General features: G+C 55.9%; 52 protein-coding genes and 2 pseudogenes. 11 read left to right on the forward strand and 43 right to left on the reverse strand.

The window, feature by feature from the left end; translation table 11 throughout:
- Positions 1-131: 131 nt before the first annotated feature.
- Genes fahA through ACR0IP_RS14975 form a run of 4 tightly spaced genes read left to right on the forward strand, consistent with a single transcriptional unit; the run spans position 132 to position 4,227 of the window.
- A complete protein-coding gene (gene fahA, locus ACR0IP_RS14960; protein ID WP_170693289.1) occupies positions 132-1,391 on the forward strand; it encodes a fumarylacetoacetase in 1,260 nt (419 codons plus the stop codon).
- Positions 1,392-1,428: 37 nt separating this feature from the next.
- Complete coding sequence (locus ACR0IP_RS14965) at positions 1,429-2,379, forward strand: MBL fold metallo-hydrolase (RefSeq protein WP_480526447.1); 951 nt, start codon at positions 1,429-1,431, stop codon at positions 2,377-2,379.
- A gap of 41 nt (positions 2,380-2,420) precedes the next feature.
- Positions 2,421-4,034, forward strand: a complete 1,614-nt coding sequence (locus ACR0IP_RS14970; protein WP_480526449.1) for an FAD-dependent oxidoreductase — start codon at positions 2,421-2,423, stop codon at positions 4,032-4,034.
- A gap of 4 nt (positions 4,035-4,038) precedes the next feature.
- Entirely contained in the window at positions 4,039-4,227 is a 189-nt protein-coding gene (locus ACR0IP_RS14975; protein WP_170549697.1) for a DUF2783 domain-containing protein, read from the forward strand.
- A gap of 302 nt (positions 4,228-4,529) precedes the next feature.
- Here the strand turns inward: ACR0IP_RS14975 and ACR0IP_RS14980 are convergent, their stop codons facing one another.
- The 18 genes from ACR0IP_RS14980 to ACR0IP_RS15065 all read right to left on the reverse strand — a co-directional run bounded on the left by ACR0IP_RS14980 (position 4,530) and on the right by ACR0IP_RS15065 (position 25,108).
- The gene (locus ACR0IP_RS14980) at positions 4,530-6,506 is read right to left on the reverse strand and encodes a copper amine oxidase (RefSeq protein ID WP_480526451.1); all 1,977 of its coding nucleotides are present in this window, start codon (positions 6,504-6,506) and stop codon (positions 4,530-4,532) included.
- A 22-nt stretch (positions 6,507-6,528) separates the two neighbouring features.
- Positions 6,529-7,935 carry an aldehyde dehydrogenase family protein gene (locus ACR0IP_RS14985; RefSeq protein WP_480526453.1) on the reverse strand — a complete coding sequence of 469 codons (1,407 nt, stop codon included), beginning with the start codon at positions 7,933-7,935 and terminating at the stop codon, positions 6,529-6,531.
- A 110-nt stretch (positions 7,936-8,045) separates the two neighbouring features.
- The gene (locus ACR0IP_RS14990; protein WP_480526455.1) at positions 8,046-9,017 is read right to left on the reverse strand and encodes a helix-turn-helix domain-containing protein; all 972 of its coding nucleotides are present in this window, start codon (positions 9,015-9,017) and stop codon (positions 8,046-8,048) included.
- Between the two features lie 474 nt (positions 9,018-9,491).
- On the reverse strand, positions 9,492-10,253 hold the full coding sequence (locus tag ACR0IP_RS14995; protein ID WP_170549689.1) for a Phenylacetic acid catabolic protein: 762 nt from the start codon (positions 10,251-10,253) through the stop codon (positions 9,492-9,494).
- A 13-nt stretch (positions 10,254-10,266) separates the two neighbouring features.
- Positions 10,267-11,340, reverse strand: coding sequence for a 2Fe-2S iron-sulfur cluster-binding protein (locus ACR0IP_RS15000; protein ID WP_480526457.1), 1,074 nt, complete (start codon positions 11,338-11,340; stop codon positions 10,267-10,269).
- Between the two features lie 13 nt (positions 11,341-11,353).
- On the reverse strand, positions 11,354-11,815 hold the full coding sequence (gene paaD / locus ACR0IP_RS15005; RefSeq protein ID WP_170718352.1) for a 1,2-phenylacetyl-CoA epoxidase subunit PaaD: 462 nt from the start codon (positions 11,813-11,815) through the stop codon (positions 11,354-11,356).
- Between the two features lie 6 nt (positions 11,816-11,821).
- Positions 11,822-12,580 carry a 1,2-phenylacetyl-CoA epoxidase subunit PaaC gene (gene paaC, locus ACR0IP_RS15010; RefSeq protein WP_480526459.1) on the reverse strand — a complete coding sequence of 253 codons (759 nt, stop codon included), beginning with the start codon at positions 12,578-12,580 and terminating at the stop codon, positions 11,822-11,824.
- On the reverse strand, positions 12,580-12,864 hold the full coding sequence (gene paaB / locus ACR0IP_RS15015; RefSeq protein WP_170747324.1) for a 1,2-phenylacetyl-CoA epoxidase subunit PaaB: 285 nt from the start codon (positions 12,862-12,864) through the stop codon (positions 12,580-12,582). The genes paaC and paaB overlap by 1 nt, the downstream gene beginning before the upstream one ends.
- Positions 12,865-12,887: 23 nt before the next feature.
- The gene (gene paaA, locus ACR0IP_RS15020; protein ID WP_170473519.1) at positions 12,888-13,865 is read right to left on the reverse strand and encodes a 1,2-phenylacetyl-CoA epoxidase subunit PaaA; all 978 of its coding nucleotides are present in this window, start codon (positions 13,863-13,865) and stop codon (positions 12,888-12,890) included.
- 24 nt (positions 13,866-13,889) lie between these two features.
- A complete protein-coding gene (locus tag ACR0IP_RS15025) occupies positions 13,890-14,453 on the reverse strand; it encodes a hypothetical protein (RefSeq protein WP_480526461.1) in 564 nt (187 codons plus the stop codon).
- A 16-nt stretch (positions 14,454-14,469) separates the two neighbouring features.
- A complete protein-coding gene (gene pcaF, locus ACR0IP_RS15030) occupies positions 14,470-15,672 on the reverse strand; it encodes a 3-oxoadipyl-CoA thiolase (RefSeq protein ID WP_480526463.1) in 1,203 nt (400 codons plus the stop codon).
- Positions 15,673-15,869: 197 nt separating this feature from the next.
- Positions 15,870-16,685, reverse strand: coding sequence for a PaaX family transcriptional regulator C-terminal domain-containing protein (locus ACR0IP_RS15035; protein WP_475220739.1), 816 nt, complete (start codon positions 16,683-16,685; stop codon positions 15,870-15,872).
- Positions 16,686-16,734: 49 nt separating this feature from the next.
- Positions 16,735-18,765 carry a phenylacetic acid degradation bifunctional protein PaaZ gene (paaZ, locus tag ACR0IP_RS15040; RefSeq protein ID WP_480526465.1) on the reverse strand — a complete coding sequence of 677 codons (2,031 nt, stop codon included), beginning with the start codon at positions 18,763-18,765 and terminating at the stop codon, positions 16,735-16,737.
- A 119-nt stretch (positions 18,766-18,884) separates the two neighbouring features.
- A complete protein-coding gene (locus ACR0IP_RS15045) occupies positions 18,885-20,072 on the reverse strand; it encodes a cytochrome P450 (protein WP_480526467.1) in 1,188 nt (395 codons plus the stop codon).
- Positions 20,072-21,424 carry a TRAP transporter large permease gene (locus tag ACR0IP_RS15050; RefSeq protein ID WP_475220736.1) on the reverse strand — a complete coding sequence of 451 codons (1,353 nt, stop codon included), beginning with the start codon at positions 21,422-21,424 and terminating at the stop codon, positions 20,072-20,074. Before ACR0IP_RS15050 ends, ACR0IP_RS15045 begins: the two co-directional genes overlap by 1 nt.
- On the reverse strand, positions 21,421-21,927 hold the full coding sequence (locus ACR0IP_RS15055; protein WP_480526469.1) for a TRAP transporter small permease: 507 nt from the start codon (positions 21,925-21,927) through the stop codon (positions 21,421-21,423). The genes ACR0IP_RS15050 and ACR0IP_RS15055 overlap by 4 nt, the downstream gene beginning before the upstream one ends.
- A gap of 57 nt (positions 21,928-21,984) precedes the next feature.
- Complete coding sequence (locus ACR0IP_RS15060; RefSeq protein ID WP_480526471.1) at positions 21,985-23,004, reverse strand: TRAP transporter substrate-binding protein; 1,020 nt, start codon at positions 23,002-23,004, stop codon at positions 21,985-21,987.
- A gap of 70 nt (positions 23,005-23,074) precedes the next feature.
- On the reverse strand, positions 23,075-25,108 hold the full coding sequence (locus ACR0IP_RS15065; protein WP_480526473.1) for an FAD-dependent oxidoreductase: 2,034 nt from the start codon (positions 25,106-25,108) through the stop codon (positions 23,075-23,077).
- Between the two features lie 103 nt (positions 25,109-25,211).
- Here ACR0IP_RS15065 and paaG point away from each other — a divergent pair, with 103 nt between their 5' ends.
- The 5 genes from paaG to ACR0IP_RS15090 all read left to right on the forward strand — a co-directional run bounded on the left by paaG (position 25,212) and on the right by ACR0IP_RS15090 (position 33,029).
- The gene (gene paaG / locus ACR0IP_RS15070; RefSeq protein WP_480526474.1) at positions 25,212-25,997 is read left to right on the forward strand and encodes a 2-(1,2-epoxy-1,2-dihydrophenyl)acetyl-CoA isomerase PaaG; all 786 of its coding nucleotides are present in this window, start codon (positions 25,212-25,214) and stop codon (positions 25,995-25,997) included.
- A gap of 2 nt (positions 25,998-25,999) precedes the next feature.
- The gene (gene paaI / locus ACR0IP_RS15075) at positions 26,000-26,425 is read left to right on the forward strand and encodes a hydroxyphenylacetyl-CoA thioesterase PaaI (protein WP_170668388.1); all 426 of its coding nucleotides are present in this window, start codon (positions 26,000-26,002) and stop codon (positions 26,423-26,425) included.
- A 23-nt stretch (positions 26,426-26,448) separates the two neighbouring features.
- Entirely contained in the window at positions 26,449-27,759 is a 1,311-nt protein-coding gene (gene paaK, locus ACR0IP_RS15080) for a phenylacetate--CoA ligase PaaK (protein ID WP_170375277.1), read from the forward strand.
- Positions 27,760-27,762: 3 nt separating this feature from the next.
- Positions 27,763-28,359, forward strand: coding sequence for a TetR/AcrR family transcriptional regulator (locus tag ACR0IP_RS15085; protein ID WP_170375276.1), 597 nt, complete (start codon positions 27,763-27,765; stop codon positions 28,357-28,359).
- Positions 28,360-29,648: 1,289 nt separating this feature from the next.
- Entirely contained in the window at positions 29,649-33,029 is a 3,381-nt protein-coding gene (locus ACR0IP_RS15090) for a S8 family serine peptidase (protein ID WP_480526476.1), read from the forward strand.
- 20 nt (positions 33,030-33,049) lie between these two features.
- On the opposite strand, the gene ACR0IP_RS15095 is transcribed toward ACR0IP_RS15090, so the two are convergent.
- The 5 genes and pseudogenes from ACR0IP_RS15095 to ACR0IP_RS15115 all read right to left on the reverse strand — a co-directional run bounded on the left by ACR0IP_RS15095 (position 33,050) and on the right by ACR0IP_RS15115 (position 37,026).
- Positions 33,050-33,412 (reverse strand): hypothetical protein, encoded by a 363-nt coding sequence (locus ACR0IP_RS15095; protein ID WP_480526477.1) that lies wholly within the window; start codon positions 33,410-33,412, stop codon positions 33,050-33,052.
- A complete protein-coding gene (locus ACR0IP_RS15100) occupies positions 33,409-33,843 on the reverse strand; it encodes a hypothetical protein (RefSeq protein WP_480526478.1) in 435 nt (144 codons plus the stop codon). The genes ACR0IP_RS15095 and ACR0IP_RS15100 overlap by 4 nt, the downstream gene beginning before the upstream one ends.
- A gap of 21 nt (positions 33,844-33,864) precedes the next feature.
- Positions 33,865-34,593: an IS6 family transposase gene (locus ACR0IP_RS15105; protein WP_480526479.1), complete on the reverse strand. Its 729-nt coding sequence runs from the start codon at positions 34,591-34,593 to the stop codon at positions 33,865-33,867.
- Between the two features lie 99 nt (positions 34,594-34,692).
- The gene (locus ACR0IP_RS15110; protein ID WP_480526481.1) at positions 34,693-36,063 is read right to left on the reverse strand and encodes an FAD-binding oxidoreductase; all 1,371 of its coding nucleotides are present in this window, start codon (positions 36,061-36,063) and stop codon (positions 34,693-34,695) included.
- 303 nt (positions 36,064-36,366) lie between these two features.
- Positions 36,367-37,026, reverse strand: a pseudogene (locus ACR0IP_RS15115) (IS6 family transposase).
- Between ACR0IP_RS15115 and ACR0IP_RS15120 the strand changes: the two are divergent.
- On the forward strand, positions 36,934-37,167 hold the full coding sequence (locus tag ACR0IP_RS15120) for a hypothetical protein (protein WP_480526683.1): 234 nt from the start codon (positions 36,934-36,936) through the stop codon (positions 37,165-37,167). The pseudogene ACR0IP_RS15115 and the gene ACR0IP_RS15120 sit on opposite strands and share 93 nt — an antisense overlap.
- Before the next feature lie 387 nt (positions 37,168-37,554).
- Here the strand turns inward: ACR0IP_RS15120 and ACR0IP_RS15125 are convergent, their stop codons facing one another.
- From ACR0IP_RS15125 to ACR0IP_RS15190, 14 genes are all read right to left on the reverse strand, one after another.
- On the reverse strand, positions 37,555-40,551 hold the full coding sequence (locus tag ACR0IP_RS15125; protein ID WP_480526482.1) for a fasciclin domain-containing protein: 2,997 nt from the start codon (positions 40,549-40,551) through the stop codon (positions 37,555-37,557).
- A 195-nt stretch (positions 40,552-40,746) separates the two neighbouring features.
- Positions 40,747-41,454 (reverse strand): IS6 family transposase, encoded by a 708-nt coding sequence (locus ACR0IP_RS15130; RefSeq protein WP_480526674.1) that lies wholly within the window; start codon positions 41,452-41,454, stop codon positions 40,747-40,749.
- Between the two features lie 31 nt (positions 41,455-41,485).
- Positions 41,486-42,034: a hypothetical protein gene (locus tag ACR0IP_RS15135; protein ID WP_480526484.1), complete on the reverse strand. Its 549-nt coding sequence runs from the start codon at positions 42,032-42,034 to the stop codon at positions 41,486-41,488.
- Between the two features lie 20 nt (positions 42,035-42,054).
- Entirely contained in the window at positions 42,055-42,996 is a 942-nt protein-coding gene (locus ACR0IP_RS15140; RefSeq protein ID WP_480526485.1) for a YHYH protein, read from the reverse strand.
- A gap of 73 nt (positions 42,997-43,069) precedes the next feature.
- Complete coding sequence (gene kce / locus ACR0IP_RS15145; protein WP_480526486.1) at positions 43,070-44,008, reverse strand: 3,5-dioxohexanoate:acetyl-CoA acetone transferase; 939 nt, start codon at positions 44,006-44,008, stop codon at positions 43,070-43,072.
- A gap of 4 nt (positions 44,009-44,012) precedes the next feature.
- A complete protein-coding gene (locus ACR0IP_RS15150) occupies positions 44,013-45,041 on the reverse strand; it encodes a branched-chain amino acid ABC transporter permease (protein ID WP_480526488.1) in 1,029 nt (342 codons plus the stop codon).
- The gene (locus ACR0IP_RS15155; protein ID WP_170768545.1) at positions 45,038-45,901 is read right to left on the reverse strand and encodes a branched-chain amino acid ABC transporter permease; all 864 of its coding nucleotides are present in this window, start codon (positions 45,899-45,901) and stop codon (positions 45,038-45,040) included. The genes ACR0IP_RS15150 and ACR0IP_RS15155 overlap by 4 nt, the downstream gene beginning before the upstream one ends.
- 1 nt (position 45,902) lies before the next feature.
- Positions 45,903-46,610, reverse strand: coding sequence for a branched-chain amino acid ABC transporter ATP-binding protein (locus ACR0IP_RS15160; protein WP_170768546.1), 708 nt, complete (start codon positions 46,608-46,610; stop codon positions 45,903-45,905).
- Positions 46,603-47,331: an ABC transporter ATP-binding protein gene (locus ACR0IP_RS15165; RefSeq protein ID WP_480526489.1), complete on the reverse strand. Its 729-nt coding sequence runs from the start codon at positions 47,329-47,331 to the stop codon at positions 46,603-46,605. Before ACR0IP_RS15165 ends, ACR0IP_RS15160 begins: the two co-directional genes overlap by 8 nt.
- A gap of 50 nt (positions 47,332-47,381) precedes the next feature.
- Positions 47,382-48,662: an ABC transporter substrate-binding protein gene (locus ACR0IP_RS15170; protein WP_480526491.1), complete on the reverse strand. Its 1,281-nt coding sequence runs from the start codon at positions 48,660-48,662 to the stop codon at positions 47,382-47,384.
- A 43-nt stretch (positions 48,663-48,705) separates the two neighbouring features.
- Positions 48,706-49,629 carry a 3-hydroxyacyl-CoA dehydrogenase family protein gene (locus ACR0IP_RS15175; protein ID WP_480526492.1) on the reverse strand — a complete coding sequence of 308 codons (924 nt, stop codon included), beginning with the start codon at positions 49,627-49,629 and terminating at the stop codon, positions 48,706-48,708.
- A 3-nt stretch (positions 49,630-49,632) separates the two neighbouring features.
- Positions 49,633-50,418: an SDR family NAD(P)-dependent oxidoreductase gene (locus ACR0IP_RS15180; RefSeq protein WP_480526493.1), complete on the reverse strand. Its 786-nt coding sequence runs from the start codon at positions 50,416-50,418 to the stop codon at positions 49,633-49,635.
- Between the two features lie 11 nt (positions 50,419-50,429).
- Entirely contained in the window at positions 50,430-50,774 is a 345-nt protein-coding gene (locus ACR0IP_RS15185; RefSeq protein ID WP_155150269.1) for a cupin domain-containing protein, read from the reverse strand.
- A 61-nt stretch (positions 50,775-50,835) separates the two neighbouring features.
- Positions 50,836-51,672, reverse strand: coding sequence for a cyclase family protein (locus tag ACR0IP_RS15190; protein WP_480526495.1), 837 nt, complete (start codon positions 51,670-51,672; stop codon positions 50,836-50,838).
- 215 nt (positions 51,673-51,887) lie between these two features.
- On the opposite strand from ACR0IP_RS15190, the gene ACR0IP_RS15195 reads away from it, so the two are divergent.
- On the forward strand, positions 51,888-52,634 hold the full coding sequence (locus tag ACR0IP_RS15195) for an IclR family transcriptional regulator (RefSeq protein ID WP_480526497.1): 747 nt from the start codon (positions 51,888-51,890) through the stop codon (positions 52,632-52,634).
- Positions 52,635-52,742: 108 nt separating this feature from the next.
- Here the strand turns inward: ACR0IP_RS15195 and ACR0IP_RS15200 are convergent, their stop codons facing one another.
- From ACR0IP_RS15200 to ACR0IP_RS15225, 6 genes and pseudogenes are all read right to left on the reverse strand, one after another.
- Positions 52,743-53,450, reverse strand: coding sequence for an IS6 family transposase (locus tag ACR0IP_RS15200; protein ID WP_171236826.1), 708 nt, complete (start codon positions 53,448-53,450; stop codon positions 52,743-52,745).
- A 61-nt stretch (positions 53,451-53,511) separates the two neighbouring features.
- Positions 53,512-53,625, reverse strand: a pseudogene (locus ACR0IP_RS15205) (IS6 family transposase); the annotation flags it as partial.
- A gap of 57 nt (positions 53,626-53,682) precedes the next feature.
- On the reverse strand, positions 53,683-53,961 hold the full coding sequence (locus ACR0IP_RS15210; protein ID WP_170642941.1) for a hypothetical protein: 279 nt from the start codon (positions 53,959-53,961) through the stop codon (positions 53,683-53,685).
- A 496-nt stretch (positions 53,962-54,457) separates the two neighbouring features.
- On the reverse strand, positions 54,458-55,570 hold the full coding sequence (locus ACR0IP_RS15215; protein WP_170642942.1) for a cytochrome c peroxidase: 1,113 nt from the start codon (positions 55,568-55,570) through the stop codon (positions 54,458-54,460).
- A gap of 8 nt (positions 55,571-55,578) precedes the next feature.
- A complete protein-coding gene (locus tag ACR0IP_RS15220; RefSeq protein WP_170642943.1) occupies positions 55,579-55,956 on the reverse strand; it encodes a hypothetical protein in 378 nt (125 codons plus the stop codon).
- Positions 55,953-56,603 carry an amidohydrolase family protein gene (locus ACR0IP_RS15225; RefSeq protein ID WP_480526500.1) on the reverse strand — a complete coding sequence of 217 codons (651 nt, stop codon included), beginning with the start codon at positions 56,601-56,603 and terminating at the stop codon, positions 55,953-55,955. Before ACR0IP_RS15225 ends, ACR0IP_RS15220 begins: the two co-directional genes overlap by 4 nt.
- Between the last annotated feature and the right edge of the window lie 576 nt (positions 56,604-57,179).

The following is a 57,179-nucleotide window of genomic DNA, read 5'->3' on the forward strand; positions in this document are numbered from 1 at the left end:
TTCGCCGCAACCGAGGCCCCCTTGCAGGACGACTATATTGACTGCTGGTCCTCGCTTGAGAAAAAGTTCGATGGGACACCGGGAAGGAAATGAAACAACAAATCCGCTCGTGACAAAAGTCTGGATATGAAATGCCTTTGATGAACTCCTGGGTGACATCGGCCAATGATGAAGCCCATCCCTTTCCCTTGAACAACCTGCCCTATGGAGTTTTTTCGACCGAAGGCGGCGAACCCCGTTGTGGCGTGGCCATCGGCGATATGATCCTCGACGTCTCCACCGCCGAGGCCGAAGGCATGATTACGCTGAGCGACGAACCCCTTTTCGATCTGCCTTTCTGGAATCCATTGATGGAAGAGGGCCCGGCTGTTTGGGTGGCATTGCGGGACCGGCTGATAACCCTGTTGGCCGAAGGCGCCGAAGAACAGCATAAAGTTGAGCCTCTGCTCGTCGCGCAAGACGATGCCGAGATGCATATGCCTTTCGCCGTTAGCGAATACACAGATTTCTACGCGGGCCGACACCATGCTTTCAATGTTGGCACCATGTTCCGCGGGCCAGAAAACGCGCTGCCCCCGAACTGGCTGCACATCCCAATCGGTTACAACGGTCGTGCCTCATCAGTGGTCGTTTCGGGCACGGACATTCGACGCCCTTGGGGGCAACTGAAAGGTCCAAACGACACCCTGCCCCGGTTTGCCCCGTCGCAACGGTTCGATATCGAGCTTGAAATGGGCGCCATCGTTGGAACCCCTTCGGATGGTCCGATCTCGGTGCAAGAGGCGGACAACAACATTTTTGGCTACGTACTACTAAACGACTGGTCTGCACGCGACATTCAGGCTTGGGAATACCAGCCGCTGGGGCCCTTCCAGGCCAAGGCCACGGCAACCTCGATCAGTCCCTGGATCGTGACCAAAGCTGCGCTTGAGCCATTCCGCTGCAACACCCCAGCGCGAGAGTTCGAATTGCTGGACCACCTGAAGGATTGTGGCCCGATGCTGTACGACATCGACCTGTCGGTCACGTTGGCTCCCAAGGGCAAGGCGGCTACAACCATTGCCCGCACCAATTACAATGAGATGTACTATTCGGCAGCTCAGCAATTGGCCCATCACACCACGTCCGGGTGCCCGATGAATACCGGCGATCTGCTGGGCTCGGGCACAATTTCCGGCCCGGAAAAGCACAATCGCGGTTCCCTTTTGGAACTCAGCTGGGGTGCCAAGGAGCCATTTAAGCTCGACACCGGTGAGACCCGCAGCTTTGTTGAAGACGGCGACACCCTAACCTTGACGGGCGCAGCTATAGGTGACGGCTATCGGATCGGTTTCGGCGATTGCACGGGGCAAGTCCTCGCAGCACTTGACGATCCTTACAAACGCAACTGACACGTAAAATCGCCCGCTCGGGCACCGGAGGAAACCCATGGCTAAAGCATTCGCATCGCAAGGCGATATGACAGAAAAGAAAATCACCTTTGATGAGATCGGCGAGGGCCTGTGGGCTTTTACTGCCGAAGGTGACCCCAATTCGGGTGTTATCATCGGCGACGACAGCGTCATGATTGTCGAGGCACAGGCCACCCCGCGCCTGGCGAACAAAGTGATCGAGAAGGTGCGTGAAGTCACCGAAAAGCCGATCAGCCATGTTGTACTCACGCACTATCACGCGGTGCGCGTTCTGGGCGCCTCGGCCTTCAACGCGCCGCAGGTGATCATGTCGGATGTAGCGCGCTCGATGGTCGTGGAACGCGGTCAAGAAGACTGGGACAGCGAGTTCCAGCGTTTTCCGCGCCTTTTTGAAGGTCATGAAAGCATCCCCGGCCTGACCTGGCCCACCACCACTTTCAGCGACAGCATGACGGTCTATCTGGGCAACCGCCGCGTGGATATCAAACAGATCGGCCGCGCGCATACGGCAGGCGATGCGGTGATCCATGTGCCTGATCAGAACGTCATGTTCACCGGCGACATCGTCGAGGACCACTCGGCCTGCTATTGCGGAGATGGTCACTTTGCCGATTGGGGCCAGACGCTGGACAATATCAAAGCCTATGAAGTCGACGCCATCGCACCGGGGCGCGGCGGCGCGCTGATCGGCAAAGAAGCGGTCGAACGGGCCGTCGAAAGCACGCGCGACTTTGTCAACTCAACCTACGAACCCGCCAAAAAGGTTGCGATGAAGGGCGGCAGCCTAAAAGACGCCTGGGATGCCGTGCGCGACGCCTGCGATCCTAAGTTCAAGGACTACGCGATCTACGAGCACTGCCTGCCATTCAACGTCAGCCGTGCCTATGATGAAGCTCGGGGGATCGCCCACCCTCGCATCTGGACTGACAAACGTGATCTGGAAATGTGGGAACAGTTGCAAGGCTGAACCCACTCATCTCCTCCGAACTCAACAAGCTAGGTGTTTCGATGCTTCAGGACCGATATTCCCTCGCCTTCAAGCTTTACCCTTATGAGAAATCAAAAGATCAAGACGCGCCCGTTGCGGTGCGCCACCCGGTTGTCATAGTTGGAGGCGGCCCTATCGGTATGGCCGCCGCGCTGGACCTTGGTCGACAAGGTATTCCGGCGTTGGTTCTGGACGATCACGAAGGGATAGGCATGGGCAGCCGTGCCATCTGCTTTGCCAAGCGAACGCTGGAAATCGCGGACCGTTACGGCTGTGGCGCGCCGATGCTCGAAAAAGGGGTGGTCTGGAATGTCGGAAAGGTATTTCAGGACTACCGAAAGGTCTTTGAGTTCAACCTTCTGCCTGAATCCGGCCATCGCAACCCGGCCTTCATCAACTTGCAGCAGCCTTATTTCGAAAAGTTCATTTTCGAAGCGATTTGCGCGGAACAGGAACGCGGCGCGCCGATTGAAATCCGAGGCAAGAACCGGGTCGAAGCTGTAGACGTCAAGGACGACCATGTTTTTCTGTCCGTCACAACTCCGGACGGGCCTTACCAGCTTAAGGCGGATTGGATGATCGCCTGCGATGGCGCAAGTTCGCCAACGCGCGACATGCTGGATCTGGGTTTTGAAGGCCGGGTTTTTCAGGACAGCTTTCTGATCGCTGACATCCGGATGAAGAACAACACGTTCCCGACAGAGCGCTGGTTCTGGTTCGAGCCCTACTTTAAGTCGGGCGCCTCGACTTTGCTGCACAAACAACCTGATGACGTGTGGCGCGTGGACTTCCAGATCGGCTGGGATGTCGATCGCAAAGAGGAGTTGAAAGAGGAAAACATCCGCAAGCGGCTGGATGCGATGTTGGGCGATGACGTCGACTATGAAATGGTCTGGTCATCCATCTACACCTTCCAGTGCCGGCGTATGAACAAATTCCGCCACGAGCGCGTTGTTTTTGCTGGCGACGCGGCGCATCAAGTGTCGCCCTTTGGGGCACGTGGCGCGAATTCCGGCTTTCAGGACGTCGACAACCTTGGCTGGAAACTTGGCCTCGTGATCTCGGGCAAGGCACCGGAAAGCCTTCTGGACACCTATGATGACGAACGGATTTTCGGAGCAGACGAAAACATACTGAATTCGACCCGTTCAACTGATTTCATCACGCCAAAATCGAAGGTAAGCAAGAATTTCCGGGACGCTGTGCTTAGCCTGGCGGAACGCCATACATTTGCGCGGCCTCTGGTGAACTCGGGGCGCCTGTCAGTGCCCTGTACCTATGATCACTCGTCTCTAAACGGAGCGGATGACCTCGCAGGAGGTCCTGACACGTCCAGAGTGGGATCTCCATGCAAGGATGCCCCTGTTGGCGACGGCTTCCTTCTCGATCAGCTTGGAAACGACTTCGTGATTTTGGCACTCAACACCGAAGTTCCGAACAGCCTCGATATCGACGGTATCACGGTCAGGAGCGTGTCCCTTACAACTTCGGACACATTAGCGGAGCGTTACCTTGGCTCCGAAAGCCAGGCGGTCTACCTCGTCCGCCCCGATCAGCATGTCGCGGCGCGCTGGCGCGATTACGACGAAGCTGCTCTGCGTTCAGCAGTCCTTAGAGCCTGCGGAAAGGAATAAGCTGATGCCCCTGATTACCGAACCAAATCTGTATTCCCCGGATGATTTTTACGCAGACCTTATCGCAGTGCATGAAGGGCTGTCGGATGAGGAAAGCGAAGCCCTGAACGCGCGCCTCATTCTCATCCTCTCCAACCACATCGGAGATCGAGAAACACTAAAACAAGCACTGGAGGCCGCGAAGGAAAGCTGACCTCTTGGTTGCCCGCCCGACAACTTCTCGGCTGTACTGGGACCAAAGAAACAAATTCGCTCCGTAAGACCCTAAACTCACGCCCGAAATGCGCCGCATCTATCAGTAGCTATACGATGATGGTGTTTTGGTACGGATCGACGCCAAAGACATCATCCTTCCCCCGCCCCTAAACGTACATCGATCGAGCAGGCTAATCAGATCCTGGATGGTCTGCATTCGATGCAGCAAAACTAATGGAAAACAAGAAATGAATGGGCGGCCTATTGCAGGCCGCCCTTTTTAATTTCATTTGCCATCAATCACTCTCGGATCGTCAACGCCGGGTTATGCGCGAAGAAATTGAACGGCATGATGTGAACCGTCTTCCACTCGGTCGACATGACCGGCCAGTCTTCCATCCGCGGGATGTGGTGGAACCCTGCGGTGAACCAGGACACAATATCCTGACCCATCAGCGGCTTGTCTTCTTTGACCCATTCCGCCAGCGTGTCCGAACCGTCGCTTTGCATCGCATATTTGCCACCTGCATAGCGCTGCTCTTGGTCATATACAGTCGTCCACGAGGAATACTCGATATAGGCGTTGCGCTTGAACGGTGGGTCGCTTTCAAAGTCGAACGGACCGTATGCGATTGAGCCGTGGTGGATCATCCAGCCCGGAGTGTGACCCAGATACCCTTCCGATTGCGGATTCGAGATATGGACGTGACGCGGTTTGGAGGCGCTGAAGCGATAGCGCGCGTCCAACTCACTGTCCGGCATCACATGCTGCCATGTCCACATCGACTTGCGCGGGCTGTCCGCAGGCACTTCGGCCGGAACGATTTCCATCAGACCCATGTGGTTGACCGGCTGGTCGATGTCAAAGTCGATCCGGAAGTTGAAGTAGTGGTCGTGGTTGGCCGCAACCAGATGCGGTGCAATCAGCGTGCCATACTTGGTGTCTTCCGCAGCGGTTTCATCATTCATCGAGGTCGAAACCACGCCTTTGACTGCGTCCAGACCGGTTGCGCCGATCTTGATGAACATCTGACCATCCTGCTTGAAGCGGTAGTCGATCAGATAGTCATAGTTACCAACCTCTGATGCAGTGCGTACAACCAATTCGGTTTCCGAGCGGCCCTCAGCAGGTACAAAATTGTCTGGCGTCTGAGCAAAGATCTCAAAGTGGCGCCAGGCAGGGTCACCAATGTTGCGCTCGAAGATGCAGATCGCATCCGGGATTTCCAGCGGCATACCTGCGTCATCCGCGATTACAGCAGGCAGGAAGGTTGCATAATCAGGGCAATCCACACCCGCACGCAACGGCGTCAGGAACAGACCGAACCCGTATTCGCCACTGTCCATATAGGTCCGCCAGTACCACCCCTCGGTCGGGTCCATATAGGGGACAAAGACTTCGGACAGATGCGTCTGATAGATGACCGAACGCCAATTGCCCTGATCGTTGACATCAATGTTCGAGACAACCAGACCCGCACGCTTTTCCGCGCGCAGATTCATGCGCCAGATGTCCCATTCCAGATGGTTGCCATCCAGGGTGTAGTTCGGGCCACCTTCTTGCGTCAGCAAAACCTTGTTGGTTTCCGGTCGCAGCTCGACCCGTTCGGCCACCTCTTCGGCCGTGTATCCCCAGGCGTCTTGCGGCAAGGGGATAGCACCGGTGTCGATGACCTCAACAACCTCTTGCTTGCCGATGTCGTAGATTGCGAACAACCCTTCGATCGGCTTTGCGTAGAAGTTCGAGCCCGTCGGGTTCTGATAGCAGGGCACTTTCATCAGGCGGGTGCCGTCGAATTCGGGGGTAAAGAAGTTACCGGCAGTCAACGGCAGACAGAACGCGTCTTCATTTGTCAGCCCACGCGCTTCGAGCCCCGCGACCATATCCGGGTGACCCAAAGCCCCTTCCAGTGCGCCGATGAATTCTGCAAACAATACCATCGGCTGACCCGAGCCTTCGATGGCAAAGTTTTCTTCAACGGTGCCTTGCGTGATGTTCACGATTGCTTCGCTGAATCCTTCGTCGGTGGTGTATTGCACCATCGCCTTGCGATCCGGTGCATCGCCTTCTTTCCAAGTCAGAACTTCGGCTTTCGACGGCTCGTGCAGGTCAATCAAAGGGTACAGTGTCTCGTCGGTGACGGTGCCGCTGTCTTTCAGAATCGCGTTGATTTGCTGGAGTTCGTCCGGCGTTAACCCGTCCAAGGGATGTGCCAAAGCACTGCCGCCAAAAACGGCCCCCAACGCTGTTGTGGCAAGGATATTTCTGATCTTCATCTTTTCCTCTCCTGTCTTGTTCTTAGCTGAATACGACTTGGATATCGGTGTATTCGGCCAAACCTTCGTCCGCGAATTCGACACCAACGCCAGATGATTTGACCCCGCCGAACGGGGCATTGGGTTGAATGGCGCCATGTTTGTTGATCCAGACCGAGCCACACTCCATGCGGCTGGCAACGGCCTTGGCGGCGTCGATATCGGACGACCAAACCGAGCCACCCAACCCGTTCGGGCTGTCATTGGCGGCCGCAATTGCGTCTTCCACTTCTGAATACTTGATGATTGGCAGCGCCGGGCCGAACTGTTCTTCATCGACCAGCGGATCGCCATTATTCAGACCCGCAATGATCGTGGGAGGGAAGAACAGCCCGTCGCCCGGCGCACCGCCTAGCAAGACCTGGCCACGTTCTTTCGCATCGGCCACCAGGCGGCTGACCTTGTCAAACTGCATCTTGTTCTGGACCGGACCCAAGATCGCGTTGTCGTCCATGCCATCCCCCACCGGGATATTGCGGGCGAAGGCCACTAGCGCGTCACAAACCTCGTCATGGATGCTGTCGTGGACATAAAGACGTTTCATAGCAGCGCATGTTTGGCCGTTATTGATGAAACCACCCCAGAATAAACCTTCAGCAATCGCTTGCGGATCTGCGTCGGGCAGAACGATACCGGCATCATTGCCCCCCAGTTCCAAGGTCAGGCGTTTCATGGTTTCCGCGGCCGAGGTCATGACTTTTTGCCCAGTAGCGCAAGAACCAGTGAAGACAATCTTACGGATATCGGGATGGGACGACATGGCCCCTCCGATATTGTCGCCTTTGTCATCGCCGGTGATCACGTTCACGACGCCCGCAGGCAGTACTTCGTTCATGATCTGAACAAGGCGCAGTGTGGACAGTGGGGTCAGAGGCGAGGGTTTGATAACCACAGTATTACCGGTACGCAACGCTGGCATGATATGCCAGATCGCAATCATCACCGGGAAGTTCCAAGGGGTGATCGACCCCACAACGCCCAGCGGTTTGCGGTGCAGTTCAACGCGGCCTTCGTTGTTATCTTGCAGCACTTTCATTGGTAAGGACAGCCCGGCAGTGTATCCTGCCCAGGCCCCTGCCCCGCCCATTTCCCAGCGCGACCCAAGGCCATTCAGCGGCTTTCCCTGCTCAGCTGTAATGATCTGTGCAAGCTCCTCGGAGTGTTCTCCGATCTTTTGCGCAACGGCCTCGCAAGCAGCCTGCAGTTCTTCGTCCGATTTGGCCGACCAGCTTTCGAAAGCAGCTTTCGCAGCTTTAACAGCAGTATCCAGATCAGCGCGTGTCGCATTGGGCGCACGCCCTGCGACTTCGCCGGTTGACGGGTTCAATACGTCAAAGCTGGCGGCGGTAGATACCGGTTGACCCCCGATAGTCAGATCGTATTCGATCACGGCTTGTCCTCCCTAAATCGCGATGCCTGTGCGCGAACGCAGCAAGGCTGGGGAGCACTATTATCCGACCGGTCGGTCGAGTCTTGGGGTTTTGCGCCAAATATTATGGCTTAGGACGACATATTCTTCCGCACCGCCCCCGGTGAGACACCAAATCGTTCCCGAAAGACCTTGTAGAAATGCGACAGGTCGTTGAAACCGGAATCATAAGCAACCGCAGCGATCGTGTCGCGCCCTACGTCAGAGTTCACCTCTTTTAGCCGGGCTTTCGCTGTTTCAAGCCGCACAGACATAAGGCGTTTGCTGGCGGTTTCCCCAATGGTTCCAAAATGACGCTGAAGTGTCCGAGGCGAAACCTGCAATGCTTCAGCCAATACCTGCGGTCCAAATGCTGGATCCATCGCGTTCTGCTCAATCAGTTGAAGAGCGCGCGAGAGGACCGCGTTTGCTTCTCGCCCGCGTTGGTCTTCCTGATGGCTGATACAGCGGAAATACGCGCCTAACAAGCTCAGAAAGGCTTCGCCCAAATGTGGGGCCACAGCGGCTTCCTCGGAAAATATCTTGGCCAGAACGGCACGCATGGCGAAAAACAGGGGGTCGTTTCGGTCCACCCAAATACCTCCCGTGCAGATCTCACCGAATCTGTGGACCATCTCGTCGCGTGGTAAATGGATCGAGACCTGACGCGAGTTCATCCCGTCATAAACAAACTCGGAGCGTTTCGCGCTGTCGACCAGATACATGTCGCCCGGTCCCAGCAAAACCGATGTATCATTCTGATGGATACGACAATTTCCCTTGTCCTGGATGAGAAGAAACAAGTGTTCTCCGGGGTCTTGTTGGATCATACGCTCGTCCCGAAAAACCCTTTGTGCGTCGAGTGATACGATTGCCGTCTCAAAGCGCGAGACCGGCAAGGTGGAGATATCCCCGTCAATGCGTCCGCGCGTGGCAAAACTGGACTCGACAGCAAACTGCCCGCAGATCTTTTCTAGATCCTGAGAAAAACCTTCTACAGATCGTGAACGCAAATTCGTCCGCACAAGCGGTTTAAAATATGCGCTATCTGGTTGTGGCTTCATGGGTGTTGGGCTTGCTGTGACTGGATCAGCGTAAAGAGTACCCGTGATGTGAGTTTTCAGCAAAACGTTTTGTAAGGTTTAATACCGGTGGATTTGGCGTGTACTTGTCGGGCTATATGTAACTCACTCCAAGGTGTTTCGTTTTAGGAATTGGCCCAAACTGATGGCGGTGAGACGATAACCGACGGGCTGGCCAATTGGTTGCAGAGCGATCTCACTTGTGAACGGCAAGGAACCAAGATTTTCAGCCTTTTTATTCGCGTAATCCAATAGTTCTGTCATTCCCCATTGAGCGAATTTCTGAATCCCCGGATAGTCGAGAATCTGAAGTGTTACCGAATGGCCTATTGCGATCAGTCGTCAGGCCACGTCCGACAAACCCCAGCCCTACACTACTATTTTTCTTGTCATCCCAGAAACTTGGGCCTCGCATCAGACTAGAGGACGGGCCCTAAATCGGTCCAGTCAAGCGATTCACAAAGGCGTTTTTAGTCCCAAAGTCTTCAGCGCGTCATCCATCGTCTGGCTCCAGCGCTCTTTTAGGGAACTGTTTTTATTCCGCCGCAGACCAAGAGATTTCAACAACTCGAACCGTTTCGGATCGTCGCCCCCGAAAGACACCGCGACGCGAGGCCACCAGTAGTCGACCGAGACTTGCATTTGCTCAGCTTCGCCTCGTTCGATCAACTTATTTGCGCCTTCCATCGCCAATTCGCCATGGTGTGCTTCAATCGGAGCGATTGAGCGGAAGATTTCGGCCAGGGGTTGGTAGGAAATCGTAGAATACTCAGCCAGTTGTTCGGCGACGGCGCGGCTCATGAGCAAATTCATGATCACGGCGTCCGTCCAACCCGAGAATGGATAGTTGAACACAGCCAAGCGCATATCATGTTCGGAACGCGTTGCTCCGATGTCCGCATCCCGGCTTAACCGGGCCGTCCACGGATGATGATTGGCGTAGCGTTCTGTGTCGGCTCCAAACTCTCCCATGATGTTCAGAACGCGATTTGCATGATCCGTTTTTTCAAGCACGATCTTCGCGGCAGCGATGCGTTCTTTTATTCCCGGCCCGAGGTTAATTACGTCAGCAAAACCGGCTGCGCCTGCCAATTCACTGTCAACAAAGGTTGCCATCAGTTTCAGCAGTTCCGCACGATAGCGTGGCGGAACGTTTGACGGGTTGGTCAGCACGCCGCCCGCTGCCAAATAGCTGTCGAGAGTCATCGTATCGGTCATGTCTACCTCTCCTCTACTGATCGTAATCCACGACCACACGGTCCGTTATCGGATAGGCCTGACAGCTGAGCACATAACCCTTTTCGACCTCATAGTCCTCAAGCGCGTGGTTTGCGACCATCTCGACCTCACCTTCCAGTACTTTGCAGCGGCAGGTCGAACAGACCCCGGCTTTGCAGGCATAGGGAGCGTCCAACGCGTTTTCCAAAGCAGCATCCAGAATGGACAGGTCCTTGGGGATGGTCAGATTCTGGGTCGAGCCATCCAGCGTAATGGATGCACTGGTCTGATTGTCTGTCCGACCGGCATCTGCCGAACTTGCTTTGCGTTTTGCGCGACCCGGCTGGGCGCTGGCAAAAAGTTCGAATTTGATCTGGCTGTCGTCTAGCCCGTGGTCGCGCAGGGCCGCTGCGATCCCCAGCATCATGGGTTCAGGACCACAAATGAACGCCGTATCGACGTTTTCGATATCGACCCAGTGCTTGAATAGTTCGGCGCATTTTTCCTGTGTCACCAGCCCGGTGAACAGGTCAATTTCCTGGGAATCCGTTTCGAGAATATGGATCACGTTAAGGCGCCCCATATACAGGTTTTTGAGGTCCTCCAGTTCTTCGCGGAACATGATCGTGTTGATGCCTTTGTTGGCATAGATCAGAGTAAACCGCGACTGAGGTTCTCGGGCGAGCGTCGTTTTGAGGATCGACAGAACAGGGGTCACCCCAGAACCACCGGCAAAACCGAGATATTGCTTTTCGGCATCTGCATCGATTGGAGCGTGGAAGCTGCCCATCGGCGGCATGGCCTGCACGATGTCCCCGACATTCAGTTCCGAATTCGCCCAGCCCGAGAACGCCCCGCCATCGACGCGCTTGATGCCAACCTGCAGAACTCCGTCGTCCTTACCCGCGCAGATCGAGTAGGACCGGCGCAGTTCTTCGCCGTCGAACTCGCGGCGGAACGTCAGGTATTGGCCTGCGGTAAAGTCAAACTCTTGCGCGGCACCATTCATGGGCTCCAGCGTCAGGACCACCGCGTCGCGGATCGTTTTGTGGATATCGGTGACCTTCAGGTCGTGGAAACGTGCCATCCGGTACTCCTCCTCAGATGCACTTGAAATAGTCAAAAGGTTCAAGGCAGTCGGTGCAGCGCCAGTGCGCCTTGCACGGGGTCGAGCCGAACTGGCTGACCTTCTCAACCGCCTTGCTGCCACAATGCGGGCACCGTTCCGGGCCGCCTGCCGGTTGCGGCGGCGCGATGCCGTATTCTTCCAGCCGCGCACGGCCCTTGTCGCTGAGCCAATCGGTGGTCCAGGCGGGTGAAATGGTGGTCTCGATCCGGATATCTTCGATCCCGTGATCCCGCAGCGCGGTTTCAATGTCCATACTGATGACCGACGTTGCCGGACAACCTGAGTAGGTCGGTGTCACCGTCACCTTCAAGGTTTCGGCATCCCAGCGCACATCCCGCACAATCCCCAGATCAACCACGGAAATGACTGGTATTTCAGGGTCGGGGACGGCATCCAGCCAGTCCCAAATTTGATCTGTGGTCACCCGTTCCATATCGGCTTACCAGCTTGCGCCGGGATAGGCGCGTTGCAGCCACTGCATCTGAGTCAGCAAGTGTCCCAGATGTTCGGTATGCATCTGCCCGGTGCGCCCGCCCTTGTGCGCGAAATCGCTGTCTGGGATCGTTAGCGTCGCATCCGCCAAGACCCGCTGAACCAAAGCGTCATATTCATCGCGCAGATCGGCGGGATTGGGCGCGATACCAGCGGCTGCCATCTGGTTATCCACGTCGTCGCTGGCGAACATCTCACCCACATAGGGCCACAGATAGTCCAGTGCAGCTTGCATCCGGTCGTGGCTTTCCACCGTTCCGTCGCCCAAGCCAACTACCGTGTCGCCCGAGCGTTCCAGGTGATAGGCGACCTCTTTACTGGCCTTGGCCGCAATTGCTGCAACAGGGTCGTCTGACGATTTGATCAGACGCCCCAGCATGATCGAATGCCATGCATCAAACAGGAACTGGCGCATCAGGGTCCGGCCAAAGTCTTCGTTCGGCACCTCAACCATCAAAACATTGCGAAAATCCCAGGCATCGCGCAAGAAAGCCAGATCATCCGCGCTTTTGCCGCCGTCGATTTCGCCTGCAAGGCCCAGCCACATCTGGGTTTGGCCGATCAGGTCCAGCGCGGTATTGGCCAGCGCGATATCTTCTTCCAGCACAGGCGCATGACCGCACCATTCACTCACGCGGTGACCAAGGATGAGCGTGTTGTCACCCATTCTCAGCAGAAACTGTAGGAAGGCTTCGTCGCGGGTCATCACATCGCCCCCACTTCATCGGGAATGTCGAAGAATGTCGGGTGACGGTAAACCTTGCTTTCGCTGGGCTCATACAGCGGGCCTTTTTCACTGGGGGATGAGGCCGAGATGTTGTTCGCTTCGACCACCCAGATCGACACGCCTTCGTTGCGGCGCGTGTAGACATCGCGTGCGTTCTTGATCGCCATTTCCGCGTCGGGTGCGTGCAGTGAGCCGACATGACGGTGGCTCATACCGTGCTGACCGCGGATAAAGACTTCCCACAGGGGCCATTCGTTTTTCATCGGGTTTCCTCCTCAGGTCAGGCTTATTCAGCGGCCACTTGACCGGCGCGTTTCTTTTTAGCGTGGGCCAGCAGGCCGTCCCGCACCCATTGTCCGTCGTCCCAGGCCTTGTTGCGCGCGGCCAGGCGGTCGGTGTTGCAAGGCCCGTTGCCTTTGATGACGTCAAAGAACTCGGACCAATCGGGTTCCGAGAAATCGTAATGGCCGCGTTCTTCGTTCCATTTCAGGTCCGGGTCTGGGACGGTCAGCCCAAGGAACTCGACCTGCGGCACGGTCTGATCGACGAATTTCTGACGCAGCTCATCATTGGTGTTCATCTTGATCTTCCAAGCCATGGATTGGGTCGAGTGCACCGAGTCCTTGTCCGAAGGTCCGAACATCATCAGCGACGGGTACCAAAAGCGGTTCAGGGCATCTTGCGCCATCTTCTTCTGTGCGGGCGTCCCTTCGGCCATCTTGCGAATGGCATCGTAACCCTGACGCTGGTGAAAGCTTTCCTCCTTGCAGATCCGGATCATGGCACGCGAATACGGCCCGTAGGACGTCCGCTGCAACGGCACCTGGTTCATGATAGCGGCCCCATCGACCAACCAGCCGACCGCGCCAATATCGGCCCAGTTCAGCGTGGGGTAATTGAAGATCGACGAATACTTCATCCGACCGTCCAGTAGCATCTCGGTCAGCTCGTCCCGGCTGACGCCCAGTGTTTCTGCCGCGCAATAAAGGTAAAGCCCGTGTCCGGCCTCATCCTGCACCTTGGCCAGCAGGATCGCCTTGCGTTCCAGCGTGGGTGCGCGGGTGATCCAGTTGCCTTCGGGCAGTTGCCCGACGATTTCGGAATGGGCGTGCTGCCCGATCTGGCGGATCAGCGTTTTGCGATAGCCTTGCGGCATCCAGTCTTTGGGCTCGATCTTGATGTCCGCATCAATCTTTGCCTGAAACTCGGCAAGCTTTTCAGGGTCATCGTTTGTGGCCTCAGACTTAACCATTTGTGCGTACATCGTATTTCCTCCTCTCGGATGGGATCAGATTTTGAATACGTGGCTTAGAACCCGCATGTTTCCTTTAAATGCGGAGCCACCAAGGTCCTTCGCCAAGCGCTGCAAAACATCCGCAAATCCGTAGCTGGGTATGGCGGCTTCGACCTGGGCGACTTGATCGCGCGACAGTCCTTTGCGCACCTTTCCCCCCGTCGCATCGATCCAGTCACCTTTTCGGCAGGCGTTGACCACATCGGCATGAGGCCCGCGATAGGGTGTAACCTTGTGGTGCCAGCGGTTGACATTGCGCAGCAGCTCTGGATCCAGTCCCCAACCCTTTTCAGCGTTGTCGCTCAGAGCCAGTTCTTCGGATGGCTCCAGATATGCCAGATCGTGTTTCGTCCACAGTCCGATATCGTGGTAGACGAAGGCCGTCTCGACCAACGCACGATGCGTGTCATCGCCGCCAAGGAAGTGCATGGCATAGGTAATCACACGATAAACATGGCCCCGATAGGCCTTGTAGTCGTCGCCGAGAACATCTTGATACGGCTCAAACAGCCGCTCAACCCGTTCGCTGTGGTCGATTATCTGGATCGCCTCAGTCAAAACAGTGCTCTCCCTATCAAACCCGCTCCAGGATCAGGGCTGCGCCCTGCCCGACGCCCACACACATCGTGCAAAGAGCATACCGCCCACCTGTCCGCCGCAGTTGATATGCAGCGGTCAACACCAGCCGCGCTCCGGACATGCCCAAAGGGTGCCCCATGGCAATGGCACCACCATTCGGATTCACATGCGGTGCGTCGTCAGCAAGGCCCAGTTCGCGAAGTGTTGCCAGCCCTTGCGAGGCAAAAGCTTCGTTTAACTCTATCACATCCATCTGTTCTATGGTTAGCCCAGCCCGCGCCAAGACCTTTTGGCTGGCCGGTACGGGCCCAATCCCCATGATGCGCGGCGCGACGCCAGCCACCGACATTCCCACAACCCGTGCAATCGGAGTAAGGCCGTTCTTTGCAGCCGCCGCCTCATTTGCCATCAAAATGGCTGCCGCTCCGTCGTTAACGCCAGACGCATTGCCCGCCGTAACAGTTTTGTCTGGCCCGTTCACTCCCTTGAGGCCCGACAGCTTGTCGGCCGTTGTTCCCAGGCGAGGATGCTCATCAGTTTCGACCACTATCGGATCACCCTTACGTTGTGGGACCGAGACCGGAGTGATCTCATCCGCGAACAGCCCCGCCTCATGCGCGGCGGCCCATCGGGCCTGACTGCGCGCCGCGAAACTGTCCTGATCCGCGCGGCTGATGCTATAGTCTTCGGCGACATTGTCAGCGGTTTGCGGCATTGAATCGATACCGTAGGCCTGCTTCATCTTCGGATTCTCAAAGCGCCAGCCGATGGTCGTGTCGTAAACTGCATTGCTACGTGTGAATGCTGATGTCGCCTTGGGCATCACAAAGGGAGCACGGGACATGCTTTCGACCCCACCCGCTATCGCCAGATCATAGTCACCCGCCTTGATGCCTCGGGCGGCCATTCCAACAGCATCCATGCCGCTGGCGCACAGGCGATTTATGGTGGTTCCCGGAACGTCAACCGGTAATCCAGCCAACAAGGCCGCCATACGGGCGACGTTCCGGTTGCTTTCACCGGCCTGGTTGGCATCACCATAGATGACGTCATCCACGCTGGACCAGTCGACTTGCGGGTTCCGCTCTTTCAGCGCAGCCAGCGGAATGGCCGCCAGATCATCCGTGCGGATCGACGACAAAGCCCCGCCGTATCGCCCAATCGGCGTGCGCGTCGCGTCGCAAATGATTGCATCCATCTGTGAATTCTCCCGGGCGTTCACACTCAATTATAGACCGTATGGTCGGTTTATATTTCCGTCATCGATTCGAGGCAAGCATTATGTTACCGAATTTTTATTTCTTTGCACATTCTCGTAACATAAAAAGAAATCAGTTTGCTGTTAAAGCAAGCCATCATCCTTTGAGATATCAGGAGGGACTTTGTCCCAAAAACCTAAGTGCTCAACTCTGCTTCCAAATTTTTGAGTTGCGGTCGGGGCAGCCTGTCCAAAATCCTAGAGACCGCCTCGCGGCAAGCGGGCTCCTTCCAGTCACTTGGTAGAAAATCCGAGGGCAAAGCTGGGTGTCGCAAGATGATGCGGCGCCAATTGTGCACAAGGAGGACACGCAGAGCTGCCGTTTTCATCGGATCATCCACACCGGTCGTCGGCAGCAGATCGTCGATCGCCTGGATTGATGTCCAAAACTCGTCATACGCGGTTTTCAGCGACTCTGGTCCGCATAGCTCTCGTAGCCAATCTGGTACTGAAATCGCGGTAGTCTCAAAACCCAGCAGGTCTTCCAGATCGCGCGGCATAGGTCCCGCTGCCATCGCTGTGAACGGGTTTAATGAGATATATTCCCCAGTCAGCAACAGATCGGACAGTTCCTTTCGGGATGTTTCCGAGCTGCTCGACATCAGCACATGCCAGATGTCTGGTTTGGCCGTTTCGCGAGCGTAAATGCGTGGCGCAGCGGCTGCGCTTTGAGTACGGCCATAGTCCGTAAGCTGATGGACGCTTGCGCGTCCAACGCGCGTACTTTCGATCCAGCCTTCTTTGCGCAATCGATGCAACGCCACTCGGGTCGCTTCGGCCTTGATTCCCACAAGGCTCGTCAGCGCAGTGATCAATGATCCGCTTATCTGATCGGATTTGTTTTGCGCCAGATCGCCAAAGATCGTGACAAGCACAGACCAAACCCGCAGAGACCCTTCGGAGGTCAAATGACGAACGCAATGGTCGAACCAGTCTGTGGAAGCGTCTTTCATGGCCGCAGTATAGGCGGGCCGGATCGAATTACCATCCGGCCCGGTTTCGTCAGTAGGCCACCATTGTCAGCAGTTCGTATTCGGCAACAAGGTCGTCATCCTGTTGAGTCATCGTGACATGCCAGCGAACCTCACCATACTGATCGTTTCGTTTGGTCTTTGATTTGACGGTCAGGCGCACTTTGATGCTGTCGCCCGCCACAACCGGTTTCATGAAACGCAACCCATCCAAGCCTGTGTTGGCCAGGACCGGGCCTTCGTTCGGTTCGACAAACAACCCGGCGGCGAAGGACAACAGCAGGTACCCGTGCGCGACGCGGCCCGGGAAGAACGGATTTCGTTCCGCGGCGGCCTCATCCATGTGCGCATAGAAGGTGTCGCCGGTGAATTCCGCAAAGTGCTCGATATCTTCGAGCGTGACGGTGCGCGGCGCCGTGTGAATTGTCTCACCAATAGCCAGATCGTGGTAGCGGCGCGTGAAGGGATGCGCGGGGCCTTCGATCTCGGTCGCGCCCGAGACCCATTTCGAGCCAATCGCCGTCAACAGGTCAGGCGAGCCCTGAATGGCGGTGCGCTGCATGTAGTGTTTCACGCCCCGCACGCCGCCCATTTCCTCACCGCCACCCGCGCGACCGGGGCCGCCATGGACCATATGCGGCAAGGGAGAGCCGTGGCCCGTGGCCTCTTTCATCGAGTCTCGGTTGTTGAAATAGAGACGCCCGTGATACGCCCCGGCACCCATGGCGAATTTGCGCGCCACGTCCGGGTCGTGGGTAATGATCGACGCGACCAGAGACCCCTGCCCCCGGTTCGCCAGCTCAATCGCGTGGTCAGTATCGCGATACCCCATGATCGTGCTGACCGGGCCGAAGGCTTCGGTGTCATGAACGCGCTGTGCCGCATCCGGGTTCGCGCAGTGGAACAGCATCGGCGGCAGGAACGCCCCTTTTTGGGCATCTGCGCCGTCAACGGCAAAGTCATCCGGGTTGCCGAACACACGTTCGGCCTCTTGGCAAATGATCGCAGCCTTTTCCAGTACATCCAGTTTTTGATCATTCGAAACCAGCGCGCCCATGCGCGTCGTCTCAAGCCTAGGGTCACCGATAACCGTTTTTGCCAGCCGCGCGGAAAGCGCTTCGATCACCGCCTGCACATGCTGCTCGGGCGCGATGATCCTGCGGATCGCGGTGCATTTTTGACCCGCTTTTGTCGTCATCTCACGCTGGACTTCCTTGACAAACAGGTCAAACTCCGGCGTTCCCGGCTCGGCGTCTGTGCCAAGCACTGAACAGTTCAGACTGTCCTGTTCCGCCACAAAACGGACAGAGTTTTCCAGAATGACGGGGTTAGACCGTAGTTTCAGCGCAGTATCGGCCGAGCCGGTAAAACTGACAACGTCTTGCATGGTCAGGCGATCCAACATGTCACCCAGACCACCCGACACAAGCTGGAGCGCCCCGGCAGGCAAAATGCCAGACTCCAGCATCAACCGCACGCACAATTCGGTCACGTAGCAGGAATTGGTCGCCGGTTTGACGATAGCCGGAACACCGGCCAGCAAGGTTGGCGCCAGCTTCTCCAACATGCCCCAAACAGGAAAGTTGAACGCATTGATATGAACCGCCACACCCTGCAGCGGTGTGCAGATGTGTTGACCGACAAAGGTCCCATTCCGCGACAGCTGTTCGACGTCACCATCCAGATAGACGTGCCCATCGGGCATTTCGCGGCGGCCTTTCGAGGCAAACACGAACATCGTGCCGATCCCACCGTCGATGTCTATCAAATGATCTGACTGGGTCGCGCCCGTGTTGAATGACAGCTCATACAGGGCCTGCTTGTGCTGTCCCAAATGCACCGACAATGCCTTGAGCATCTTTGCGCGCTCGTGAAAGGTCATCTGACGCAACGCCGGACCACCAACGTTGCGCGCATAGTCCAACATGCCCTGTACATCCAAGCCAGTGTTGCCAGCGGTCGCGATCACTTCACCGGTCACAGCACTGGCAATGTTGCGGGCACCCTCGCCCGGCGCGACCCACTCACCGGCCGCGAAACTTGAAATCTGTTGGATCGTCATGTGCCTCTCCTCAGTCCTGAGATGATCTACGCGGCCTTAAGCGCGCGGTTATGGTAGCTATAATATTTACCGTACGGTCGGTCAATAAAAAGGCCGATTCATTTTCTTGTTCGGTCACGTCAAACCTTTGCAGGAAGCTGGGCGAACCCGCGAAAACGAATTCGCCCACCACGCTTTACGCCCTCTGTGAACTGATAGTTGGGAAAGCGGTTCAAAAACCGACTGACCGCAATCTTGCCCTCCATCCGAGCAAGAGTCAGACCGACGCAGGTGTGCGGGCCACCGGCAAAGGCGTGGTGTTTGTTCGGGCGGCGGTCCAGCAGCATGTCGTCGGGCCGGTCAAACTGCCTTGGGTCGCGGTTGGCGGCGCCGATACACAGGTGAACATCCGTGCCTGCCGGGATGGTATGGCCGTGGAATGTCACATCGTCGGTGGTCAGGCGATTGCCGAACTGGTTTGGGCTTTCCAGACGTAAGAATTCGTCCACTGCTGTGGAAATCAGGTCGGGATTGTTCAGCAATTCCGCGCGTTTATCCCGGTGCCGATCCAGCAAATCCAGTGCGTTGCCTATCAGGTTTGTCGTGGTCTCGTGCCCGGCATTCAGGATAAAGATACAGTTCTGATACAGCTCAACGTCGGTCAGGCCGCCATCCGCATCGTCTTGCATCAGCCGTGTCAGAACATCCGTTTCCGGATTGCCCGGGTTGGCTTTTCGATCCTCAATGATATGGCGCAGAAATTCTTTGAATTCGGAGGCGGCACGATTGCCCCACTCTTCCTGCTCAGGCGTCAATTGTGGTTCCAAAGCCCCAAGAATAGCCAGAGACCAGTTCCGTAGTGGTTCGCGTTCGGACCTGGGAATGCCCAACAGGTTGCCGATCACTTCGATGGGGATCGCCCCGGCAAAATCCTCGATCAACTCGACTGTGCCTTTGGCTTGCATCTGATCCAGCAAACTGTCGACGAGCTGGATCAATCCCGGCTCCATCTGCGCCAAGGCACGCGGGTTCATCGCGCCTACCATCACCTTGCGGACGCGGGTGTGCAGAGGTGGATCGTTGAACACCAGACTTGTGGTGTGGTGTTCGTATAACGGGCTGTCGACCCCGTATTTGGGCCCAAACACCGCCTTTTTATCCGAGATGAACCGCGTCGTATCCCGGTAGACCAGATCTAGATCCTCATACCGAGACAGGATCACCGAGCCGTCGGGCTGAGGGCAAACCGGCATATCCTCTCTCAGCGCGGCATAGGCTGGATAAGGGTCCTCGTGAAACCCGTCGGGAAGCGCCGTCAGGGAAAACATCAGTGACCCATCGCCCCCATATGTTCGGGCAGGACCAGTACCAGCCAGGGCACCAGCACGATCAGGGCCAGACGGAAAATGTCGGCGATCCAAAATGGAGTAACACCCCTGAAAATCGTTGCGGTCGAAACGTCCCCGACCACCCCTTTCAGGATGAAGACGTTCAGACCAACCGGCGGGGTGATCAGGCTGATCTCGGTCACGACAACAACCACGATTCCAAACCAGATCGGATCATAGCCCAGCGACGTCACCAGCGGGAAAAAGATCGGCACGGTCAGCAAGAGCATCGACAGGGATTCAAACACGCAGCCCAAGATGATGTAGATGCCCAGGATCATCAGGATCACCACGAACGGTTCCACGTCATAAGCCGTGACCAAACCAATCAGCGCCTCGGGCAGGCCAGCGAGGTTGATGAAGTTCGAAAAGATTTGAGCCCCGATCAGGACCGAGAACAAGGCCGCGGCGGTAAAAGTTGTTTCTTTCAACACCTCGAAGGTCGAACTCAGGGTCAACCCACCGCGGGACAAGGCGATCAGAAACGCCCCCATGGCGCCCATGCCGGCGGCTTCGGTCGGGCTGAAGGTCAGGTTCAGCGGATGGAAATCAAACGCGCCATAGAGCCCGCCAATGACCAGAAAGAACAACAGCAACACTGCCCAAACCGACCGTAGCGCTGTCAGTTTTTCACCCCAGCCGTGTTTTTCTCCGGCGGGTCCGGATTCGGGTTTGCGCCAGACGGTCCAGCGGACTGCAAACAGATACAGAAGGATGCCAAGCACGCCGGGAATGATACCGGCCACGAACAGCTTGCCGATGGATGTCTCGGTCAACAGGCCATAGATAACAAGGATCACGGAGGGCGGGATTAGAATGCCGAGCGTACCGCCTGCCGCAATCGAGGCAGTCGACAGCTCATCCGAATAACGATAGCGGCGCATTTCCGGCATGGCGACCTTGGACATCGTTGCCGCCGTTGCCAAGGACGACCCGCAGATGGCCGAGAACCCGCCACAGGCAGCAACCGTAGCCATTGCGATTCCGCCTTTGAAATGGCCAAGAAACGCGTTTGATACGGCGTAAAGTTCGCGCGCCAGCCCACCTTTGTTCACGAACAAACCCATCAGGATAAACAGCGGAATAACCGAAAGGCCGTAGTCCTGTGCCGTGTCGGTAATCTGACGACCCACCATCGACATCGCCGCTTTCAAGCCGCGTTCGGACAGAATGCTGCCTCCGCGTTCATACGCAAAACCCAGCGTTCCGACGAGGCCCATTGCAAAGACAATCGGCAGGCGCAGAAGCACGAGAACAAGAACAAGGCCAAAGCCGATCAGTGCGGCAGTCATTGAGGGTGCTCCGACAAAGTGTGGGGGGCGAAGATATGCAGAAGGCCGGTCGTGATCATCGCGACGGCGGTGATCGCCGTGGACGCGGCAATGAACCAGCCGACGTAGAAAACGGGGATCGACAGGTACTCGGTCACATCACCATAGTCCCGCGCCCGTTCAGCCAAGATCCAGACCCGCTGTATCGGCCAGAAGAGCATGATGCCCGAGACCAGATAGACAATCGCATCCCTGGCGCGGCTTAGGCGCAGTCGCGCAAACAAACCGTCCGTCAGGTCCACTGCAATCTGACCTTTTCCAGCCGAGATCATCGGAAGAACCGAGAATACAAGGATCGCCATCAGAATACGTGTCAACTCGGTCGCCGCTTCGATCGGCGTGTTGAACATGGACCGAAGAATGACGTCGCAAAACGTCATAACCATAAGGATAAACAGCGCCACACAGGCCATCACTGTCGGAAAAACACTGATGCGGCGCGCGAAGGATACCAGAGATTGCATGAGGAATTCCCGCCCGTTCGAAACGGTTGGCGGTGCGAGACCGCCAACCAGCTCACGTTATTGCGCGGCCATTTCACTGACGATCATGTCATAGGCGGCCTGAGCATCGACCCCGGCACCGTTGACTTCGTCAATGACCTTGGCGCGGACATTGACAGCAATTGCGTTGAACTTCTCCAGGTCTTCGGCAGATGCGGTGTTGATCGCGTTGCCGTCTGTGCCTTCGGTGGCTTCGCGCCCGATGGCATCAATTTCGTCCCAGATTTTACCGATTTCACGGCTCAGCGGCTCGCCAAAGACTTGCTCTTCCAGCGCTTGCTGCAGCTCGGCAGGCAGATCGGCAAATGTGTCTTCGTTCATGATGAAGGCGAAAGAACCGCGATACAAACCGCCCGGAACTTCGTACACGTTCTGCGCCACTTCGGTCAGCTTGAAGCCCTTGCGGGATTCAAATGGCATCACGACTCCATCGGCTGCTTTCGAAGCCAGCGTTTCGTACACTTTCGGAGCGGGCACCTGGATACCGGTTGCGCCCAGTGCTGTACCAACATCGCCACCAACACCGCCGGGGATGCGAACCTTGAGGCCTGACACCTCGTCCAGCGTTGTAACAGGGCTGCTGGAATGTAGTTGGGCCGGTCCATGCGTATGCAACGCGATCACCTTGACGCCGCGATGTTCGTCGGCCGCCTTCAGGTGCGTGTCATAGGCCCGCCAATAGGCCACCGATGCGGCCTCGGCCGAGCCTTCATATCCGGGCAGTTCGATCATCTTGGTGGTGACAAAGCGGCCGGGCTGGTAGCCGTGGAAAATGATCGAGGCATCCGCCGCCCCATCCATGATCAGGTCCATTTGGGCCGGCGGCGGTGCGATGCCAAGTTTCAGTTCGGCAGTGACTTGGCCATCGGTGGCTTCTTCAACCATTTCGACGAATTTCGGCCACATCTTGGCATTGATGCCATGGGTTGGCGGTGCCCAGCTAGAAATGGTCAGCGTATAGTCAGCTGCCATCGAAACTGTCCCCGAAATGGCAAGCGCCGCCGAAGCCAGCAAGGTGCTCAAGTTGCTGAGTTTCATGTTCTGTCTCCTCCCTGTGAAACATGTATTTTGAATGCGTTAATGGTTGCTTTTGTAACCATCAACACTTTTAAAGCGCTTTAGTTTGGGCCGCGATGGCCCAAGACGCCGGACTTTCTTTAGCCACAGCCAGCATAACCGACTGGGACACGTCACTCCCAATTTCCTTGCGATAGTTCATCGGCCCCCCGCGCCAACGCGGAAAGCCATAGCCATGGATCTGAACCATATCGACGGCTTCTGCGTTTTCGGCGATCCCTTCTTGGATGATCAAAGCGCCCTCATTTGCCATGACAGCCAGAAGGCGAGACGATATTTCCTCGGCCGTAAAGGTCCGGCGGGTAATGCCCTGCGCAGCGGAATACCCTTCGATCAAAGCCTCAACCTCGGGGTCGCGGATCGGTTTGCGATTTCCATCTTCGTACCGGTACCAGCCTTTGCCGGATCGCTGCCCAAACCGCTCCAACTCACATAGCTGGTCGGCAATGGTAACATAGCGTTCGTTCGGGTCGCGCGTAGCGGCGTTGCGCTTTCGATTTGCCCAGGCGATCTGCAGCCCGGTCAAGTCCTGCAACTCGTACGGCCCCATCGGCATCCCGAAATCCCGCATTGCCTGATCAATTTCATGGGGCAACGCCCCGTCTGCCAGCAGGTAATCCGCTACGCGCCGATAAGCGGCCAGCATGCGGTTGCCAATGAACCCGTCGCAAACGCCTGACAGAACCGAAACCTTGCACAGCTTCTTGCCCAGAGCAAACCCCGTGGCCACCACTTCGGGGGCGGTTTGGGGGGTGTGCACGATCTCGAGCAATTTCATGACATGAGCCGGGCTGAAGAAATGCAACCCTATGCACCGTGTCTGGTTTTCGATGCCCGCAAAGATTTCTGCAGGGTCCAGATAAGATGTATTGGTGGCAAGAATTGCACTGGCGTTCATGTTCTTGGCCAATTCGGCAAAGACCTGCTGTTTGACCGATAAGTCCTCGAACACGGCTTCTATCGCCAATTCCGCGTCAGCTGCTTCCGCATAGCTGTCAACGGCGCGAAATCGGGACAGGCAAGCCTTGCATTGCGCCTCGGTCATCTTTCCGCGTTTGATCGCGCCCTTCAACAGGCCTTCAACCCTATCATGGGCTGCCAATGCGGCCTCGGAGTCGCGCTCGATCAACGTGACAGACAGGCCAGCCGTCAGAGCGGCGGTTGCAATTCCGGCCCCCATCAAGCCGCCACCCACCACAGCAATACGGCTGATATCGCGCGGCTGGACATCCTTGATCAGCGCGGGCTTTGATACGCTGCGTTCCGCAAAGAACGCATAACGCAGCGCACGGCTTTCCGCGGTTTGGCGAAGCGCCAGATGGCGCGCCCGCTCCATCGGCTGCCCTTCGGAAAACGGTTCCTGCGACCAGGTTAGCGCGGTCAGGTTCTCCAACGGCGACTGCTGCCCCTTGGCACGCTTTTTCAGCGATGCCCGAGAGGTCTCGATCAGATCCGGCGCAAAATCAGCGACAATACGTTGGCTGACCGGCACAGGACGGTCCGGCAGATCGGCCACAAATCTCTCGACCGCCTTTTCAAGATCGTCGGCCACCAAATCGACGGCACCAAGCTGCAGCATCTCCTCGGCCTTCAGCACTTTGCCTGTGCAGGCCAGATCAATTGCCGCTTCCATCCCCACAAGGCGTGGCAGACGCTGCGTGCCGCCCGCGCCGGGGATCAATCCAACATTGACCTCTGGCAGACCAAATCCCGTTTCGGGCGCTGCAATCCGCCATGCGCAGGCCATTGCAATTTCGAGTCCCCCACCCAGAACATTCCCGTGCATACAGGCGACGAAAGGGACATCGCTGTCTTCGACCATTTGGACGACATCGGGCAAATGCGGCTCGACCGGCGGCTTGTTGAATTCGGACATGTCGCCGCCCGCGACGAACGTCCGGCCAGCGCATCGCAACACGGCCACCCGCGCGCCTTTGACCGCATCCACAGCATCTGCAAGCCCCTGCCGGACCGCTTGCGAGGTCGCATTGACCGGCGGGTTGTCAATGGTAACCCAGGCGACATCGCCTTTGAGTTCAACATTCACAAGTGACGTCTGAGACATGGGTGTGCCCTTCAAGCGCTCCGGATTCGAGTCTTGTTTATATATTGACCAACCGTTCGGTTAATGCAATGATAAAAATGAAACGACATCTGGCAGAGCAGTCATGAGCGATACGATTCTTGTAGAAGATCACGGGACCTGGGTTGAGATTACTCTGAATCGTCCTGACAAACTGAACTCATTCAATGATGAGATGCATTACGCGCTGCAAGACGCGCTGAAATCCGCCCGAGACAACGGCGCGCGCGCCATCCTTTTGACCGGTGCCGGGCGCGGATTTTGCGCCGGACAGGATCTTGGTGACCGTGATCCATCGAAAATGGACGGCCCGCCTGATCTGAGCAAAACCGTGCGGACCTTCTATGCGCCTTTGGTGCGATTGATCCGGTCGCTGAACTTCCCGGTTATTTGTGCTGTGAACGGTGTTGCTGCCGGAGCCGGGGCCAATCTGGCCCTAGCCTGCGACATGGTTTTGGCAGGCGAAAGCGCCAAGTTCATTCAGAGTTTTGCCAAGGTCGGCCTGATCCCTGATACTGGTGGCAGTTGGCACCTGCCCCGCCTTTTGGGAGAGGCCAGAGCAAAAGGATTGGCGTTTACGGCACAACCCTTGCCAGCAAAACAAGCAGAAGACTGGGGCCTGATCTGGAAAGCCCTGCCCGATGATCAGTTGATGACCGAAGCCCGCGCATTGGCAAAGCAATTTGCCAACGGTCCGACCGTTGGGCTGGGTAAGACAAAGCAGTGCATTCAGACCGCGACGACCACCACCCTTTCTGATCATCTTGAAATCGAAGCGGACGCTATGAAAATCTGCGGGGAAAGTGCGGACTATGCCGAAGGCGTGTCTAGCTTCCTCGAAAAACGCGTACCAAGTTTTCAGGGCAAATGACGATGACCCCGCAAGAACGCGCCGCTAAATCTGCCGCTGCTATGTGGGCCAATGATGAGGCCAGCAAATGGTTCGGCATGGAACTCGTTAACGTCGACGAAGGCCGCGCCGTTCTGGCACTGACCGTCGCAACTCATCACTGCAACGGCCATGGCATATGCCACGGCGGCGTCACCCATGCCCTGGCAGACAGCGCGTTTGCCTTTGCCTGCAACAGTCGCAACGTGGCGACCGTCGGCCAACATACAATGATGAGCTATCTCGCACCGGGCCGCCTGGGAGACCGCCTGACCGCAACCGCAACAGAAACTGCTGTTGCAGGTCGTAGCGGTGTCTATGACGTGCGCATCACAAATCAAGATGGCATCACTATCGCCGAATTCCGGGGTATGTCCCGCGCGGTTGGTGGTCAGAATTTTGTCGAATAGAAATACGCTGGAGGAGCAACGCAATGGACGCCCTGTCCCCCAACAAAGCTGAATTGGACCCGATCGAAATCGCATCGATCGACGAAATCCGTGCGACACAGCTTGAACGCCTCAAATGGTCGGTCCGACATGCCTACGAAAACGTGGCGATGTACAAGCAGCGCTTTGATGAGGCGGGTGTCCATCCGGATGATTTGCAACAGCTTTCGGATATTTCTAAGTTCCCGTTCACGTATAAAAACGATCTGCGCGACAACTACCCTTTCGGCCTTTTCGCTGTCCCTCGCAGTGAGATTATTCGACTGCACGCGTCTTCCGGGACAACCGGCAAACCAACTGTGGTGGGCTATACCAAAGCTGATATCGATAACTGGGCAGATTTGGGTGCGCGTTCGTTGCGGGCGGCAGGTTTGCGTAAGGGCGATTTGGTCCACAACGCCTATGGCTATGGCCTTTTCACAGGCGGCCTGGGCGCCCACTATGGGATCGAACGTTTGGGTGCGACCGTTGTCCCCATGAGCGGCGGGCAGACCGAGAAACAGGTCGGCTTGATAAATGATTTTCAGCCCGACGGGATCATGGTGACGCCGTCATACATGCTCAACATCCTTGAACAGTTCCACAAGTCTGGGCTCGACCCCAGAAAAAGCTCTCTCAAGGTCGGCATTTTCGGAGCAGAGCCCTGGACAGACGCAATGCGAACGGAGGTTGAATCCGCATTCGACATGCACGCGGTCGATATCTACGGCCTGTCTGAAATCATGGGCCCCGGCGTCGCGAGCGAGTGCGTCGAAACAAAAGATGGTCCCGTGATCTGGGAGGATCACTTCCTACCAGAGATCATTGACCCGGCCACAGGCGAAGTACTGCCCGACGGCGAAACCGGCGAGTTGGTGTTCACCACTTTGACCAAAGAAGGTTTGCCAATGATCCGCTACCGAACGCGCGATCTGACTTGTCTGTTGCCTGGAACGGCGCGCTCGATGCGCCGGATGGCAAAGATTACCGGCCGCAGCGACGACATGATGATCCTGAGGGGCGTGAATGTTTTCCCCAGCCAGATCGAAGAGCAGGTCATGGCGACGGGCGGTCTGGCCCCCTACTATCAGATCGAACTTTACAAATCCGGCCGAATGGACGCGATGCGGGTGTTTGTCGAAGCGTCAGCAGACTCAACCGACGAGATGTCAAAGACAGCCGCAGCCCGAATGCTAACTAAGCGCATCAAGGACGTTGTTGGCGTTTCAACGGAAATTGTTGTAGGTGATCCAGGCGACGTCGAACGCTCTCAGGGCAAGGCGAAGCGCGTCATCGACAACCGCGATAAGGAATAAGCCGTGGCCCGGACAATCGCCAAAGACCACGACCAGAAGCGGGAACAGATTCTCAAAAGAGCTGCGAAAATCTTTGCAGACCAGGGGTTCGACCGCGCCTCGATGACCTTGTTGGCAAAAGAGTGCGGGATCTCCAAGGCGAACATATACCATTATTACGACAGTAAGGATGCCATCTTGTATGACATCCTTGAGACCTATCTACGTGATTTACGTGACCGCATTTGCAACGTTGATTTCGAAGGGCTTGAGCCTGAAGAGAAACTTCGAAAGGCAGTCCGCGAAATCTTGTTCGCCTATCAAGGTGCTGATGACGAGCACCGGGTTCAGATCAGCGGTATGAACGCCCTCGCCGACGACCAGCAAAGGAAACTGCGCGAGTACCAGCGTGATATGGTCAACTTCATTAACAATATCCTACAGGAGCTGTCTCCAGAGACATTGGGTGATGACAAAGCCAAGTTGCGCGGAGCCACAATGTCAGTTTTCGGCATGCTGAACTGGTATTACATGTGGAACACGGGAGCCGGAACCAAGGCGCGTGAAGACTATGCTGATCTGGTCAGCACACTGACGGTCCACGGCATTCGAAAGTTGTAGGCGGGAAGCACACTTTTCGCTGAACAGTTTCTCATTGGTTTCCACGGTGAGGCCTCATTCAAGACGAATGTCAAATCGATTGATGCGACAATTGGATGTCGGCTTCAACACCAAGGCGAGCAGGTCGTTGCCGATCTTCTGGCCAACGGCAAAATTGCACGAGGACAGATCGACCCAATTAAGCCCCCATTTCCCTGGCAAGCGCGATTGGCATCGCTAAGGACCACCTGCACCCGGACCTCAAACATATCACCGCATCCCTCAATCTGTGCCGCCGCGGCGTCGAGGCCAAGGTCATCGCTGTAGACAAGGCGCCCCAACCCGATCCCCATCTCCGGTCCAAGCTACTCCGCGCCCCTGGCTTGGCCCGTGATCTAAAAGTCAGGATTCAAATGAAGGATACTGCGCGGCCGGAAAATCTCCCCGGCGCCCTCATCCGCGCCCGGGCTCAGCTCGCCTTTCTATCAAGGAGACTCACGCCGCGATTCTCGACGACTCCTAGCCGCACGAACTCACACTCAAGCGTCTGGTCAGCGTGACCCATCCACTAGATTGGATCGCGCAGGAACGCATATTCGGCTTCTGAAACCCCCAGATTCCGCTCCCTGATACGGGATTCTCCCTTCTTGTTCCGTCGCACAATTCCCTGTTCCCACAAAAAATTCCCTTTAAATTGTCGGGTAATAGTGAAATCTGGCCCAAAATCGACCCCGCCAATATGCGGCACTGAGACTGAGGCTTGAATCGTGCTCCGAGTGTACGGTTTGCTCCGTCTGAGATTGAAAACGCATGCGCCAACTCGCGAGAATTGCGGCACAATTCCGGATCAGTAAATACAACTGAAGTGAGACAAGTATGAGTGGCGGGGAGACAGGGATGCGAACCAGTCTCAGTTTGCCTCGGGAACCGCAAACCTATCCGGACCAAAGTTGACGCTATTCGCTAAGAGCGAGGGCGCGGGTCATCTTGAAGGTCTCTAGGCGGGCTAGCGATCTTTTCTAGTTGAAGTGGTTGAATAAGGAGGAATGGACGGAGGCGAATTTCTACAAAGTTCGCATGCGCCTAAAACGCCGTATCGCGCGCCCGCGACAAAGGCGTTTTTTTGCCTGGGCGCCGAACCGGCCCCTGACCGTGACGGGTGGCAGGCGACAAGATTGAGAATCGTCGTGACTTGTGATAATCTATTTGAACAGATCGGCGTATTTTAGTCGATCTAATGAACATATTTTTTTTTATATTTTTTAAATACTTATGGCCAAAACGGCCAATTCTTGCAAGGAGTTTTCCCGATGTCAGAAGACAAGCGTGTTCCGGCCTATTTGCGTATTCTAGTGGTAAACGCCAAAGACGAGGTTCAGCCGAATTCCAAGGTTGTGGTGCGAACCGGTGGTCAGGATGGTGAAGAGGTTAGTGTCCCTTTTGACAAGCCCACAGGTCACTATATCGCCCGCAAGCTGAAACCGGGGCCGGTGACGCTGACCGTTACGCAATCAGGTATGGAAAAACAGGTACGTGGCGCCCTTGTCGGCGACGGCGAAAACAACGAGATCTTTATTCTGGGGGAGGAAGGTGCGCGGACTTATTTTCGTGGCAAAGTCCGGGTACCGATCACCGCAGATCCGGACCTGATCGGTGTGGTACTTGATCGCAAGTTTCGCGATCAGGGTGGCGAAGCCGACGATATCGCCGCTGACCTTGGAATGGCCGTTGAGAAGATCCCTGACCTGGCCCGTCGGGCAGGGATGCGGCTGTTTCGGGTCGGGTCAGCAAACCGTGGTGAGGCCCTTGCCCAACTGACCCGCGCCGAGACTGTCGAACATGTCGGTATCGTGGTGCAAACCCGGGAAGGCGGGTTCAGCTTTCTGACCCGTGAAGTTGTGGTCAAGTTCACCGGCCCACGGATTGAAGAGGTTCGCAAGATCGCCCGCGAGTTTGGCTTGCGCGTCCAGCGCGGGCTTGTTTATGCCGATGGTGCCTTTGTACTTGAGTGGGACGGCAGCCCCGATGAGCTGCTGGATGTGATCGAAAAGCTTGCCGCGCGCGAGGATGTGGAATGGGCCGAGCCCAGCGTCGTGGTCTCGCCCGAGCTTGATGCGATCACCCCCGGCGACACCCTTTGGCCAGGGCTTTGGGACCGCCAACTGATCGGGTTGGAGGACGCATGGCAGAACCTTCAGGACGCAGGGCTGGATACCTTTGGCGACCCCGATATTCTGTTGGCTGTGTGGGATTCCGGCACGCAAACAGCAGGTGGAGTGCCCACCAACTCGGACTATGACGGCACCTTGTCGAACGGCCAGCCCAAAGTCCTGACCAGTTTCGATTTTGAACTGATGGTGGCCAACAATGATGCGCCTTGGGACGATCACGGCTCAGGTGTTGCGGGCGTGTCAGTCGCGATGGCCAACAATCCGACTCCCTTCGGGGCCAGGGGCGTGGTTGGGTCAGCTCCGAATGTGCAGACCATGCTGGTTGCGGGTCGGTTGCCTTACGTCGATATCGAGGTGGCTGACCAGTATATCTGGATGGCCGGTTTCGATCCGCAAAGTCCGCTGGCGGGGTTTCCGGCCGCACCTCCAGCGAAGGGCGCGGATGTCATCACCTGCAGCCTGACACCAGGGGCCGGGTCAGTGCTTTCGGGCACCGCGCAGGCCGCGCTGGATTATGTCACAACCTTTGGGCGCGGCGGGAAGGGGACGCTTTGTTTCTTCTCGACCGGCAACCAAAACATGAACATCACTACCTGGCGGCCCTATGGGGCGTATGAAAAGTGCATCGCGATTGCGGCATCGTCGCTGGATGATGACGGCACTACCGAGATCCGGGGGCCCTATTCCGGCTGGGGTCCAATTGATTTTTGTACCCCCTCGCAGGATGCGCTGGGAACGATTCACAACCCCAATACCGGGTTCATGCCCTGGTCCTCGGCGCATCTGGGCGCGGGGAACCTACCAAGTCGGATTACGGCAACCACCACGCTGACGGCAGCGGCTAGTGCTGGCGCCACGACAATTACCGTTGCCAGTACCGCAGGTTTTGCCGTCAATGCGGTTATTCATCTTGGACCGTTTGGCGCGGTGGGAAGCGAACCGGCCCAGGTCACGGCGGTCAACGCAGGGACCAACACCCTGACTATTCAGGGCTGGGTCGGTGGCTTCTCTGGGTGGGGAGGCGGCCTGATGAATGATCACGCCTCAGGTGACGTTGTTGTGACTGGCCCGGCCAATCACAAGAACAACTTTGGCGGCACCTCTTCGGCGACGCCGCTGGCAGCCGGGATCGGCGCCCTTGTTTTGTCTGCAGATCCGAGACTGACCCATATCGAAGCGCGAGAAATCATGCGTGACACCGCGATCAAGCTTGATCCCACAAATACCGATCCCACCGGGCAATGGCTTGATATCAATGGCGACCCGTCGGTAACCTCTGGTCTGGCGCCGGTCAGAAGCGGCTGGTACGGCTATGGACGGCTTGATGCTGCGGCGGCTGTGCAGGGCGCTATCGACAACATGGCCAACCGAGACCTTGTCATCCGCGACAACCTGTCCGACAGCGGATCGGTCGCAACGATCGGCCAGTTCTGGAACAGTCCTGATATCTGGTGCCGGACCTCTGACCCAGACACTGATCCGGCGGCCTTCCCGGCCAGCTATGCCGTCGCCGGGCCGCATCAGGCGCCGATCCGCGGGCAACAGAACTGGATCTGTCTGCGCGTCGCCAACAATGGCACCACAGCCTCGCTTGATGCATGGGTCCGCATTTCAATCGCGCATTTCCCGGGGTTGGAGTTCACCTATCCGACCAGTTGGCAACCGACCAACGGGCCAGGTGATCCCCTGCCCTCGCCCATGGTGCCCGGCACCTATTTCATTGGAGAGGCCAAGGTGACGGGCGTTGCCCCCGGGGCGGACCAAACCGTCGTTGTGCCCTGGCCTGCTGGGCTTGTTCCGCCGGCCACGGTCCCGACGGCGGGCGGCGATGTCAACTGGCACCCGTGCCTTCTGGCAGAAATTACACCCCATGATGGGCCGACACCCACTGGCAATCACGTCTGGGACGACAACAACCTGGCGCAGAAAAACATCTCGATCGTCGATGCAGATACCGCGCCGGGCGCTGATTTCCGCGCGATTGCCGTTGTCGGCAATATCGAGAACCGGGCCAAGTGCGTCCATGTCGAGATCAACCGGGGCCGTCTGCCCCGGCAGGTCCAGCTGTTCCTTGATCTGATGGATCCTGCGCTGACCCGCCAGGTGTTGCGGGGCGAGGATCAGGGCCCCGACACACCATTCTGGATTGAAAATGACCGGCTGGGCCGACTCCTGAGGATGTCTGATCTGTTTGAAAACAAAGTGCTGCGCGAGCGCATCACCGGGCGTCTTCCGTCAGCGATCAACGACACTTTGACCGCCGTTCGCCCGCCTGTGCGTCCGCCGTGGCGACGCGGTTTGCATGAGGGGCGCGAGGTCATCCTGATGTCGCCGCTGCATCGCATCAGGGTACCGATCTGCGCGGGCCCGGGGCGACTGGTGCCGATGATCATCGGGGGCATACAGACCGGAGAAGCAGAGCCTGGCGAATATGAGATTGTCATGATCCAGCGTCAGGAGGATGGTTCGGTCAGTGGATCAGCAGCAACGCTCCTAAGGATCGACAAGCCAAAGGGCTGACACGAGCGGGCAAGCGGCGGTCAGGTCGATCGGCGCTTGCGGCGAAGTTGATCAAAGCGAAGGCCACTTGATTTTTCGCCGCGCCCTGTTTGCTTGCGCACACCAAACCTTGTGAAAACCGCACCACCATACAAGCGGGTCCGCTGGAAGCTTTGACTGACCTCGATCCCAGCGCGCGGGACTTCCTCTTCGTGGATATCGTAGGGATCGCCACTGCCAAGATTGTGACGCAGCAGGTCGCTGCGCGACCTGATGGGCTCCGGCGGGATCGGGTCACCGTCGATCAGGCGGGGCATCGCAGCGCGGCGCAGCTGGATTTCGCGGATGCTGCCCGGCACATGCACCGGGATAAACGGGATCCAGTTCTCGGGCACGCGAGTCATGACGCGGTAGCGCCAAGCGGCGTCGTTTTCCAAAGGATCGGTTGGCTCAGGAAACGGCACACAGGTCTCGATCCCCCAAACCATGTTGTCATCTCATCGCGGATCAGCTCTGCCGCCTCCAGCGGGCGCCCTTCGTGGATTTTCGGGGCCGAGGGGATCAAAAGGAGGCTGTTATCGGCGGGAATGTCGTTGGGGCCGCATGTGGCGAGGTCGTACATCGACCAGCGCTGCCAGTCCTGATCACCGCCCTTGCCTGCTGCCTCGATCCAGAGCCGTTCGCCAAAGACGTTTGTCACGTTTAGTCCAAGCAGCTTTGCAACAGATCCCGCAAGCATAGCCAGAGGCAACATGAACCAGTCGTTGGCGTAGACCAGCGCAAACTCCATCACCAGAAGGCTGTTGATCTCGGTCGTGTCGGGAGTTGCTATCAAACAAACTCGAAGCAGTCTCAGCTAGGCCAGTATAGCTGCCTTTTTTAACGCAGCAAGTTCATGCCACTCGGCGAGAGCGGCGGCGCGGGTCAGCTTGAAGGTGTCTCGACTGGCTAGCGATCTTCCCTGGTTGAAGTGATTGTAGACGAAGGAATGGACGGAGGCGAATTTCTGTAGACTTCGCATACTCCTGAAACGTTGCATGGCTCGTTCTCTTCCTCGGAACGGCAGGTGAGAGTTCTCAGCACGGTTGTTGAGCCACTTGCCCGTCTGTTGTTTTTCCAGTGCACCCATTTCTCTGAGCACGGCTCTGTGTGAGGCGAAGCGATCCGTAACGAAGGTTTCCACGTTAGCGTGCCGCTTCATCAATTTCCCAAGGAATTTCATTGCTGCAGCCTCGTTTCGGCCTTTGGCGACAACGGTTTCAAGCACATTGCCTTCTTGATCGACAGCCCACCAAAGATAATGCCGATCGCCATTCACCTTCACGAAAACCTCGTCCACATGCCACTCCCATTTGGAGAACGCGCGCAGTTGCTGAACACGCTTTGGTCTGATCTCAGCAGCAAACATAGGGCCAAACCTGTTCCACCAATATCGAACAGTTTCGTGGCTCACGTCGATGCCTCGCGCATGCACCTGATCCTCGACATTCCCAAGCGAGAGCGGAAATCGGATGTACAGCATCACCGCAAGGCGGATTATCTCAGGGCTGGTTTTTAAGTACTTGAAAGAGGCAGGTCTGGTCATTCCCAAACGTTGCGCAACCGCGCTGCCCTGCTTAAGCACAGTTAATCTGACGAGACTCCACTTGGCGTTTTAGGTGCGTCGAATCCTGCTAAATGCCAGCTACGGCACGATGTTCTGGTTCACGCTAAACAGGTTGCCAGGATCATATTGCCGCTTGATCGAGAGAAGCCGGTCGTAGTTCGTACCATAGTTAGCCTTCACCCGATCTCCGTCATCATCGTCCATGAAGTTGATGTAGCCTCCCTGTTCGGAATGCGGCGCCAAGGCATCAGAATAATCACGTACCCATTTGATGTTCTTTTCGTCATCCGCAGGATCATTCGAAGCAGCCAACATCACCATCGAGAAGTTTGCATCGCGATGCCCGAAAGCGGTCGCACCGGGTGCGACTCGCTTGCACGCGCCATCAATCGGATAAAGGTGCATCGAGGCGCTGACACCCGGGGCGTTCGGTCCGTGTCTTACATGCTCAGCAATAGCCGCGTCGGTCAATTCTTTGACGTAGTTGCCCTTCCAATATTGGCGGATCCCTTTTGGGAAGAGACCGTCAAATGCCGCATTAATTGCCGGGAACGGTACCGGGCCAACATGTTCTGCCTTGACTTCTGCAACGTCGTGGAAGGGCTTGAACATCTTTTCACCCTCTGCAGGGTCACCCGCCCAACAGGCTACAAGTGCGACAAACATATCTCCGTGTCGGTCCTCAGGAATAAACGGGAGCGGGGGAGCAACTTGGAACGCCGGAAATCCACCCATCTGTTCCGGCGCGTCTTTGATGTACTCGCGGAAGAACTTCAGGATGTTTTCGGTCTCGGACACTTCATAGAACATTGGCCCCCAATAGACCGTGTCGACCGGGTGCAGCCGATATTCAAACGAGGTGCATACGCCGAAATTCCCGCCGCCGCCTCGGATCGCCCAGAACAGATCGGCATTTTCTTCGTCGCTCGCGATCACCAATTTGCCATCGGCCGTCACGACATCCACCGAAATCAGATTGTCGGCCGAAAGACCGAAGCCGCGGGTTAGATAGCCCACACCGCCACCAAGGGTCAGACCGGCTATACCCGTTGTCGAGATAATCCCACCGGGAGTGGCAAGTCCGAACGCGTGTGTAGCGGCATTGATGTCGCCCCAGGTCACGCCCGCCTCAGCCCGTGCCGTGCGTTTCACAGGGTCCACCCTTACTCCACGCATCCCAGAGAAATCGATGACCACACCATCATCTACGGTACCGAAACCCGGCCCGCTATGCCCGCCACCTCTGATGGCTAGCTTTAGATCGTTGTCGCTCGCATATCTTACCGCCATCATAACGTCGCCAGCATTCGCCACACGAACAATCACTGCAGGACGCTTGTCGATCATGCCATTATGAACGCTGCGGGCGTCTTCATAGCCATCGTCTTCCGGCGTGAAGACGGCGCCATGAACAAGATCGCGAAGCTCACTTGGTGATTTAGCAGTCATGTCTTCCCCCCCTTTATGATACCAGAAGAATACCACAAATGGGCCAAACCAGCTAATTTCCGTTGATGAGGGACATTCGATTGCTGGCCAAGGCACAGCCTTCGCGGTGGGAAAAGTCGCCGACCAAACCAAGTGCCCATTCTATGCTCGAAGCGGACCTTCGTTGCAGTAGATCCGAACAAGCACTCTGCGGACGGAGCAGACATTCAAAGCAGAGGCCCATGCCACCAACAGCTCATAGGTTTTGGATGGTGCTGTCAGACGAATTCGAACCAGTCTCAGTTTGCCGCGGAAACCGCGAACCTATCCGGAACAAAGTTGACGCCACTCGCTAAGAGCGGCGGTGCGTGTCAGCTTGATGATGTCTCGGCTGGCTAGCGATCTTTCCTGATTGAAGTGGTTGTAGACGGACTAGTGGACGGCGGTGAATATCTACAAACTTCGCATGCGCCTGAAACGCTGCATCGCGCGTTCGCGTCGTCGGAAAGGTAGGTGCGAGTTCTCGACGCGGTTGTCGAGCCACCTACGCGTCCTTTGTTTTTCGGTAGCGCCAAGCTCTCTGAGAGCGGCCCGATACGATGCGAAGCGATCCGTGACGACGGCTTCCGCCTTACCGTGCCGCTTCATTAATTTCTTGAGGAATTTCAGTGCTGCAGCTTTGTTTCGGCGTTTGGTGACAACGGCTTCCAGCACCTCGCCTTCGTGATCAACGGCTCGCCAGAGGTTGTGTCTCTAGCCATTCACCTTCACGAAAACCTCGTCCACGTGCCACTTCCATTTGCAATATGCTCTCAATTGCTGAACTCGCTTCCGACTGATCTCAGCAGCAAAAAACGGACCGAACATTTTCCACCAATAGCGGACGGTTTCATGGCTGACATCGATCCCGCGCTCATGCAGAAGATATTCGACATTCCACAACGAAAGTGGAAATCTGATGTACAGCATTACCGCAAGGCGGATGACCTCGGGACTGGTTTTGAAGTACTTGAAGGAGGCATGATTAGTCTTGGGCAAAAGCTACGCAAAACCCCTAACCGCCGCAAGGCAAGTCCTTCTGACAAGACCCCAGAAGATGCGGCAGGCGCGCTGGTAAACCCCTAAATTGCCTCCATCGGGTTAAGTGACGAGACCGAGATACCATCTCATCTAGAGCTCACGAGATCAACCTGTATTTGGACCCGGTCGGGATGTGTGTCGTAAGCCTTGATTTGGTCGCGCTTCCTGATGTTGCGCCGGATATTCTCGAAAGTCCGCGGCCTGACGATCCGCACACTCTGCCTGATGATCAGCCCCAGCCTGGTCCGCTAGACGACATCCTAAAAACGAACATGCCGCAGTACGATGATGACGGCACGCAAAGCGGCTAGAAAACCACCCGCGCCCTTACCTTTTGGCTGGCACGCGTGATCCACACGCCACCCGAAAGTTATTTATCAGAAAAAATGCCCGTTGGATCCAAACGGGCACATTTTCAGTTCGTTTGGGCCCTTATGCGATTGTGTCGTACGCGCTTGGGGCGAAAATGAAGTCGGTTTCATCCAGATCCAGGTTGAAGGCCTGCACGTAGATGCTCTGTTCTTCTCCAAGGTCAATTGTAGCACCGAACAGGGATGTTTCGATCATATCGGATAGCTCGTCGAAGCCCAAGATCCCGGCACCGGACAGATCGATTGTGTCCTGTCCTTGCTGGAACCTTAGAATTTTGTCATGCCCATCGCCTGCGTTGAAGATGAACGTGTCTGCACCAAGACCGCCAGCCAACAGGTCATCGTCGGCCCCGCCGGTGATCATGTCATCGCCCCTGCCACCGCTTAGGTAGTCGGCCCCTTCGTCGCCGTAGAGGCTGTCATCGCCGCGCCCACCAAATACCTTGTCTTTCCCAAGACCCCCAAAACCGACATCGTCACCACGGCCCAGAAGGATCTTGTCATTTCCGCCATTTCCGTCGACGAAATCATTGTCTCGTCCGGTCCGAACGTAGTCTGACTGATCGCCTTTGATCAGGAAATCAACGTCATTTGAGCCGTCGGATTGCAGCAAATCTGCCGGTAGAAGAACCCCGTCCAGCACATGCGCAACGCCATTGCTGGCCGGTACGTCCGTTGCGATCAGATTCGGATCCGCGATGTCGGGATCCGCATCCACCAGCGTCGTGCCATCGACGCCAAGCGTGGCGCCATCCAGCAAGGTCTGGATCGAGGTTGCGTTCAGCACCTCATCTGAGCCCAATTCGCCGGGGGCCACGTGGTATTGCAGAACACTCTGCAAGAGTCCGATTGGATCGCCTCCATTCAGAAGTGCAAGAGCTTCTACCAGGTAGTCGAACGCGCCTGCTTCATCCCCTCCCTCAAAGCCCAAGGCCTGACTTAGCGCGACGAAGGCGGCATCGTTCGGAGCGAAAACGGTGAGGCTGGCATCAGGATCGTCAAGCGCTTCGACCAGGCCTGCGGCCTGAACCGCATTGAACAGGATGTCGAAATCTGTCGCATCGTCGTCGAAGACACCGCCACTTGCCGCAACGATTCCAGCAAGGGTCGGATCGGTGGGCTCGACAGGCTCATTGCCCGGGATGTCGATGGGCAGCAGGACGCGGTCGATGACCTGAATCGTGCCGTTGGAGGCGGAGATGTCCGGTCCAACGATGTTGGGGTTGTCGATATCGGGCTCGTTATCGACCAGCTCCGTGCCTTCCGAGCCGAAAGTCGCACCATCCAGCAGGGTCGTGACCTGATCCGCCGCATCGACCTCGGCCGCCGTTTTGGCGCCAGGAGAGACGTGGTAAGACAGGATGTTCTGCAACAGCGGGATCGGGTCTCCGTCCGGGGCAAGATCGGTCAGCGCACCGGCGATGAAGCCGAAGACAGCGCCTTCGTCGGCTGTGTCTCCGTCAAAGCCCAGATCGACCGCCAGTTGCGTGAAGGCCGCATCGGTCGGAGCAAAGACGGTGATATCGTCGGCGTCCCGCACGAGGCCGTCCAGACCGGCCGTCTGCAGCGCCATCACCAGGATGTTGAAGTCATCCGACCCGGCCGCAATGTCAACGATGTTGGGTCCATTGCCCGGGATGTCGATAGGAAGCAGGACGCGGTCGATGACCTGAATGGTGCCGTTGGAGGCGGAGATGTCCGGTCCAACGATGTTGGGGTTGTCGATATCGGGCTCGCTATCGACCAGCTCCGTGCCTTCCGAGCCGAAAGTCGCACCGTCCAGCAGGGTCGTGACCTGATCCGCCGCATCGACCTCGGCCGCCGTTTTGGCGCCAGGAGAGACGTGGTAAGACAGGATGTTCTGCAACAGCGGGATCGGGTCTCCGTCCGGGGCAAGATCGGTCAGCGCACCGGCGATGAAGCCGAAGACAGCGCCTTCGTCGGCTGTGTCTCCGTCAAAGCCCAGATCGACCGCCAGTTGCGTGAAGGCCGCATCGGTCGGAGCAAAGACGGTGATATCGTCGGCGTCCCGCACGAGGCCGTCCAGACCGGCCGTCTGCAGCGCCATCACCAGGATGTTGAAGTCATCCGACCCGGCCGCAATGTCAACGATGTTGGGTCCATTGCCCGGGATGTCGATAGGAAGCAGGACGCGGTCGATGACCTGAATGGTGCCGTTGGAGGCCGCGATGTCCGGTGCAACGATGTTGGGGTTGTCGATATCGGGTTCATTGTCGACCAGCTCAGTGCCTTCCGAACCGAAAGTCGCACCGTCCAGCAGGGTCGTGACCTGATCCGCCGCATCGACCTCTGCCGCCGTTTTGGCACCGGGGGAGACGTGGTAGGACAGAATGTTCTGCAGCAGCGGGATCGGGTCTCCGTCCGGGGCAAGATCGGTCAGTGCGCCGGCGATGAAACCGAAGACAGCGCCTTCGTCGGCTGTGTCTCCGTCAAAGCCCAGATCGACCGCCAGCTGCGTGAAGGCCGCATCGGTCGGAGCAAAGACGGTGATGTCGTCGGCATCCCGCACGAGGCCGTCCAGACCGGCCGTCTGCAGCGCCATCACCAGGATGTTGAAGTCATCCGACCCGGCCGCAATGTCCACGATGTTGGGGGGAATATCGCCTGCACCAAGATCCTCATACGCCAAACCGGCCCCTTTGACATTCGACGCGCTGACAACTGTCAAAGACGTGCCTGCAGGAGGAACGTTGCCAAAAAAGGTGAAATTGTCAGGCAAAAAACCAGGTTGTTCGACTTCCACCAGCTTGTAGATCTCACCATCGTCGCCCGAAAGCTCCCACACGTTCTCGGCGTAGATCCGGCCGTTGTAGCCGACGGTCTCGTCGCTATCGGCCCTGGTCAGCGTTGCGGTTTGCCCAGACAAGTCATCCCCGAATTCGTTGAACCTCGCATCGCCTGAAAGGTTCTCGTCATTGTCCGAGACAGAAACTTCCACCGTCGGGCTGAGTGGCAACGTGAATTCCGCGTTCAGTTCGATGCGTCCAGACCCAAAAAGGTCTGCATTCTCAAAAGCGGTAAATTTGTAAGTCGCCATCACGTGTTCCTCCGGATGTGTCCAAATTGAGTGTGTAATTTTCACACAGTTGACGGACGAAATGTCGCGATGCTGAAAAATGACAAGGGGAGGCGTGGTATTTTTTCACACAAAGCCATAGTGTTCCAGCATGAGCGACAAGGGTGCTGTCAGACGAATTCGAACCAGTCTCAGTTTGCTGCGGAAACCACGAACCTATCCGGAACAAAGTTGACGCCACTCGGCGAGAGCGGCGGTGCGTGTCTGCTTGAAGGTTTCTCGGCTAGTAAGCGATCTTTCCTGGTTGAAGTGGTTGTAGACAGAGGAGTGGACGGAGGCGAACTTCTGCAAACTTCGCATGCGCCTGAAACGTTGCATGGCGCGTTCGCGTCTTCGAAACGGGAGGTGTGAATTCTCAACGCGGTTATTGAGCCACCTGCCCGTCTGCTGTTTTTCGGCAGCCCCAAGCTCTCTGAGAGCGGCCCGATACGATGCGAAGCGGTCCGTCACAATCTCTTCCGCACAGCCATGGCGCTTCATCAATTTCCGGAGGAATTTCAATGCGGCCTGCTTGTTTCGGCGTTTGGTGACGACTGCTTCCAGCACTTCGCCATCATGATCTACAGCCCGCCAGAGGTAGTGCCTCTTGCCATTCACCTTCACAAAAACCTCGTCCACGTGCCACTTCCATTTCGAGAATGCGCGCAGTTGCTGAACTCGCTTTCGTCTGATCTCAGAAGCAAACATCGGACCGAACCTGTTCCACCAATATCGGACGGTTTCGTGGGAAACGTCGATCCCGCGTTCGTGCAGCAGATCTTCGACATTCCGAAGCGAGAGTGGAAACCGAATATACAGCATCACCGCAAGGCGGATGATCTCGGGGCTGGTCTTGAAATACTTGAAGGAGGCAGGTCTGGTCATGGGCAAAAGCTACGCAACCGCCCTCCCCCGCTCAAGCAATGTTAATCTGACAAGACCCCTGAAAGGATTGCACATCCCCAACTCGAACTGCTGGTCCAGCAAAGAGCTTTTCCGTACAATGCGGAACTAGATCCAACCCGATATAGAGCCTTATGAAGGCAAGTTGGACACTCGCGTAGCTGGTCTGAGGACGACCCGCTGTTGCCGGTGTGCGCAATCCGTGAAGAACTAAAACAGCGAACATTGCGAGAAAACCGATAAACGCGCAGGCACATAGAATGTTGATGGTTCCCATCCCCGTCAACGTGGAGATACGCCAGCCGACCAAAAGGGGGAACAAACCCAAAAGAAAAACCAACCTCGGTATCGCGATAGGTGCCAACAAAGTCAGCGCAACGGACAAGCCAAGAAAACCGATCAGAAAGTAAATCGCAGATGAACTCTTGAGCGCCGAAACTGCTTCATCGCTTACTCCGAAATGCGACAAACCTAACCAGATAAGAATGGCGAGCAACGCTGCAATACCGGTGAGCACGGCAGAAGAACCACGAAGCGTCTGTATCATTCGAGGATAGGTCAAAACTGCGCCTCCAAGTCAGGTCATCTTTTGTCGAATGAGCGATCAGGTTCTCCGACTAGACAGTTCAGCACCCACGGGTAGCTTGTGGTGACATAGTATCCGTACTGGCCGTCCACAGTCATGCCATTGCACTTATCCAGATCGCCAGCCCCAGTGAACTCGTAGTCGTCGATATATGTCCCGTCCGGAGTACCACCCGGCCCGTTAGGCGGCGCAGGCCGAGGCGTAGTTTTGAGTTGGTAGCCGGAAATCGCAGGTCTTATCGTACCATCCCTGTCTTTGAATATCGTCCCGTAGATCGGAAAGCCGTCAGCTGCAAAACCAATAACTGGAGACGGCTTATCAAGGTCGTGATCCAAAAACAGTGCATTTGGATTGGAATGGTAGTGATACCTGCCATCGGGCTGGGCATGGGCATTGTGCAGATCTACACCAAAATACTGATCGTAGGACGGCGGATCAAGCAGCCATGGATCAGTGTCTCGACACCCCGCCAATACATTGCCGTTCTTGTCTGCTCGCGGGCCGCTCGGGCGATAACACCCAGCCGAAAGCAAATCGACCGGCACGCCATTCAACAAAATGGCATCATAACTCCGTTGCGACAGCGCGGTTTGGTTGCTGGTCTTCTCCGGATTTCTGGGAATCCGAAAAGTGCCAGGCAATTCGCGTACATTGTTAGCGAAGTTGGCTGTAGGCCCATTGAAATCATGGTTAGGAATGCCATTGGTCTTGAGGGTACAGTGCTGGCTTTCTGCCGAGATTTCGATTTCGGAGTTAAACCGTTGTTGGCGCGTGACGTCTTCCACCGAAGCGGAATACACTCCTGCATAATCCGCGCAGTCTCCGGACCGGTTGCTGAACAAAAGATTGGTGATGTCTTGGGTTACGTTTTGCGCATGAGCCTGCAGGGCCATAAATCCTGTCAGAAGCGCACTGATTATCAATACTTTCAATCGCATTGCTCAATCTCCTTGGGCTTTCGGAAATTCCAAAAAATGTTAATGATGAGAGTTGTTTTTGGTCATCCTACCTTCAGAAGGCGACGCGGTCTCCTCCCTTTAAGTCTAGGATTTCCCTTGCTTCATCTGGGGTCGCGACCTGAGTGCCCAGATCTTCTACAATACGTCGAATTTTAGCGACTTGCTGAGCGTTGCTTTCGGCCAACTTTCTACGTGAGATGAACAAGCTGTCTTCTAGGCCAACGCGAAGATTGCCGCCCATCTGACTTGCAGTGGTAGCAAGCGACATCTGCGCACCGCCGGCTCCGAGAACGGACCAGCGGTAGTCATCACTAAACAGGCGATCTGCTGTGCGTTTCATGAAGATCAGGTTGTCAACCTCAGGCCCGATACCACCGAGGATTCCAAAGATAAACTGAATGAAAATAGGTGCTTTGAACAACCCGATATCCACGCAGAATTTCAGGTTATACAAGTGGCCGACATCGTAGCATTCGTGTTCGAACTTGATGTCATGCGGCGCGAGCGTTTCTGCCGCCTCGCGAATATCCCGGAATGTGTTGCGAAAGATGTTCTGATCGGAGTTCGCGACATAGTCCTTCTCCCAATCAAACTTCCAATCGTCATCGCCATATCGGTTGGCCAATGGGTGAAACGAGAAGTTCATCGAACCCATATTCATCGAGCACATTTCGGGGCTGAAAGTCTTGGCCGGATTGATCCGGTCCTGAATGGACAATGTCAGCGATCCACCGGTCGATAGGTTCACAACAGCGTCCGTTGCCTGTTTTATACGGGGCAGGAATGGCGCGAAGTCGTCCGGATCGACCGATGGCGACCCATTCTCAGGGTTGCGGGCATGGAGATGTAGGATCGACGCTCCGGCCTCGGCGGCCTCGATCGCCTGCCGTGCGATGTCGTCGTAAGTGTACGGCAGCGCATCCGACATGGTTGGTGTGTGGATCGCTCCTGTTACAGCACATGTAATGATGGTCTTTTTCTGACGGGCCATAGGTTCAGTTTTCCTTGGATTGTCCGGTGTGCTTTACGCGATAGCCCAGCGGGAAAAGTTGCAGATCATAGCGGCTACGGATCACGCCCCAGATGCCTTTCGGCGCCTTGAGCATGACGACAATTGCGACCACGCCGAGAACGATCAGGTAAGTTGTTCCTAGGTCGGCCAGCGTTTCGCGCAGCGCAAAGAAGACGAGTGTGCCGATAATCGGTCCTTCGATGGTACCGATGCCGCCGATCACTACGATGAAGATGACGAAGGCAGTCCAATCATTGACGCTGAACGCCGCATCCGGCGATATGCGCAGCTTTTGCAAGAAGATCAGCGCGCCGATCATCGCCGTGAATGCCGACGTGACGACGTACACTATGAACTTCGTTCGCCAGATATCGATGCCAAGGCTACCGGCGGCCAGTTCGTTGTCCCGAATTGCCGTCAACGCCAATCCTTGACGCGAACGCAGGAAGAGATACACGGCGGTTACAACCAGCACGGCGGCCCCGAGTGCCAGCCAATAGCTCAGCGCCTCACGCATCGCGCGGCCGGACGCCAGAGATTTAACGATGGCCACGGGTAGCGAAGATCCTGATCCCCCGCCAAGCGCTGAGATTTGCGCGAAACTCAACCGAAAGACCTCAGCGATGACCCAAGTGCCTATCGCAAAATATGCGCCCCGAAGCCTGAAGATCAGTACAGCAACAGGGATAGAGATTAATGCCCCCAGCACTCCTGCAGCTGCGATGGCAACCAATGGGTTCAGCCCGCCCAGCATAGTTAGTGCGAAGAGCATATAGCCGCCGAAGCCCACATAGGCTTGCTGACCAACCGAGACGAGGCCGGCGTAGCCCGCCATGAGGTTCCAAAGCGTGGCAAGGGAAAGATAGAGAAACAGCTCTCCCATCAAGCGCATGTCGGCGCGGCCTGCCCACCAGGGCGCTGCAATCAGAACAAGCAGAGCAATTGCGGTTAGGATCGCAGCAATTCTGGCCGCTTTTGATGATCGAGATACAGAATAACCTTGCAGATTCATCCAGAAACCCTCGGGAAGAGGCCGTTCGGACGAACGGCAAGAATAACAAGGAAGGCAATATGGCCGGCTAGTACTTGCCAGCCCGGATCAATCTTGGCTCCGATGGTTTGCGCGACGCCAAGAATAACGCCGCCAATGAGAGTGCCCCAAAGGTTGCCAAGCCCGCCGATAATGACAGCCTCAAAGCCAAAGATCAGGCGGCCCCCGCCAATCGAGGGATCAAAGCTTGTCCGAATGCCAAGCAGAATACCGGCGATTGCCGTCACGCCGAGGGCCAGCGCCATGGCCAAGCCAAAGATGTGTCGGCGATTGAGGCCCATGAGCTGGGCAATGTCTTGATTGTCGGACACCGCTCGAAATGCGCGACCGATAGCAGTGTGATAAAAGGTCCATTGGAGCCCCCAGATCACGGCGATTGCAATCCCGAAAGTCAGCAGCGGCAAGATCCCGAGGGTCACACCGCCTACCGCAATGCTGGCTGTTTCCAGAGCACCAGCATTCAATGTTTGCGGGTCGGCTGTGTAGGCCTCCAGCAACCCGTTCTGGATGATTACACTCAGCCCGAAGGTCACAAGCAGCGGTGGAAGGATATCGTCGCCCAGGGTTTGGTTCAGTAGGCCGCGTTGAAGGGCATACCCAATCAGAGCCATAGCGGGAACGATAATCACTAATGCGGCCATCGGGTGCATCCCGGTCGCTGTCGTCACGGTCAGCCCAAGATATGCAGCCAACACAATTAGATCGCCATGGGCAATATTGACTAGCCGCATAACCCCAAAGATCAACGAAAGACCTGCGGCAAACAGCGCATATAACCCGCCCAGCAAAGTTCCCTGCACGACAGCGTTCAGCCATTCCATATTATTCGATCCCGAAATACGCGCGCGAAATGTCTTCGCGCGAAACGGTGTTAGACGAGCTTTCCAGCGAAACGCGTCCTTCCTGAAGGCAGTAGACCCGGCTAGAGACCGACAGTGCCTTGGTGATGTCTTGTTCGACGATGATCGCACTCATGCCCTCACCGATGATGCCGGGCAGAGCGTCGTAAATATCTTTAATGATGATCGGTGCCAGCCCAAGGCTGATTTCGTCGAACAGGATGAGATCTGGATTGGACATCAGGGCACGCCCAATGGCGACCATCTGTTGCTGACCGCCCGAAAGCGATGTAGAAGCCTGATCTTTGCGCTCATCAAGGATCGGGAACAGATCATAGACAGCTTTCAGATCCCAAGGGCCTGAGCGACCAACTTGAGCCCCGATCATTAGGTTTTCTTTGACTGACAACGATGGGAATAACTGGCGACCTTCCGGAACCATGGCGAGGCCAAGTTCTGCAACCTCGTCTGCGCGTAGCCGGCTGATATCCTGACCTCGGTAGTGAATCTGATCCACTCCGTTCGTCAGTAACCCGGTGATTGACCGCATCAGGGTCGTCTTGCCTGCGCCGTTTGCACCAATTATGGCCAGAACTTCGCCCTCGCCGACGTCCAATTCGACATCATAAAGCGCTTGGAAATCGCCATAATAGGAGTTCAAACCGTGTGTCTGAAGAATTGAGTCAGGCATCGGATTCGATCCCCAGATAGATTTCTTTGACTTCCGCGCTTTCCATGATTGCCTGCGGCTCGCCCTCGGCGATATTCTTTCCGAAGTCGATAACGATCAGACGATCCACGACGGCCAGCAGGGCGTGCACAACATGTTCGATCCAGATGATGGTGACGCCAGAGGCGTGGACGTCTTTGATGGTCTGGACCAGTGACTTGCACTCGGCTTCGGTCAAACCACCTGCAATCTCATCCAGCAACAGCAGTTTGGGCTTGGCGCAAAGCGCACGTGTTAGTTCCAGGCGTTTGCGCTCCAGCAAAGTCAGGCTACCAGCAAGAACGTTTGCCTTGGGCAGCAGTTCTGTTTGGTCCAGAACCTCCAGACAAAAGTCTTCGGCCTGATGTCCGTGCATGCCAGCTGATTGCGTGGCGGCGATCATCGCATTTTCGAAAACAGTCATGCCCGAAAACGGCTGCGGGACCTGAAAAGAACGCGCGATGCCTGCATGGCTGCGCTTTGCCGCGCTCCATTTGGTGACGTTCTGCCCACTGAATTCTATCACCCCGGAATTGGAGTTGAGCGTCCCAGTGATCAAGTTGAACATCGAGGTTTTGCCAGCGCCGTTGGGCCCTATTACTCCGAGTGCCTCGCCTTGCTGGACCTCGTAGCTCATGGCATCGGCGACAGTGACTGCGCCAAATGCCTTGCTCAGGTCTTGGAGTTTCAAGATTGTCGTCATGCTTCTCTCGGATGGAGGATTCGGCGCCAAGATCGGCGCCGAACGTCTGGTCAGCCCAGCAGTTTCATGTCCGCCGTCACCGGAACCTCTGGCGCGGTGCTGTTGGCAACGATCTGCAACTCGTATGCGTCTCCAGACTTCTGCCACTGGCCACCGACCAGCGGAGTTTTGGTAACGTTATTCATCGGCCCATCACCCCAGTTCACCGGCCCGACAATTGTGTTCAGGTTGGTGGACGTGATTGCCGAAATGATCGAAGACGGGTCTTCCAGATCATCTGCCCGTTTGACGACATCCGCAACGACCTCGAACAGTGCGTGCTTAAAGCCGAGCGGTTGCGTCCAAGGTCGACCCGACTCTGCTGTATAACCTTCGGCAAGGTCTTTCGAGGAAATGCCGGTGAGTGAGGACGAGAACGGATGATGCGGGGACCACCAGACCTCGGTCGACAACCCGTCACCACGGTCTCCCAGCGATTCAATGACCGAGGGGAACAGAAGTGCCTTGCCAATGGTCACGACCTTTGGGTTGAACCCTTGCTGGGCGGCTTGGCTCCAGAACGTAGCGAAATCGGGTGGAATCATGTTGCCAGTGACGATTTCGCAACCCGCAGCTTTGAACGCTGCGATCTGGTTTGAGAAGTCGTCGGACAGAGGCTGATAGCGACCGGGGTCAGTCAGCGTGTAGCCAGCTGCGGCCAGCGGTTTGGGCAGGCCCAATTCCGCATCACCCCATGCATTTCCGTCGGCATCGTTGGGGAAAAGACCGCCCACTGTCTTGGTCACGCCCGCTTTGTCCCACATATCTAGGAACGCCGCGATCACATCCTCCAAACCCCAGAAGAAGTGATAGGTCGTTTCAAAACCCTCACCTGGAACACCATTGCGGCCAAAGAAATAAGGCTGCCAAGGGCAGTCGGTCGTGATGCAGGGAACTTCGTTGATCTCTGCCTGATCAGCAACAGGGTTCACCGTGTCCGGCGTTGAAGCGGCCACGATGATATCGACCTCATCGCCCAAGATCAGGTCAGCGGCGACCTCGGCTGCGCGGTTGGGGTTGGATTGGCTGTCTTTTGAGATGATCTCGACGTTCCAAGTCTTTCCATTGTTGTCCAACCCGGCCGAAAAGACCTGCTGGATGGCTTGAAGCACATACTCATCGGCCTCAGCGAAACCAGCTAGTGGACCGGTGCGTGGGCTGACGTTGCCAATCCTTAGCGTCGGGTTTGCAGCATAGGCGCGCGTTGCCCGGAGGATGGCCGGAGCAGCCATTGCCGCCGTAGCCCCAGCAATAAAACTGCGCCTCGTGGCTGTCCTAAAAGTCTTTGTCATTGCGTCCTCCCTTCACCGGCCTCCCGCCAGTGTTTGATTGATCTTACAAAGTCTTCTCGAGATTTTTCAGATGTTTCGCGACACGTTGGCGAACCTGATCCGCCTCGCCCTCGGCCCATTTCCTGAAACCTTCGCCGGATTTCATGCCTAGCTTACCTGCATCGACAAGCGACTTGAGGTAAGATGAAGGTCCATTATGCGCTTCGAGATCGTGCAGTACGTTTTCGTGGATATCGAGTGTCAGGTCAGTACCCACCAAATCCGCGTTTTCCAATGGACCGAGAACCGCCAATCGCCGCCCAAAGCTGGACTTGATCACAGTATCAACGGCTTCCGCGTCGCAAATACCGTTTTCCACCAGACTGACCGCTTCGCGCCACAGCGCATGTTGAAGGCGATTGCCAATAAAACCCGGCACGTCCTTTTCGACCATCACCGGAGTTTTTCCCGCGTCCTTCAGCAGATCGAACATGTTTTGCGCGATCTTGGGGTCAGTCCATTCCGTCTTGATGACTTCAACTAGCGGGATCATGTGCGGGGGATTCCACCAATGGGTTCCCAAAGCTCGGTTTTTCAGTCGCAAACCGGACATGATCTGAGTGATCGGCATGACTGACGTATTTGAAGCGAGTATGCAAGTTTCTGGTGCTTGCGCCTCGATTTCAGCAAAAATCGCTTGCTTGAGCTCCAGTTTTTCGGGTGCCGCTTCGAACACGGCGTCCGCTTTTCGAACCGCACCTTCCGTTGTCGCAAAGATCTCAATCATCTTGAGGGTTTTTGTGATTGTGACCTCGTCATCCCCCATCGCGGCCATGCTGGCGCGAATGCGGTCGGGCACGGTGGCTCGCGCCTCTTCAACGGGATCTGTGATGGCGACGTATTGACCGGCTTTTGCCAAAGTCAGGGCGATACCGTGCCCCATTAGACCCGCGCCAATTACCGCTATCTGCTGCTTCTTACGCACCATTCTTTAACCCGCCGTGTATCCGCCGTCGGCATGAAGGATATGCCCAGTGTAAAAATCAGATGCCCGCGACGCGAGAAACAGGAGCGGACCCGCAAGGTCTTCAGGCTCACCCAGTCGTCCTTTAGGAACACGGGTTAGAAAGCCATCGCGCACTGCCTTCGCTTCATCGGTTTCTTCGAACATCCACGCCGTCAAAGGCGAACGGAACACTGTCGGTGCGATCGCGTTGACGGTGATCCCTGTCGGACCTAGCTCACATCCCAAGGCTTTGGTTATCCCGTTCACAGCGGCCTTTGACGCGCAATAAGCCGTGTATCCGGCAGGGTGTCCAAGGGTGCTGCGCGCGGAACTGACGAATATGATCTTGCCATATTCGCTTTGCTTCATGTGCGCTGCCGCTGCGCGTGCCAAAAGCCAGCTTTGGTTCACGTTGGCGTCCATCACTGCATCGAAGGTTTCTGGCGCCATTTCGTTGATCGGCGCAACTTTGTTCATGCCGGACGCGACAACGAGGATATCGAGCTTGCCAAAGTTGTTAACAGCTTCGTCGACCAAAGCGTCACATGACGCTTCATCAATTGGGCGCGTGTTTATCGCAACGACGGTCGCCCCAAGTGCCTCGCACTCTTTGGCAATCTCGTCGAGAGCGTCCTGATTGCCCGCAGCCAGAACCAGATTGCACCCAGCTCCGGCCAAGACGCGCGCTGCGACCATGCCAAACGCGCCGGATGCTCCGGTGATCAGTGCGACGTTGTCTTTTACGTCAAACATCTTGAGTGGGTCAGACATTCTTTTCGTCCTTAGCTTTCTGGCGGATACGGAATGACCACCAGCATTTTGCAGGTGTGGTTGGCGCGGTTTTCAATTTTGCGCACTTCGCCCGGCGCGATCGTGCAGCTGTCCATGGGTTCAAGAGTGGTTTCGGTACCATCAACGATGACGGTCATTTCACCCTCCAGAACCACGTAGACCTTTTCAAAAGGCGTAGAGTCTGGCCCTGCACCACCGCCCGGTAGGAACTGACTGAAGCCGATCCACTGATTTGTCGGCCCGCCTTCCTCAAACCCCTGCAAACGAAGCCCATGACACCCAAAATGGTTCGGTGCTTCGTAGGGTTGGGCGTCTTGAAAACGCTTCAGATGCATGTCCGTCTCCGCTCAAGATTTAAGGCGGCCGCCGGTGAACCGGCGACCGGTCCGTGAGTGTTCAGAATTCTTCGCCAGCTTCGATGCGGTAGGACTGGTTCTTGTCGATCATCGCCACCAGTCGGATAATGCAGCCATCTCCTCGGTCCCAATTCCACGGGAAGAACGCGAAGGTGCAGCGCTTGCCGGTCACCGCATCCAAATCCCCTCCGACGTTTTCGATGCCCAAAATACCTTTGGAGAACAGCATGTTGTGCACCGGCTCCCACTCGGGGAAATCAACCTCCCACGGCGTACCGCCTGACCATTCAAGGTACTCTTTCTCAAGGTGCGGCAGGATCGGACCGTTTCGCTGCGGACCGATGGCAGTTGCCAGAGGGTGATCGTTCGCCTGGGTATCGTGACCAACGACTTTCACACCTTTTTCGATCATCCACTCAGCAGCGGAAGGAACGAGACCCGGGCAGTAAGCAAAGTAGTCACCGTCTTCGTATTGCTTATGCCAGCCGGTGTTGATGATCAGAACGTCGCCCTTGCGGATTGCATGACCGCAAGCCTTTTCCAGATCATCCCCGGTGATTTGCTCCCACTTCTTCTTGGGAACCGAGACGACCAATCCCGAACCGAAGAAATGCGGCAGCGGCACCTCGTCGATGAACGGCGTTCCCTGAACAACATGCGCCGGTGCATCAATATGCGTGGTCACGTGCATCGTCGTGGTAATCGTCTGAGACAATACGCCGGACTTGGCCATATAGTGCTTTCGGTCGATCTGGACGTCCTTGAAATACGGCCAGTTGGGACACTGAAACCCGTATCTGTGGCTCAAGTTGTAGAACTCAAGCCCCATGTCATTGTCGGTGTTTGCCTGAAACTCAATGCCGCGGATTTCGACCATTGGGCATATCTCCTCTGTTCGCCGACACGCGGCGGTGTTCGCTTTTCAATTGTCTGGGTGGCCTCCCCACCTGTCCCGTATGATGATGCATACGCACCGCATTATGGTCAACTTAAAACTCACTATACGGTTGACTTGCACCGCATTGTGATACAACACTAAAAAATCGCTAGGCATCCAAAGCTACGATGCCAAGACAGAATGGGGTAGGTTAAATGTCTGAAAAATCGGATAAAGGTGGCATTCAGGTCATTTCCAGGGCAGCCTCTATTTTGCGTGTTCTAAAAGAAAACCAATCCGGAATGAGCTTGGGGAAAATCGCCGAGCGTGTTGACCTGCCCCGCTCTACGGTACAGAGAATCACAAGTGCACTTGCTGAAGAAAAACTTGTCATAGCAGATGCAAATGGGGGTGGTTTGAGGCTCGGCCCCGAACTAAGCGCTCTCGCGGGTGCCGCGCAGTACAGCATCGTCGAACACTGCCGGCTGCTTTTGACAGAACTGACCCAAAAGACCGGGGAAACCACAGACCTCGCCGTCATGCGCGGTATCGGCATGGTTTTCTTAGATCAGGTCCCAGGTGTCTATCGATTGACGACCGTTTCGCAAGTGGGCGAGGTTTTTCCACTGACCACCACTGCAAATGGGAAAGCTTGTCTCGCTCAACTCGATGAAGAAGATGCGACAAAGCTCATTCAAAACGAATGGGAACGGAATGGTATACAAAGGAATTTGGATGAGTTCCATTCCGAACTGAATACGGTCCGCGAACAGGGCCTTGCCTATGATTTGGACGAGCATTCCGCCGGCGTGTCGGCGATCGGGTTTTCTTTCGTCGACTGGGTCGGAGACCTGCACGCGATCTCAATTCCAGTGCCAACGACGCGATTTGCACGACAAAAAGAAAGCATCGAAAGAGCTCTGCTGGAAACATCCTCAAGTATTCATCAAACCTTCCATTGAATACATGAAAACGACTGTGGCTCAATTTGGGCTCGGGACGGGTCAAGCTTTTGTGGGTGCTGTCAGACGAATTCGAACCAGTCTCAGTTTGCCGCGGAAACCGCGAACCTATCCGGAACAAAGTTGACGCCACTCGCTAAGAGCGGCGGCGCGGGTCAGCTTGAAGGTGTCTCGACTGGCTAGCGATCTTTCCTGGTTGAAGTGGTTGTAGACAGAGGAATGGACGGAGGCGAATTTCTGTAAACTTCGCATGCGCCTGAAACGTTGCATCGCGCGTTCGCGTCGTCGAAATGGGAGGTGCGAATTCTCGACGCGGTTGTTGAGCCACCTGCCCTTCCTTTGTTTTTCAAGCGCGCCCATTTCTCTGAGCGCAGCCTTGTAGGAAGCGAAGCGATCTGTGACGATCTCTTCGGCGCAACCGTGTCGCTTCATCAATTTCTTTAGGAATTTCAGTGCTGCAGCTTTGTTTCGACGCTTCGTGACGACGGCCTCAAGCACTTCACCTTCGTGATCGACGGCACGCCAGAGGTAGTAGCGTTTGCCGTTCACTTTCACGAATACTTCGTCCACATGCCACTTCCATTTTGAAAAGGCGCGCAGTTGCTGAACACGCTTCCGTCGGATCTCAGCTGCAAACATTGGACCAAACCTGTTCCACCAATATCGGACAGTTTCGTGGCTAACGTCGATGCCTCGCTCGTGCAACAGATCTTCGACATTCCGAAGCGAGAGCGGGAAACGGATGTACAGCATAACCGCCAGGCGGATGATCTCTGGGCTGGTTTTAAAGTATTTGAAAGACGTGGGTCTGGTCATGGGCAAAAGCTACGCAACCACCCTGCCCGCCTCAAGCAAAGTTCTTCTGACAAGACCCTGACAAGACCTCTTCGACATTCCGAAGCGCAAGCGGGAAACGGATGTACAACATTGCTGCAAGGCGGATGATCTCGGGGCTGGTTTTGAAATACTTGAATGGCGATTGTTTAATCATGCGCGAAGGCCACGAGAGCACCCTGCCCCGCTCAAGCAAAGTTCTTCTGACAAGACCCTAAATCTCGCTATAGCCGAGCCTCGAAAGGGCACTAGCGACAGCAGGTTCTGTCGGATTCAAACTTCCTTCGCGTGCCCATTTTTTGATGCATATTTCCGTTTCTCTGGGCTTAACAAATTCACTATCTTTAGCCAAAATTACTAAGGCAGCCTCACGAGGTGTAAGTCCCATCGCCTCACAGACTCCCATTGCGTAGAGTTGGTCATCTCTTTCACTTACTACCGAAGATACCTTCATGGCCGAGAGCGCCATATCTACACCGATTTCATAAACCATTGTTACTAAAACACCCTTTTAACCCAGTGATATGAAGTACAATGGACTTGGTGCTCGAAGCTTTGGTAAGGATTACGCGAACATTATTTATTCTTAATCAGTAGGCACTCTGAGATGGAACAACTATTGGATCGTTTCGTCTGCGGTTCTCGAAACAGCGTTTTGCGATGCATTCAATAACTCTCCTTGCCGCATTGGAAACAAACACGTTTGCATTTACACGCTGAAGTCTTACAAGAACACTTCCTTGTAGTACTTCGCGTCCACCCGTTTCCACTCGAGTAAAAGATCGTCGCAATCGGCAAAGTACCAACCCTCTGAATAGTTCTGCGCCATCTTGGTTGCACTGCGCCTAATCCGGGTCGCTTTCTGCCCGGGATAGCGGTCGTTCACGCTAGGTGCAGTGAATGACCGCTCCGAGCCTAAGGCGGAATCCCATCGTTAGGTCTAACTATTCAGAGAAGTGGAAAACCCCAAATTCCTCTCGGGTAAAGGTCTAAGGTTTGCTAGACAGCGTCACCAAGAACGCAACCAAGTCTGCAATCTCCTGCTCGGATAAACTCAATTTCGCGAGTATGGCTTCACCATCAGAGTGCAACCGTTCCATGTCAATTTCGCTGTAGTGTCGGATTACCGCATCCAAGTCGACCAAGTTGCCGTTATGCATGTAGGGCGCTGTTTCGGCTACGCCCCGCAGGCTGGGTGTCCTGAAGGTTCCAAAGTCAGAATGGCTCCTGCGCACACCGCGAACTGCCCAAGCCCCTTGCTTATCCGGATCGTCGCTCCAATCCCCGTCCAGGGTATATTTGCTTGATAGTAATATGTTCAATCCGCCAAACCGCCCTTCGTCTACTTCGGCTCCGTTTAGAAAATATGGTACGCCGGCGTCGTGGAACTCGTTGTTGGAGAATCTTGGACCGTTGTGGCAAAACACACAATTGCCGCGTCCCAAGAACAACTGAAGACCTCGCTGTGCAGCTTCAGGATAGTTCGCCGCCTCGGCAAAATCGCTGCGTTCCAGCGCGTCTCTAAAATCGTCAAATTGTGTCGGTTCTGTAATTAAAGTTTCCAGGTAGGCTGATAAAGCTTTGGCCGTGTTTACCAAAACCAATTCTGGGTCTTGCTTTTGGATCTCACCAAAAATTTTCTCAAAGTCATAAATATACGGACTGTCAGAAATTGCTGCTTTCAGACTCTCTCTATTGTGCGCCATCTCTTCGTCTTCGATGATGGGATGTAAGCTGGCGGCCCAGAGGTTGTCACTCTTGCCGCCCCAACCGTACCATCGAAGACCCGCTAGGTTTCTCAGAGATGGCGTGTTCCGATCTAGCAGAATCCGGCCGAATGCGCGCGCTTCTTTCGTAGTAAATGCCTGCTCAGGATCATGGCAACTTGCGCAGGCAAAGGCACCATCGACGGACAACAACGGATCGTTGAACAAAGCCTCGCCGAGCGCAATCGCGCTGGCATCGTTTGAAACTCTGTTACTTGGATCCGGCTGCAAAGATGGTGGCCACGGTCCGAAGGAAAGCGTTTGTTCAATTTCGTCTTCAGACAACAAAACTTCTGCATTCGCGGCACTTGCCAAGACCACCAACGCGACTGACACCCAAAGCCTCATCTCAGCTCAAGCTCACTTGTATAGGAAACCGATTGCCCATTGTAGTCGACGTCCACTTGCAGTTCCCACAAACCTGGCATGTGAAACAACAGGTCATCGATACGGAATTTTCCTTCGTCCAACGCCGTTACCTTGGGAGTGTAGTTTAAACCGTGTTGGTGAGCCGGCATGATTGCATCGACAAGTATTTCCCTCACGGGAGTTTCATTGCAGACTTCGATTAGAATGGAAAACGGTTGAGCCAGTGGAATGACTCCTGACGAGACATAGACCTCAGGTGCGTTTGCGGCATCTGAAGCTGCGCGTTGCCCCACCGCTTCACACGCAGCAACCGGCCCTGATGAAATCAAAAACCAAAAAGCCCAGAGGTTCATTCTGTTGCCAGCATACGTTCCGCGTTTACGTACGCAATATTGTCTGCAATCTGATTTGGAAGAAGGCTTAACCATTCACGCGAATAGTCGGCATGAGGGCCAACGTAGTACCAACGCTCTGGGGCGAATGTATCCGTGCCAACCATAAAACGATCGGGATGTGCTTCAAACGCGGCCTTCCAACCAGGGTCGACGCGGCCCTGTGAAATCATACCTGAACGAAACGCTAGATCGGCCCAGAGTCTAGGGTGGGTGTCCAGGGCGTCTACCACACTTTCAGGATCGACAAAGCCTGAATGGGCCCACAAAACGCGGGCTTCGGGCCATGTTTCGAAAATCAGGTCAACCGCCTCGCGATCGCCGTGGTGATGCAGAATTAAATTCCGTTCTTTTGCCAAAGCGATCATATGCTGGATGACCGGCGTTTTGATATCATTGCCATAAGCGTGAAACTCGCCGATGGCTTCGTATTCGTTCTTCGCCAGATTTGTTTCCAGATAGTCGACTACAGTTTCGTCGTGCATCCAGGTGTTGATCTCTCCGCGACGACGGTAAGGACGAAGTGCCGGGACAACGATATCTGGCGCTGCGTCCAAGAGCAGTTGAGTACCATTGTCATCAGAGCTGGAAACAAGCGCCTTTCGCACGCCAGCATCCCGCAAAATCCTAGCCACTTGTTCAGGTGGGACCAGCTCCACAGCGTCGTGACTGTAGTGAATATGCGCATCAAAGATTGGTCGGTCATCTGCGGTCGCTGTACCGTTCAAAACGACTAAGGCAAAGAGAAGGAGATATCTTAGCACCGTAAGCTTCCTCATTTGAACTATTGCATTTCTGAAAGTGGTGTATCGTAGCAGAACGTCCAGAGCCTACGATGATCGGCCAGTATAAAGCCAATCATTTTGCCAGTTGATTTTGGTCGCGTAGAACGCCTGCTTTGTCCGCAGAGCAATCATTCGTCGCAACTCTTTTCAATGTCTGCTTTGCGGAACAAACGGTCTCAGCGTTTTTCTCGAGTGTTGCGACCAAGCGCTACTCATCCAAGAAACGGGTATTGTTTTTGGTTTGCGCTTATCCAAGCGGTCGACCGCCGATACTTCTCAGAACTAGCGGCTTGTTGCTCGCATCGAGGCGCGATGAATTCTTAACTCATTATTATTGCGGATTTTTGTAACGCTGGGTCGGGGTGCACCCAATCTGCGGCGGCTTTCACTCGGCTGTCG

The sequence above is a fragment of the Ruegeria sp. AL11 genome, assembly GCF_056540865.1.

What these genes read in the sequence shown, in the direction of transcription:
- ACR0IP_RS15220 (WP_170642943.1), bottom strand. Translation starts at nt 55,956, where the DNA reads ATGAACCTCTGGGCTTTTTGGTTTTTGATTTCATCAGGGCCGGTTGCT.
- ACR0IP_RS14995 (WP_170549689.1), bottom strand. Translation starts at nt 10,253, where the DNA reads ATGACCGATACGATGACTCTCGACAGCTATTTGGCAGCGGGCGGCGTG.
- ACR0IP_RS15130 (WP_480526674.1), bottom strand. Translation starts at nt 41,454, where the DNA reads ATGACCAGACCTGCCTCCTTCAAGTATTTCAAGACCAGCCCCGAGATC.
- ACR0IP_RS15195 (WP_480526497.1), top strand. Translation starts at nt 51,888, where the DNA reads ATGTCTGAAAAATCGGATAAAGGTGGCATTCAGGTCATTTCCAGGGCA.
- paaI (WP_170668388.1), top strand. Translation starts at nt 26,000, where the DNA reads ATGACCCCGCAAGAACGCGCCGCTAAATCTGCCGCTGCTATGTGGGCC.
- ACR0IP_RS15165 (WP_480526489.1), bottom strand. Translation starts at nt 47,331, where the DNA reads ATGACGACAATCTTGAAACTCCAAGACCTGAGCAAGGCATTTGGCGCA.
- ACR0IP_RS15095 (WP_480526477.1), bottom strand. Translation starts at nt 33,412, where the DNA reads ATGACTCGCGTGCCCGAGAACTGGATCCCGTTTATCCCGGTGCATGTG.
- ACR0IP_RS15170 (WP_480526491.1), bottom strand. Translation starts at nt 48,662, where the DNA reads ATGACAAAGACTTTTAGGACAGCCACGAGGCGCAGTTTTATTGCTGGG.
- ACR0IP_RS15055 (WP_480526469.1), bottom strand. Translation starts at nt 21,927, where the DNA reads ATGCAATCTCTGGTATCCTTCGCGCGCCGCATCAGTGTTTTTCCGACA.
- fahA (WP_170693289.1), top strand. Translation starts at nt 132, where the DNA reads ATGCCTTTGATGAACTCCTGGGTGACATCGGCCAATGATGAAGCCCAT.
- ACR0IP_RS15155 (WP_170768545.1), bottom strand. Translation starts at nt 45,901, where the DNA reads ATGGAATGGCTGAACGCTGTCGTGCAGGGAACTTTGCTGGGCGGGTTA.
- ACR0IP_RS15045 (WP_480526467.1), bottom strand. Translation starts at nt 20,072, where the DNA reads ATGTTTTCCCTGACGGCGCTTCCCGACGGGTTTCACGAGGACCCTTAT.
- ACR0IP_RS14975 (WP_170549697.1), top strand. Translation starts at nt 4,039, where the DNA reads ATGCCCCTGATTACCGAACCAAATCTGTATTCCCCGGATGATTTTTAC.
- ACR0IP_RS15160 (WP_170768546.1), bottom strand. Translation starts at nt 46,610, where the DNA reads ATGCCTGACTCAATTCTTCAGACACACGGTTTGAACTCCTATTATGGC.
- paaG (WP_480526474.1), top strand. Translation starts at nt 25,212, where the DNA reads ATGAGCGATACGATTCTTGTAGAAGATCACGGGACCTGGGTTGAGATT.
- ACR0IP_RS15105 (WP_480526479.1), bottom strand. Translation starts at nt 34,593, where the DNA reads ATGACCAGACCTGCCTCTTTCAAGTACTTAAAAACCAGCCCTGAGATA.
- ACR0IP_RS15110 (WP_480526481.1), bottom strand. Translation starts at nt 36,063, where the DNA reads ATGACTGCTAAATCACCAAGTGAGCTTCGCGATCTTGTTCATGGCGCC.
- paaA (WP_170473519.1), bottom strand. Translation starts at nt 13,865, where the DNA reads ATGTACGCACAAATGGTTAAGTCTGAGGCCACAAACGATGACCCTGAA.
- ACR0IP_RS15060 (WP_480526471.1), bottom strand. Translation starts at nt 23,004, where the DNA reads ATGAAACTCAGCAACTTGAGCACCTTGCTGGCTTCGGCGGCGCTTGCC.
- paaB (WP_170747324.1), bottom strand. Translation starts at nt 12,864, where the DNA reads ATGAAAAACGAATGGCCCCTGTGGGAAGTCTTTATCCGCGGTCAGCAC.
- ACR0IP_RS15180 (WP_480526493.1), bottom strand. Translation starts at nt 50,418, where the DNA reads ATGTCTGACCCACTCAAGATGTTTGACGTAAAAGACAACGTCGCACTG.
- pcaF (WP_480526463.1), bottom strand. Translation starts at nt 15,672, where the DNA reads ATGGATGCAATCATTTGCGACGCGACGCGCACGCCGATTGGGCGATAC.
- ACR0IP_RS14965 (WP_480526447.1), top strand. Translation starts at nt 1,429, where the DNA reads ATGGCTAAAGCATTCGCATCGCAAGGCGATATGACAGAAAAGAAAATC.
- ACR0IP_RS15090 (WP_480526476.1), top strand. Translation starts at nt 29,649, where the DNA reads ATGTCAGAAGACAAGCGTGTTCCGGCCTATTTGCGTATTCTAGTGGTA.
- ACR0IP_RS15000 (WP_480526457.1), bottom strand. Translation starts at nt 11,340, where the DNA reads ATGGCACGTTTCCACGACCTGAAGGTCACCGATATCCACAAAACGATC.
- ACR0IP_RS15125 (WP_480526482.1), bottom strand. Translation starts at nt 40,551, where the DNA reads ATGGCGACTTACAAATTTACCGCTTTTGAGAATGCAGACCTTTTTGGG.
- ACR0IP_RS15200 (WP_171236826.1), bottom strand. Translation starts at nt 53,450, where the DNA reads ATGACCAGACCCACGTCTTTCAAATACTTTAAAACCAGCCCAGAGATC.
- ACR0IP_RS15190 (WP_480526495.1), bottom strand. Translation starts at nt 51,672, where the DNA reads ATGGTCGAAATCCGCGGCATTGAGTTTCAGGCAAACACCGACAATGAC.
- kce (WP_480526486.1), bottom strand. Translation starts at nt 44,008, where the DNA reads ATGGCCCGTCAGAAAAAGACCATCATTACATGTGCTGTAACAGGAGCG.
- ACR0IP_RS15120 (WP_480526683.1), top strand. Translation starts at nt 36,934, where the DNA reads ATGGCTGACATCGATCCCGCGCTCATGCAGAAGATATTCGACATTCCA.
- paaZ (WP_480526465.1), bottom strand. Translation starts at nt 18,765, where the DNA reads ATGACGATCCAACAGATTTCAAGTTTCGCGGCCGGTGAGTGGGTCGCG.
- paaC (WP_480526459.1), bottom strand. Translation starts at nt 12,580, where the DNA reads ATGACCCGCGACGAAGCCTTCCTACAGTTTCTGCTGAGAATGGGTGAC.
- ACR0IP_RS15150 (WP_480526488.1), bottom strand. Translation starts at nt 45,041, where the DNA reads ATGAATCTGCAAGGTTATTCTGTATCTCGATCATCAAAAGCGGCCAGA.
- ACR0IP_RS15175 (WP_480526492.1), bottom strand. Translation starts at nt 49,629, where the DNA reads ATGGTGCGTAAGAAGCAGCAGATAGCGGTAATTGGCGCGGGTCTAATG.
- ACR0IP_RS15065 (WP_480526473.1), bottom strand. Translation starts at nt 25,108, where the DNA reads ATGTCTCAGACGTCACTTGTGAATGTTGAACTCAAAGGCGATGTCGCC.
- ACR0IP_RS15185 (WP_155150269.1), bottom strand. Translation starts at nt 50,774, where the DNA reads ATGCATCTGAAGCGTTTTCAAGACGCCCAACCCTACGAAGCACCGAAC.
- paaK (WP_170375277.1), top strand. Translation starts at nt 26,449, where the DNA reads ATGGACGCCCTGTCCCCCAACAAAGCTGAATTGGACCCGATCGAAATC.
- ACR0IP_RS15035 (WP_475220739.1), bottom strand. Translation starts at nt 16,685, where the DNA reads ATGAAAGACGCTTCCACAGACTGGTTCGACCATTGCGTTCGTCATTTG.
- ACR0IP_RS15050 (WP_475220736.1), bottom strand. Translation starts at nt 21,424, where the DNA reads ATGACTGCCGCACTGATCGGCTTTGGCCTTGTTCTTGTTCTCGTGCTT.
- ACR0IP_RS14990 (WP_480526455.1), bottom strand. Translation starts at nt 9,017, where the DNA reads ATGAAGCCACAACCAGATAGCGCATATTTTAAACCGCTTGTGCGGACG.
- ACR0IP_RS15140 (WP_480526485.1), bottom strand. Translation starts at nt 42,996, where the DNA reads ATGCGATTGAAAGTATTGATAATCAGTGCGCTTCTGACAGGATTTATG.
- ACR0IP_RS14980 (WP_480526451.1), bottom strand. Translation starts at nt 6,506, where the DNA reads ATGAAGATCAGAAATATCCTTGCCACAACAGCGTTGGGGGCCGTTTTT.
- ACR0IP_RS14970 (WP_480526449.1), top strand. Translation starts at nt 2,421, where the DNA reads ATGCTTCAGGACCGATATTCCCTCGCCTTCAAGCTTTACCCTTATGAG.
- ACR0IP_RS15210 (WP_170642941.1), bottom strand. Translation starts at nt 53,961, where the DNA reads ATGGTTTATGAAATCGGTGTAGATATGGCGCTCTCGGCCATGAAGGTA.
- paaD (WP_170718352.1), bottom strand. Translation starts at nt 11,815, where the DNA reads ATGGAACGGGTGACCACAGATCAAATTTGGGACTGGCTGGATGCCGTC.